Source organism: Bradyrhizobium sp. S3.2.6, from assembly GCF_040546885.1.
GTDB lineage: Bacteria > Pseudomonadota > Alphaproteobacteria > Rhizobiales > Xanthobacteraceae > Bradyrhizobium > Bradyrhizobium cytisi.
The window spans coordinates 1-55,920 of the sequence record NZ_JBEPOS010000032.1; the positions used below are offsets into that span (position 1 = coordinate 1).

The window sequence follows — 55,920 nt, forward strand, 5'->3', positions numbered from 1 at the left end:
GCTGTCCAATCCCATCCAAACCTCCGTTCCAAGCCGGAGGCTTCTTCGCACATTCGTTCTAACTTCGAAGCAAGGGTATCGGCTTCGCGCTTACGCGCATGTGAGCAGTGGCATCACTGATTGGGGGCGGATCGGGACACCAGCAGTGCCTCGCGCTCGTGGTAGAGGTCATCGACCTTCGTCAGCATGCGCGCGAGCAGGAGCTCGGCCAAGCGCTCGAGAATCCCCCCGCGGCAGTAAATCTCGCGTTCCGGCGCGCGGATCGCGGATCTGGCGCAGCCCATTGTTCGATGGCTTTCACGACCAGGTAGCCGGACCCGCCATACCGACCCGTTAAGGCGGAGGTAGGCGCGCATCCAGCGAGGCGAACTGTTGGGCTCCGAGGAATCGCGGCGATTTTCACCGTTCTCGCTCCAGACCGCCGCAACGAAATCGCAACGAATTGGGTGAAACGAGCGTGAACAAAACGGGAGGAAGGGCCCGTCACAGCGAGAAAAATCAACAGTTTAGAAGATGCTCACTCCGTTCGGGACGCAGCGATTGCTTTGCTCAAATTGCGACTGAAGCGAGTCAATATCTTCAGCGACATCGAATATCGTCAGCTTGAGAAATATCTATATCAGCTCAGGATCGGGGCCATTCTTTCTTCAATCGCCCGGCGCGCTCCGGAGGGCCATAGCTCTCGCCTGACGCCAAATTCCCGTTTGCGCCGCCCGCTAAAACAAGGCGAGAAAATCTAACCCGGTCCATCCGGTCTGCGGTGTCGGCCCACCCAGTGAAGTTCCTGGCCCGGCGGCACGTGCCAAGGCCGCTGCAGTGCCTATAAGAGACGGAAAGCTAACGCCGATCAAAAGTGCCTTCCATGCGGTTACAGGTCCGCGATACGGATAAATGACGGCGATCAAACCACCTAAGAGACCGTAGAGAGTCACCACGACTGCCCATTGCCAACTTAGAAGGAAGGCAAGATTTGGCAGATCGTTGAACATCTTAATGATGGAAGGAGCGAAGCTTCCCACAATGCCGAAAAGCCCGCTTTGGAGACGCCCACTTGTCGTCATTTCAATGCCCACCTATGCCCTGGATCTCCAATGTACACAAATGCCGACCAATATGAAGGGGCCCCGAACTGCCGAGCCATCGCCAATCTTGCCAAGCGCATCGCTTCCCCAGACGTGGCACCGTCCTTGGACGCTTTGAGCGCTTCGGTGACTGCCACGTAAGCGGGACGCGTCTGAACCTTCCACTCGGTCACCACCAAGGAGCGGGCACCTGCTGACAGAAAGGAATCCGCCAAGCCCGAAAAGCCGGCTCGGGCCGGCGTGCCGTCGGCAGCCGCCGTGCTGCAGGCCGACAGGAAAACCAATTCTGCATCAAGGTTTAATCGCGAAATTTCTGATGCCCTAAGCGGCTCAAAACCCATCGGATCTTTTTGATCCGATGTCAAAACGAGAAACGGCTCTCCAATCTGCGGAAAAGACTCGGCAGTTTCACCGTGAGTCGCGAAGACGAGTACTCGCGACTTTTGCAGATCTCCCGCGGATTCGATCGCTTTCCTCGTCGCTCTGGAGCCTACATATACGTTTGCGGCGCTTCCTCCCAGTTGCTTGACTACATCGTAGGCGAGATGCGCCGTCTCTGGTATGGGCGATAGCGCAACGTCACTGCCCAGCCAGGAATCGAAGTTCAAGAACGTCCTCTTGCGCCGAAACCAATCGCCGATATTCGAGAGTGTAGATGCAAAGCTGCTGTCGTAGCGGGGATCACCAGGGAGCAACGGATCCGCTATGACCGAGATAGGATTGGTGGCGGTCGAGGATGGAAAGTCGGACCGCAGATCAACCAGGGCGCCCAGGCTGGGCAGGTAGCCTATTTCCTTCGATAAACCCGGCCAGCCATCCCAGTCTTTGCCGACTGTGTTCAGATCGTCCGGTGCTGCCGGGTTCAAAGGAATTGCTTCGATGGGAATGTTTCGCAGGACATCGTGCGAAATCAGGATCCACCGGCGTTTTGAAACCGCCTCCGCTTCAAACAGTCCAATGGTATACGGCCGCATACGGAGCAGTGCTTCCATGGAGGTTGAAATGCCCCCTGCTTTTGACGCAGGTGCTCCTGCCTGTAACGGGTCAAGTGCGTTACGCATTGCCCGGACGCGCTCGACGAGTTCGGCGTCATTGATGGCGGCAAATCTCACTGCGATCGAATTGTTGGTTATGACAAGCGCATAAACGGCAAACCGGGTAGGTGTCAGCGATACCACTACTTCATCGGGAGCCAATGCCTTCTGCACCTGATCGATAAGGTCGGCTCCGGTCAGAGAAACTAGACCAACTGAAAAGGATCTTTGCAGAAGATCTTCCGCGGCGGACAACCGATCGCGCGCCCTCCGACTGGCATCCCATTGCTTTTCGAGATTGCCGTCCGTGAATTTCGAGCCGATAGAGGAATTCAACACGCGAATGCTTCTATCGAAGTCCGACCGCGCGTTCACCCAGCCGTCGATCGCGGAGAGCTGCGCCGACGAATTCGCCCTCCGCCTGAGGCGGGCAACTTGATAGTTGCGGGAGAACGACTCGTTATCGTCCATCAAGAATACGGACGAAGCTTCACTGGCGCGTTTCAAGGCATCGGTATCGCGAATCGCTGGAGGGCGCTGCAAGGTACCTAAGTATGCGCTTGCAAACATCGCACGAGTGTCTCGATCAAGTGCTTCCACAAACGGAAAGGAATTCCTGACGGAGTCAAATGCTCCCGCATCCTTCAACATAGAGAGGTTGCTATCGTCGCGACCTGTTATCCAATTCGCAAAGGCAAGTTTTGCACCTGCGCGAACAGCAAGGGACGTGCCTGGTCCCGTCGACCCCAATCCTGACTTGAGAGACGCTTCATAAGCCGGCGAAGAGTAACTCCATGGCTTTCCGGCTGCCCAGTATGCGTCACCCAATAGCAATAATGCTCGTCCGACGATTGCCGATTTTTCAGCGGGTCCGAACACTCCTTCGATGCCAGCTGGAATTGTTACAGGTGGAATTGGATCCGGCTTGTCACGCTGCCCCGCATCCGCCTTTGCTTTAGGTAATACAAATGACCCCGCAATCCAGCCGACTCGATGGTTTCCAGACCTGTGAGCAACATCAGCCAGAGCCACGTAGGCTTCCATGTTGCCATTGGTTTCTTCTTCGGGGTCATCGAACAAATCGAATGCCGCAAGCTGCTGGAGATAGATGTATGATCGATCGAAATCTTCGACCTCACCGTAGAAGCGTGCCAACATCTCAGTGGCCCGTTGGACCATCTCGTGAGGTAGATCCGCCATCGGCGCCAGGACTTTTGCTTGTTGCGGATAGGTCGAGAATCGTGAGTCGTAAGGCTGAGAGCTGATTGCGCTCGCTCCTCTCGGCAATAGTGTAGCCATCGCTAGGGCCTCTCTGGCGGCCGCAATAGCGCGCGTCAGGTCTCGCTTGGCGGAATAGAGATTGGCCAATGAGAGCAACTGTTCGACGACATCAGCGTAAGGCCTCTCATCCAAGTCTTTCATCGCGCTGAGCGCAGTTTCTCGCACAACGATCGCCTCGTCCAACCGACCGTTCATTTCAAGCGATGTTGCTATGCTTGCGTAAGCTCGCGCGGTTTCGACGGCTGCGCCCCCGGCTCGCAAGTGAGCCAATTCGTATTCCGAGCAACGAAGCCGAAGCGACGACTGATAGTCTCCCTTCAATTCAGCGTTCCACGCCGCTACTGAGGCATTTGCCTCAACGAAAGAGGCATAAAGCTTGTCGGCAGCAGTATCATACTGCGAATAGATCCAACCGATGGAGCGATCGCCCGAGACAATCGTCGGTGCTGGTTTCGGCATCCAATCCCGCGCTGCTTCCGACGGCATCTTGGTCACATCCTGTGGCCACGCGACATGGATGCCGGCCCTAATGTCAGCTGGCGCAAAATCCAAGTAAAGATTTGTCCGATCGGGGATGCGTCCCTTAAAAATGGGTGAGCCATCGACGATGATCTCAAGAAGCGTGCCGCCGCGGATCGTCGCAGCCAGCCGCGGGAGATTCGGAATGCTCACGTCTGTCGGCGTATACAGATGAGAAGGGCCATCGTCGTATGGGCCACTCCATTTATAACCGCTCGTGCGTAACTCGCGCTTAAAATCGGGGTCGTGAACCGATATCGCGTTCTCAAAGCCCTCGTCCGCACGGAACACGATGCCAGTTTCCGGAATGCCGGGCACGGCAGCGCTGATATCGTTTCCGAAGTCGGGAATCGTGCCGGTAACTTCGGCGAACTGGTCGCTTCCGAAACTCATGGTGCCGACTTCGACTTGATCGCGATACAGTGTTCCGAGGAGCGGGTCCCCTCCGAGCGCTCCCATTCTGGTGACTCTTATTATCTCGCCAGAGCCTCGAGCGAGGCGCACTCGGTCTCCGGCCGAAAGAAGCCCGCCGAACACTTGCTCTCCGTCTTTTGTCAGTACGGAAAGTCGGACGTACCTGGCCGCTTCAAAGTAGGGAGAAGCTTCTGGCAAATTTCGTGCATATAGGTGTTGATACGGCATCGCCCGGTCAAATTCATGAAGGCCCAATCCTTGAATGATCCTGGATGTGCGTTTTTGTTCTTCCGCCCACGTAACTGAAGCGTTCAAGGTATTGGTGGGCTTTAGTCGCTCCATCGCGAACATCGAGCGGGCAAAGGTGCGATCAGCAGCAGTTTTGTAATAGGACACCGCGTCATCATCGTTGAGCCCAGCAACCTTCATTTCGTGAAGTATGCCAAGCCGTTCGGCTGCCGCGGCATCTCCACGCTCGTACGCGATCATCAGCCAGTGAATTCCTTCGGTAGGATCGAACTGGCCATATTTTCCAAAGGAGAGGGCCGTGCCCAAGCTGACGATCGCTGGCAGATATTCTTGGGACGCTGATAGACGGAGAAGCGAGATCGCTTTGTCACCGTCCCAATGCACTTGCATGAGAGAATTAAGCTCCATCACCCGCTTTTGCATCTGGTTGCGCTGCTCATCAGTCAGGCTTGGTCCCGCGCCAGGACCTGCTTGCGGACGCGCGAGCAGTCGACGAACCAAGTCTTGCAGCTCCTCGCTCATGGGCTTGGACACCGAAGCAGGGATACGCCATCCCGCCTTCCAAAGCAGGGCGAGCAGGTACTGGCTTTCGGCTGCTTCCGACACAACAGGGCGACTTAAAAGCTCTTCCGCACGCTCCTGATTCCGTTCCACTCCTAGGCCGAACGAGAAAATCCTCCCTAACTCGATGACGGCGGCCCGGTTGCCGGTGGCCGCGGCCGTTTCCATTTTTTGGAGACCGGCGGCCTTCTCTTCCGAGTTAATCCCTGTGTAGAATAGCGACGCTCCCATTCGTGCCTGCGCCGAAGTCGAGCCTTTTTCGATTGCGCCCTGCAACAGTTCAAATGCCCGCTTTCTGACTACAGGATCTGACGATCCTTTGAGTAGGGCCACCCCGAGGCCCTCGTCGGCCTCCGGATGTTGGCCGTCCAGGAGAGGGCGATAGAGCTCTTCTGACTTCTGCAACGACGCCTGGGCATCCTTCCATTGCTCGGTAATGATGTCGGCTAGCAACAACGCGGCGGTAGAAGGCAACACTTTGATCAAGGGCGTAAGTTTTTCGGTAGCGCCGCTTATGTCGCCCATGTTGACGAGAAATGTTGCTTCGGCAAATCGTGCATCTGGATTATCGACGGCTTGGCATGCCGAAAGGCGGCTCTCCCAAGTCTTCTTCCCGATAGTGTTTGGAAGCAAGTGGATGCTGTCGGCGGGACGGGTCGGAAGGGCTGCACAAACCTCGGCTACGCCTGTAGTCGCGTTGCAGAAACTTGCCGCCAGTCCCAGCCCAAGTCCAAAAGCAAGTCTGGGAAGAGTAACCACAGGTTGCTCCAATAATCGTTAGCTCAAGATTTCGAGCGCTCACTTGGATCAAGTTTGCAATACATCCAGAAATAGAAGAAAATTGGTTCACAGGCAAGATCGTGGGTCCGGATTTGACTGAATACGGACCGTTCATCCGCGCTTGCGAAGTGGATAATAAGCAGTTCGACATTCACGGAATGGTCGCTAATCGCGTTCGGTGGACCCAAGTGAAAGCGTCTGCCGCCGACGCCAGGGTGACCGTAAGGCAGGTGAGGTCGCGTTGCTGATCGTGCGATGAGGTGATGCTATCGAAAGAGTGAGACAAGGAGCGACGTCGCGTCAACGTCCTTGTGAGCGTCGACCTAACGGTGACTCTGTCACCGCTCCGAATCGTACCATAGGCTCTCAAGCGTATTGGTGCATTCAGGCTGCATGCTGAGTTCTTTCTTCCTCACTGTGACCGCCTGACTCTTAATCAGCGGGTCCCAGGTTCGAGCCCTGGTGCGCCCACCAAACAAATCAAGACCTTAGCGAGAGAAACCGTTTGAGAGGGCCGAACTAAAACGGTTTTTCAAACGGTGTTTTTGACGTCCGGACGGCGAGTCCACTCTCGGCATTGTGATGTGCTCTCCCCGTCTCCGCGGAGGCCAAAGGCGTCTCGAAGGCCGCCCGACAGAACCGCTTCCTCAATGTTGTATCTGGGTCAGAGCCGCCCGTTATGGCCGGCATCTTCCCACTTCTTTTCAATGTCATCGGCGACGCATTGGGGCAGCTGCGCCGTGCTCCCATCGAAGTAATGCTTGAAGTCGACGTGGACCCTCATGTTGTCCGGGCGGTAGGCCGCCATGCGATCATAGAGAAGAACGGACGCTGCTTCGAAACGCTGATAGACCGATTTGTGCATCGGTGATCTCGATTCTTTCATGTCGGGGTCGATCGGCAGGTCACGAACCCCGGCCTTGAGGAAGCCTCCTGCCTGCTCATTGTGCTGGGGACCCGCGGGATTGGGCGACAGCCGTAGCACACTGCCGTCGTGTTTCAGGCCGCCCGGAATGAGCGAGGCTCCGGCGAGAAGCCAGTTGAGCGCGACGTCCGAGAGCCGCGCCTCGTTCTCGAGATAGCCGCCGCCGACATCGGCATGCACGCCCGGAAACCAGACCTGTTCGAAGTAAAGGTTGCCGTGCGCGTCCCGCTCGTCCTGCTTCTCGGCCGTGGGCGACCAGCCGACGCGTTTGAAGTCGGCGCGGTTCTCGTCGATGGAAATCGCGTGCTTGGCGTAGCCGACATTCGGATTCAGCGTCGTGTCGTAGAATTTGTGCTTTGGCGGCGCGAAATGCGCGGTCCGGAGGCGCTTGAAGAACCCATAGCCGAGCAAGGATGGCGCGATCTTGAGATAGTTCATGAGAAATGCGATCAGCGCTGTGGCGATGCCGAGATAGCTCAGACTCCAGGCCACCCATCCGGCCCATGGCAAGACCGGCTGAAGGAAGCCGCCGAGCCAGTGAAGAGCGATCAGTAGCGCAATGCCCGCCGTTACGAGCGCCGCGCCGAGATATTTGTGGCCGAGGGCGGCGACGGTATCAAACACGCCGATGAAGTAGGGAAAGACGTTCGCGTGCTCGGCGCCACCGACGGCGATTGTGCTGCCGTACTGCCGTCTGAATTGGGCGGCGATGGCGTCGCGCGTCTCCAGCAGGAATTGGCGGTACCCACCAATCCTGCGTGAGTACGATGGGCAGAATTGATAGACATCCTTGACGGCGTGCTCGGCCAGCCTGTGGATGCTCTTTGGGTCGCGGCGCAGGGGCGAGCCGTCCGGCATATGGCGCGGGATCCCGCAATAGGTCATGACGCCGGCAACCGACCGGACTGTGTAGGCGCCTCGGCTGAAGCCGATGAGAAATATCCGATCGCCTTCCTCATACAGGGCTATGATCGCGGCATAGCAATCGACGATGTTCCGCGTAATCCCGAGGCCCGTCGCTATGCTGGCGAGGTTGTAGAGCCAGCGCATCCAGCCGACCTTGAAGTGGCCGCCGTCCGACGCTGAACCAAGACCGGCATCATAGAAGGCGACCTGTTCGGATGGTTCGACCTTCGTGTCCGGGCCGATGCGGCAGGCGCGGTAGAGCTTGTAAACGTTCGTTCGCGCTTCGTCGAAATTGATTCCTCCGGCTTGGCCTGTGCCATCGGAAAAGATCACAATATTCTTCGGCATTGCACACCATCCCCAAAAGTGCGCCAAAGGCCAATCCATATCACAGATTGCATTGGCCGAAATGTGAGCTGGCCCACTTGCGCACAGCGCGGGTGGTCACGTCCGCAACAATTATCGTCTACTCCGCGGGAGCTGAAGCTCAACCGCTAGTCTCTCGGCATCCGCTCCCTTACCTTGCTCCCTCGGACCGCAGAACGCGGCGCTTCAAATTGTGGCGCCGGCGTTTTTGTTCGGCGGATACGGCCGCGGCCTGCTTCAGATAAGCCGCCTTTTCCTTTCCCTTCAATTTCTTGGCGAATTCCAGGATCGTATAATACCAACTGTGATGCGCGGCTGTATCCGTCGGCTCAATCTCCGCAGCCCGGTGGTATTTCTCAAATGCCGCTTTATAGGTCTTGGCGGCGCCAGTTCTGCGGGCCAGATCAGCAAGCGCGTGGCCCCAGCTTAGATAGACGCTGTAATAGTTTGGATTGGCCGCTCCCGCGGCCTGGAAATGCACCATCGACTTCTTAAACAGCACGAGGTCGTCCGTGACCCGTGCCAACTCATGTAGAGCCTTGGCAAAATTATTGTGAACTAGGTCGGGCGTCTGGGTATGTCGGAGCGCCGCTTCATAATGACCAAATGCTTCTCGCAACATCCCGTTATCGCTGCGAGGATATTCTGCGCGCGCCAGATCCGCCAACGCGTTCGCCAAATTGTTGTGGGCGTCTGAAAATTTAGGATCTATTGCCAGTGCAGCCCGATATTTCACGACGGCACGGTTGAGCAGCGCTTCCGCCGCCCTGGTCATCACTTCCGGCGCGCCATTGCGGACTGCCATGGACAGGTCGAACAGGACATTGCCCCAGTTGTAGAGGGCATCAGCTTCTGTGACCCGAATCTTCGCCGCGATGGCGAAATGCTCTGCGGCTTTCCGATAAACTTCACGATCATCGTTGATTTTCGCCGCTGAATGCGCACGATCGCCCAGAATCATTTGAGACCAGCCGTAAGTGTCCCGCTCCCGTTCGGTCAGCTTGTTCAACTGCCGGCCCTTGAACAACGCGGCAACGCGCTCATGCTCGCCTGCGAGGAAATAGTATTCGGCGGATAGGGCCTGCTCTTGGTCGGCGATCAGGGTGTCGAGCTGGGGCCGTATGACGGCGGCGACGTCAAACCGCCTTTCGCGGAGCCCAGGTTCGTCGTCCAGATTGCTTCTCGGAGCTTTGTAGTCCTTCAGCATCTGAAACATAGATTTTAAATGCGAGAACGGCTGCGTTACGAAACGCGGGGGAAAGCATCCGAGCCTTTGAGCCAGCGTGACGAAGAAATCATCGGCATCCCACCCCCCCAAGAAGTGCGTGCCGCGTCCCGGGGTGAGGAGCCGTTTGGAGACATGGGCCGGCGGCGTCTTTCCATAGCCCACCCAATAGAGCCCATACTCAAATGTCCTGACATCGGCCAGAAGATCAAAGACCGGATCGTTCTCGCCGCTATAACCGACCACAATCCAAATCCGGCCTTTATGCGCATCCTCGAAAACAGGTTTCACATAGCGCCGATGTTTGTTCACCTCTTCGCGCGTGTTGAGAAGCACAAAGCCATCACGCTGGCCATGGAGATGGAATATCGATTTTTCACTCACCTGGTCGGGATTGAAGAGATGCGAGGCGGCGAAGTCATAAACCGCCGGGAACGAAGTTATAAGTGAGCAGGCCCTAGAAACGAGAGGATCAAAATTGGTGGTAAGCACTCGATCGATAAAGTTGTGATCAATAAGTTGAGCGAGCGCGAGGTGAGCCCAATTGATTTTCGCATTGTCGATGTATCCGCCAATAAGGTCGCGCCGGACCCCCCGGTCGAGACTGGCCATGCAGCCAGGATAGTCTTTCGGGGTCGCGCGCGCGTAGGCGGCAGGATATGAGGTCCTAATATGCTGGACCACGGCACCTGCCGGCGGAATGCCTGCGCTGATCGAACAGCCAGCACCGAGTAGCATGGTGCATTTTCGCGTTGTGCCTGGTTTCGGCCGCAGCGCCTCTACAATGTCTTCTAACGTACGCGGGGGCGTTGGCATCAAAATATTCTCATGTTGGGATTGAGTGTACTACCACTCACGATTCTCTGCGTTTCAAAGGTCTGCCGACAACCCACCGAGCCGATAGAATGCGGGGACTCTTGGAAGGCTGCTATAGGGTCCTGGGTTTCTAAGATAGTTGGCACGGATCCCTACGCATATTCTAGAAGCGGCGTCACCAAGCATAGCCGAGCCCTCGGTGTAGTTAGGATCTGGCCCTTTATGGATCAGATCACTTCAAGTTGTAATGTTGACCCATTAAGAACTGCCGAAATAATTGATAGGTCGGGCAAATCGCCTGCAATGCTGATGTCACCAGAGGGTTCACGGGTCGTACCCAGCATATAGACATATAGAGTCAACTGATGGAGGGTTGCGCCTCAATGCGGCTATGCTAGTACGCCCGCTTTCGAATCGAGGAGCTGAAAGTGGCGAAGAAGGCAAAGAAGACGGCTACGAAGAAGAAAACTGTGCGTCGCGAATACACAAAGGCTGACGTGAAAGAGCTGCGCGCTCATTCGAAAGCGAAGACGCCCGTTGCAAAAATCGCGAAGCTGACAAAGCGCTCCGAAGGCTCACTCCGCCAAAAGGCGCTCAAGCTTGGAATCCGTCTCGGTCACCAGCGCTAGAGGCGACATCATGCTGCTCTAAATACGGTGTTCTCGACCAGAACGTTGGTGCAAATCATCTGCGTTCCCGTCGCTGTTAGCGCAATGAAGATGGTGAGCGCTCACTATGACTTCAGCTGGGCAACTGCAGTTGGCGGTTGAATAGAGGAGCCCCCTGGAATGCTGAGCAGAAAAGGAGCCATCTAGTGGCGAGCTTTCACGCGGCATTCAAGCGTACGGAAGTAATCGCGTTTTCAAAGCCGCAGGGCGAAGGAGGCTAGTCAAAAATCAAAGCGCGGGTGATTTCCTTATATCTGCGGCAGGCCTCGCACCAGCAATCAGGCCGTTATGAGCGGCAGATGATTGATCGCGTTCTTTGATTTTGTTGCGTTTTCGTTGGGATTCAATCGCGTTCGTCGCGTTTCGTTCGCGCTGTTTCTGGTGCGAAACTGGTGCGGGTGAATCTTGACCTTCGTTCTGTGGAACAGGAGATCGGTGGTTCGAGCCCGCCCAACTGCACCAGCCAAATCAATCGGTTAGGTCGATCTCCGCTGTTTCGAAATCCGCATGGCTACCATACAGCTACTGCGACGCCTCTGGTCTTAAGCGAATGGATCTCGGCTCGTACGACTTAGTCGAGAATAGCTTGGGGCGAGCGCATCCAAGGGCCTCGACGACGGAAACTCGCCCGCGCATTGCTGTTCAAAGCGATCAACGAACTCGGCATACGCGGCGAAACGACCTAGAATGCCTTTTTGCAAAAGGCACTCGGTCGAAAACTCGGCGAAGATTATGAAGACAATTGCATCCCCCCGGCAATTGACGCTGATCGGCATCGAGCCAATAACGCGTCACAGACCGTTTCGCCGGTCAATCACTCGCAGCGCCTGGAGCCTTCCCGCTCCACCTGCACCGAACCATGGAGGACCGTTATGGCCGGTCCAGCGCCACTCGGTGGAGCCTCCAATCTCCCCGAGACCCCATGGTCACACGTCTTGCCGGTGAAGCACGCGCGGGAGATTTCGCTCCCCCAGCACCCATCGACCAAGGGCTCTCGCGCTCCTCGGTACCTGCGAGCAGGGCTCGGCGACTCCCCTCTCCACCTGCACCGATCCATCGATGAACGTGCGCCGTCCAATCGCGCTCAGGGAGCCTCCGAGTTCCCCGAGACCCCATGGTCAGCGTCTTGCCGTCGAACCGACGCGCGGGAGATGTCACTCTCCCGGCGCTCATCGCGGATCATCGCACGGGACTTGGGAGAATTCCCTCTTCACTGAAGCTGAACACGACGTCGAATTTCCGTATTACACAACAATATCCGGCTTCGATGTTGCTCGGTAGCTAGCCAGCATGCTCTACTCGCGCAGGATGCCGCGATGATAATCGCAGCCTTTCCTTGAGGCGGCTGTCCGAGTTAGACCGATCTCATAGCGCCCCTACTATAAACTCTTGGCTTTCATGCGGACACCGATGCCATCCGCCAACTGATCCGTAGACAGCACCATGCCCCTTCCTGTCACAAGCCAATATGCTCCTCCGCAAAGTTGGGAAGAGTTCGAGAGCCTCTGTTGTGATTTATATGAACGACTTTGGGACGACCGAAGCACGCAGAAACATGGCCGACAGGGCCAGCCACAAGGTGGCGTTGATGTTTATGGCAGGCCTGACGGGAAACATTATACAGGCGTGCAATGCAAAGAGAAGGCTATTTGGCCTCCCAAAGATTTGACGACCGATGAAATCGACGAAGAGGTGCAAAAGGCTAAAACCTGGAAGCCCGGGCTAAAGCATTACATTGTCGCAACTACCGCTCCGAATGATGACAAGGTGCAAGCGCACGCACGCGCGCTAACCGTGAAGCACAAAAGAAAGAGACTGTTTTCAGTTGACGTTGCAAGCTGGGATCAAATTACCCGGCAGCTCGCAAACTATCCGGACTTGCTTCGAAAGTATGGATATATTTCTGACGTTGCTGAGATGGCAAAACTTGTGGCCGTGCACTTGCGCGAAAGCGCACCGGGTCATACCGCAAGGCCACGTGTAGCAACGCCCTCACATTCTCCGGGCCAAGAACCAGCTGTAGTTGAGGCCGTCGAGCGAGATCTAGCAGCCCGCTTCACTCGAGCTATGAGACGTTCGTTTTTTCCGGAAACCGCCCAGACTGACGAATACGTTAGTGTGGCAGACATCGCCTGCGAACCGGAATACACCGGGGTGTCCCCCGAACTTCGCCGCCGAATCTTGCTTCGCGCCGCTCGCAGCGCCGCCGTGCGCGGAACTACAGAAAAAGCTCAAGAGCTTCTTCGAGAGGCGCAGAAGTTAAAAGGGCCGGACTCAGACTTGCTCGCCCGCGCTCGAATATTAGAACGCACAGACACCGACGGCGCACTTAGCCTCATTCGCGAAGAAACTGACGCGGATAGCCGCTCGACTTTCTTCAATATGCTCGTGAGACACCGGAGTCCTGCGGATGGGCTTCAGTGGCTTGCCGATTCAGGAATGCCAATTACTCAACTGACTATCAATGGTCTCCAGACATTCGTGAGCGCCTACCTGCAATCCGAAGATTATGATGGCTTAAGACCGCGTCTTGAAGAAATAACGTCCACCCAGTTGTCGGAAGGACCTTACTTCCGTTTTGTGCGCGCGATGGTTAGCGTGGCATCCATTTTGCCGGTACCGGATCGTGAGCTTGCTGTTCGCAGCTTTCAAATGGACGCGCGTCGTGGCACGCGATCCATCGTCGACGATACAACCACAGCATCAAGAATGGATAGGGCAATAGATGACTTAACAGCGCTACTACCGATTGCTGCGGAGCTTGAGCTTCCTCACGCCAAACGATTGGCCGAGGCTTACATCCTGTGGTGCGAGCTTCTCCATCCACACCGCAAAACCGCAGGATTGAACCGCCTGCGTGAAGAGTTGAAAGACCCGAAATTGGCCCGTGAGCGACTTTCGCTCGCCTTTGCCTTTGACCCTGAGTTTAAACCGGAAGCGCTCGACAACTATTTAAAACGTCGAGAAGAACTTGGTGGATTGGACAGTGACGATCTAAAAGCTGCACTGATAATTCGTATCCACAGCGATGATCCGGGAAGCGTCGCGTCGCTAATTTCGCGCTACCGTGCTCGATTTGAAGCAGAATATAAAGATACGCCAATCTTCCCTATCGAGATTCAAGCGCTAGCACTGGCAGGAGACACCTCATCCGCACGCATCCTGTTTGAAAAGCATCGTGAAGAGCTCACGCCGGACGGCGCGGCCATGTTCGACGCGTTGATTGCAAAATGTGAGGGAAAGGACCCGGTCGCGGAAGATCTGAAGCTGTATGAAGCAACCAAAAGCCTGGAATCATTGCGCACCTTGGTCGGTTCACTTTCAGAACGCAAAGATCATCGCGCAATAGCGAAATATTCGGAAGACCTCTTCGCTCAATCGTCTGACCCGCGTGATATTGCGCGGGCAGCCTACGCGTTTGCCTATTTGGGAGACGGTCCCGAGCTTGTTCGTATCATAAAGGCCAATCCGGGACTTACGGACCGCGAACCCGAATTGCTCCGTCACTTCGCTTGGGCGCTGTTTAAGCAGGGCAGCTTGAAAGAGGCAAAGAACCAAGTTGATAAACTAGCGCAGCAGTCCGTCACCCATCGAGACCTCCAGTTAGAAATAGCCATCGCAATCGAATCCGGGGAGTGGGAGACATTAGCCAAGCCGTTAGCCGCATACCTCGATAATTTGGCCAAATACTCGGGTCTCGAACTTATTCGCGCGGCGCATATCGCACAGCAGTCGGGTCACGGGCCAATGATGGATTTAGTGCGAGCGGCAGTTGCGAAAGCAGGAACCGATCCGCACGTTTGGCTTGGAGCATATTCGCTAATCATCGAAGAAGGTCTCGAAGATGACGTTCCTGAATCTCACCTTTGGCTTCGCAAAGCACTGGCCCTTTCAGATAAAAAGGGTCCGGTCCAACAATTCGAATTGAAAGAACTCGTACCTCAGCAGATTGAGTGGAATAAACGCACCCGCGACATCAGCGAGCGCATAACCCGCGCAGAGGTTCCGCTTGTCATTGCAGCGCCGGGACTTCGGACGACTTTGGTTGACATACTCCTGAGAAACTTGGTCCGAAATTCGAAGCTTGAGGATGCGCGACGCAAATACGTCCTGCCGCTGTTTAGCGGACATCGCTTGCCTTGGACGTGCGGTGATGATGTTCAGAGTCTAGCCTTGGATGTCTCATCTATACTGGTTCTCGGATGGCTCGGCCTTCTTCCAAAAGTGCTCAAAGCGTTTAAAGCACTCACACTTCCTGCGACCGTCATGTCCGAATTATTTGAAGGCAGACGTAGAGTCCAACAGGTTCAGAAATCACGAATTCTGCGTGCGCGTGAGTTAGAGCAAGCGCTGCGCCGCAACAGCATTAAGATTGCACGCCCCATCGAGCGGTCCAATGATCCCTTATCAGCTGAAATCGGCCCTTCACTAGCCGCGCTGGTTCGATCTGCCGAAGCGGGTGGTACAGTCCTACGGCCAGCACCGATACATCGGCCTGGTCTAGAGCAGATTCCGGCAGACATCACGAGCGTCGCACCGTACCTGTCCGATATGCATGCTCTTTTGAAGGTTCTTTCAGACCGCGGAGCAGTCGACGAAACTGAGGAACAAACCGCACAAGAATATTTTGCGCTTCAAGATAAAGGGATCCCCAATTGCACATCCCCAGATCCTGCTAAGCCTCTTTTCATCGAAGAGCTCGCGTTGGTTTACTTGCAGTACACAAACCTATTGGGCGCGGTTCTCAAGGTATTTAAAGACGTTCGCATTGAGGGAAGTTCCGAAGACGAAGCGCAAGCAATTATCGACCACGATCAACACGTCGGAGAAGTGCTCAGCGTAATTGACGACATTCGGGATACGATACGGGCCGCCCATGCTTCGGGGAAGGTCCAATTTGGACCGCGCCGTTTTGAAGGTGGCGGATTGAATGACGATCAGACGCCATCGACGTTACACTTACTTTCCGATCTGACAGGAATCGATGGCGTCGTCTGCGATGACAGAGCGCTAAACAAGGAGAACTTTGCCGCCGACAACAAGGGCCGGAGAGTTCCTTGCCTTACGACGTTGGATTTGCTCGAAACGTTGCGAGTTCGAGGTGTGATTAAGGATCCGGAATGGTTTTCAGCTCGCCACAAGCTTAGAACGGGCGCTGCTGCCCTTCTTCCTGTGCACGTGTCCGAAGTCACCCGCGCTGCCAGCCGCAGCCGTGTGTCCGTTTCCGCAGAAATGCGCGCCATACAGGAAAGCATAGATCTTGCCAAAGTCGCCGAGGTGCCGAGGTTCCCCCGAGAAATACATTGGTTCGCTAGCGTTAGTCTGGCGATGAAATCTGGCATATTTGAAATTTGGAAAGCTGAAGTTGATCCGGCGATCGCCGCGCGGCTGTCTAATCTAATAATGAGCTCGTTGCCACGGCCTCAGGATTGGGAGGCTAAATGGGAGCCTTCGCCACCACTTCAATGGGTGGAAGCCGTTGATCGCGTGATCCTCTCCGGCTTAGCAATGCCAGTCGAGCTTTCGGACGACAACGTCGTTCGTGCTTATAACGCTTGGCTAGAGCAGCATTATATCGAGCCACTGAGGTCTGTATGGCCTGACCGCTATCGTTCCGTCATTGAGCAGGTTCGATCATTCATTTTGGATACGGAGGATAAAAATGAAAAACAAGAAGGTAAGTCAACTCCGCCGCAAAACTCCACCGCCAAAAAGAAAGCGCCAAATCGCAAAGGCGTCAGCCGAGGCAAAGCCAAGGGACGCCGTCAAGCAGGCACCTAATTGGCCAAGAGTCCGCGCACTGTTTTCGTTGCGGAAGCTTTCGGGAATGGTTCAATCGGACGTAATGTCTGACGGGCAAATTCCAAAAAAGTTCGCGATTCCCACACATCGCCCTGCTACGCTTGGTCCAAATATTAAATTGCCTCAAGATCAAATGCTCGCCGCATTTCGAGATGTGTTGGCGGGTAATCGCCCAAAACCTCTTAGGGACAACGACGGTAAGACGATCAAGGCAACAGTGACCATCGAGTCGAATGGAACAGCCAAGATTAAGGTCGATAGTGCGATTTTCGCTTTTACGTACGCAGGTCTGCTAAGCTCTGATCCGAAACAGCGGCTCGAATACCTAGAGATTTATCTCAGGGAACACACGCTGGCGGGCATTCACGCAAATGCGCTTCGAGCAAAAGTAGCACAAGCGGCGTTTTCTGATGAAGACTTCCTATCGGTCGTGGAGACACTTCTCACGGCGCAGGAAAGCTTTGTTCAAACCGTAAAAGGGGCAGTCGCAGCCCGTGAGTTGACAAATTCAGCCCTCCTTCCGAACGACGAACGCCACTGGGAAAACTTGGTCGCGCCGTCAGGCGACTCTCGAACGCTTGAGGCCTTTTTGAACGCCGAATGCGAAGCAGAGAGAGCCCGTTTATTGGCCGCAGATCCCATCCGCGCATTTCGCGCCGTATCCCTGTCATTCTGCGCGCCTGCACTGCTTCCCATTGACAAATTCAAAGCACTTCCAAAACTCTCTCTTTTGGAAATCCTACGGATTGCGGCCTCATTACCAGATCATTTTGCACAGGTCGGCGCCTTCGAAATTTGCGCATCTGCATTCGAGCAAGATGCAGAATTTGAGGCAGCTGGTTTAAAATTGTTGGATCGCCTTCTTGAAATGGAGACGCTCCGAATCCGCTGTCTGTCTTATGCTGGTGCTTTTGTTATGACTTCAGCTCGTTTAGCACAGCACTCCGCTCTGTCGCAGAAGCCCGCATTCTGGCGGCGCGTGACCACATCTGCTCATTCATCATTGATTCTTCGAGCGTGCGGCTTCGGCAATGCCGATGATCTATATGAGTGGGCGATGGAACATTTCGGGAAGGCCTTTCTTTTCTCAGTCTTACTCGAAATGGATCGGGAATCACGATGGAAGGCCGATTGGCTGACTGGTCGGCATCTCGTGGCCGATGCTTTCGGTCGCGTTGAAGCCGCCATCAACAAAATTCCCGAGGAGACGAGACCCAAGGCCTGGCTTGAACGGCTTGCAAAAGGCCGTGAATGGATCACTGAAAACGGCGTTGAGTTATTTGCAGTACTTCCTGCAATTGGCGAAAGCGCTCCGCGGAAGATGCCATCCGACGACGAACTATACGTATTTCGCCCCGCTTACGACAGGCTTGTCGCAGAGCCTAATGCCACGAACCTCTTGCGGGCCGCTGCCGGGTTTTACACCGTTGGTGTGACCGAGAAGGCCCTCCAGGCCTGCCATTTGATAGTAGGGCGGCTACGGAAAGACGGAACTCGGTGGGACGATGATGACACGCAATATGTGCTTCAGGTTCTTGCATTTGTAGCAATTCAAACAAAAAATGCGGGACTGGCTGAATCTGTTACTGACTTTTGTGTCGAGAAAGTACGCGAATTGCCGGTCGATGGTTCGACACTTGATATCGTATGCAGACTCGTAGAATGCGCCGGTGCAAATTCTGACCGAGATCAGGCTATGGAAGAACTTGCCCGGCGTCTTGAAAGCCTGGCATTCCTCGCCCCGCCTCAAGCGCTCAACGATCTGCACGACTCGCTCCGTCACCTTCAACTGCTCGACAGTCGGTTATCATCGAGCTTAGGTAAGGCTGTTGCAGCGGCACGCCTCGGGCGTAAGGCTGCGTGATCTATGTTGGCTGTGCTGTAGGTACAGTGATCTCGTGCGCAAAGTGATTGCAGTCAAATGCCCGCCCAAATTCTGCTAAATTACCAAAATGACCCAGAATCAGCATTACGTTCCCAAATTCATCTTAAGGCAATTTCTAGCCGATACGGACGGCGAACGCGTAGCTGTCTACGACAAGCAGACGGATAGGACGTTTGTCACTTCCATCCGAAATGTCATGGCTGAAAACCGCTTCAACGACTTCCTATTTGACGATGATTGGATTGTGTCGTTTGAACCGATTGCGTGTGCAGCTGAAGACCAGGCGCTACCCACCTACCAAAAGATTCTAGAGGCGCGCCGCTTAGACAATTCACCGCAGGAGAAAGCGGCCCTTGCCTTCCTAATTTCATTTCAATTGTTGCGGACCAAAGCAAATCGCAACAATTGGCAAGAGCTGGAGGAAATCATCGTTGCAAAGGTCAAAGAAAGCGGTGGAGCGATGCAGGATGTGCAAGGTTGGGAGGATTGGCAACCTGCCACAGAGAACTCACTTAAACGCGATCATCTTCTAAGCATACGAAAGAGCATCGGTGAGTTGGCGCAGATAATTGCCGCGAAGGATTTCGTGCTGGCAGCGCCTGCTGACGGACGCAGCTTCTATCTTGGGGATAATCCGGTTTGCCTGAACAATATGCAGAAGTTCGGGCCGTATGGAAACATTGGCCTAGCGGTCACAGGCATCGAAATCTACATGCCTCTGGCTTCTGATCTGCTCCTCTGCGCATGGTGTCCCTCAATTCTTTCGACGCTCCGTTCAGACTACGAAAACGCCGTTCGGGAACGGCGATCTGAGGCCGTAGGCCGAGTGATGGCGGGCAAGATGACGGCACAACAAATGAAAGAGTTGATGGAGCGGTTCGACGCTACGGACCAGCCTGCCGCTTCGCTCCTATCGGCCGCGGCGGAGGGCAGACCTGTATCCTCAAATGAGGACAACATGGACTATTACAATTCGCTGCAAACGTCATTTGCCTCCCGCTACGTGGTCTGCCAACAGGCAGACTTCGGTTTAGCACAGAGGTTCTGTCGTACGAATCCCGATGCTAGGCGCGGATATCGAATGGGCGCGGCTTAACGCGCCGACGTTTTGTGGGTTTTGTTCAGCTACGGACGGCAACTAACATAGCCATTTGCATTCATATCAGTGCAGGCAGAGAAAAACGACGATAGCAGCCAATACAGCTGAACGAAGTATGGATCAGGAGCTTCGCCGCCAGCAATTGCGGCAAGCGCATTCTCCACCGCTTGCCGGCTCAATGAGGAAGTAACGATAAACACGCGCCTTGTGGTATCGGGCGCAATCCGTGCGCGCGCTATTTCATCCTGCAGCGTAGCTGCGTCTCCACGTATAATGCGGGGAATAGACGTAGCAACGCCATCGTTGTTGTAAGTCGTTTGCCAACCAGCCATTTTCTGTTCAATTTCATCGGCAGCCAAGTTCATTCGCCGAAGGTTCTTCATGGCCTGACTGACCGAGACGTGGAATGGGGATGCACCGAGCGATAACGGACCGTGCTTGGCGTGATAAAACGTAATGCGGGGCGGAGTGCTGCCGTTATTGACGCCGATAAAATCGGCCCACTCATCGCCGAGGTCGTCGCATACTAGAACATCATCTCCGTCCGCGACACGTGCGATCACCACGCCAAACGTGCTGTCGGCGTCGAAGGTAGTCTGAGGGACGGTGAACGCACCCTTTTCGCTCGTGACGGGAACCAGTAGAGCTTCAGGTCGCAAGTAACGGAGAAAGGTAGCTCCGCCACCCACAATCGCATCGTCGCGGAAGAGCGTTCCGTGGATATAGGCTAAGTTCAATTGGTCGAATAGCACAATGAAACTGTCCGTCCGATCTAGATAGCGTCGAATTGTCATGCGGTCGGGGTCTTGGCCAAGTGGATGGTCGCAGCTTTCAACTTCGACTTCAGCACAGAGCGGCAGCTGAAGATCTCGGAGGGCAATGCGTGACTTGTTGAGCGCAATGGCTCCCACACGTTCGCCTTCCCGGAGAAGTTCGAGAAGTTTCTCATCTCCCTGCACGTTGAAAGCTGTCGCGAGATCGGTCAGAATTGCGTCGACCTCAACATTGCTGAGCGCGACATGGTGGCCGCCGACGTCGCGGACGAGACGGATGTCGCGTCGGTCATGAATGGCTTCTCCGATGCCAGCTACATCGACGGCGAGAATAACTGGCCGTGTATTGTCGTCCAAATGCTCCAGACTAATCGGACGTGCGAAATTGCGCATAAATGCCGCCGGTACGGCAGCTCCATCCGCGAGGTCGTCAATCACCAGCTTCGCATAGTCCACCAGCGACTCGTAGTCGACGCGATCGGAGCGCTGAGCAATACGGCCCGTGTTCGGCGTGGTCGAAAAATGTCCGGTATCCGAACGCACCGAATAGGTTTGCGGTGCATACCGGTTTGAACCAGCGGTTCCCACCACATCGCGCAAATCGTCCGCCTCAAAGGTCTTATTGCGCATAGCGAATCTTGAGACGGACATGTTGCGGAGCCGAATTTTTTCAAAGACTGCCCCTTGGCGCGCTACAGCGCTATCAACGCGATCTGCAGAAACGCGTTGAAGGTAGGTTCTTACAAAGTCAGATGGGAGCTCAAGACGAGATTTGAATATCGCAACGTGACTGCGGTACTCGACAAGAAGCATAAACCCGCAGATTGTTTCATGAACCGCCGAATCTTCGAGGAAGAACGTCGGAGATTGCTCGTACATGAACGACACGGCTGACCACCGAGCGTTGCCGATTGCTTCACGTCGGTGATGAAACAAATTATTGGATGCGGAAGGATGGGTTGCGCGCACCTGACGAAAAAGAGTGTCGAGTGCCGCATTGCTCAAGCGTCGCTTGATGCCATGAAAATTCGCGGATTTGCCGACGCGCAATTGGTCTATGTTTACCAAGGCGAACCCCATCAGAAATTGTAATGTTATCCGGCGCAATGTAGCATAGTCTTGGAAAAACCACTTCTCCGGAAAGAACACCGGAAGTTTATGCGCGTCGGCTGCGCCGACCGGGCTCTACTCGCTTTCGCTCACCGCGCCAGCCGATTGCCGCGAAGGTGCGGAACGTCTGTCTCGGTAGGGTAGGCGTGGAACACCTCCGCGGAGGATGTTCCTACGCCTCCCCCCAAACCGTGCGGGCACCTTTGCGATGCACACGGCTTTCCATATGCGAGTGCTCTCGACCGGAAACGGTCGCCCGGCACGACGGGCACAAGACGATGGTCTTGCGCCGCCAGCCAGATCGCTTCCAGACTATCAGCGACCCACTTCGCAGGTCTCGAACACGGCGGAGGTGATGCATCTCGAACGGCCCCGTCGTGCCGCCGCATGCTTCGCATCGGCGAGCATTCAAACGGTCGATTAGGTCATTCGAGTTTCTGACCCACCACGCACCCCTTATGACATCGTCAATTACAGGACTTATCCAAAAGGTTCGAGTGAGGTGCTTCAGTCTCCACAGTTTGATTGTACGAAGCTTGCCCCGGACTACAGAACTAACCTCGTAGTCCGTGCCTTTCCACAGACGGGCCATGATCCGCGCCCTCGTTGTTCGATGTCGCAACGCCAGCGTCTTGATGAGGCTGCGGAACACAACAAGCTCCAACACTCCCAAGGCGCGTTTGTTGTCATCGGCAAACGAGTAATAGTTCGCAAAACCACGGAACTCTGAGTTGTAGGCGAGCACGGTCGCAGAGTCGCTGGTGACCAGGAACTGCTCACGAGCACGGCCGGTCTTCTTGGCGAGGTCGCCATAGCCGTTCCGTTTGCAGAACTCGGTTATCCGCTTTCGCGGCACACGTAGGCTAATATTACCGGTAGTCGGCCGGCGCGTGATACGCCATGTCCGTGCTGCCGGTCCCTTGCGGTTGGACCTTCGTCCACCCCCGTAGGACGTGTACGCTGCGATACGATAACCGAGGAAGGTCACTCCCTTTGAAGCGGCCTGAATCCCACTCTTCTCGGGCGAGATCGCGAGCTTCAGCGTCTCCGTCAAGAATCGTTCGATAGAGGCCATGGCTTCACGAGCCTCCGCCTTGCTGCCGATAATGCCGATCAGGAAGTCGTCGGCGTATCGACAGTAGCGGAGCCTTTTGAAGTTGGGGTCCATGGGATCGACGGAAGGCACTTTCCGTCTCTCCTTGTTGATGGCTTTGATCTCTGCCATTGTGGCATTGATCTCGGCCAGCTCCGCGCCATCGGTGCGCAGCCGCTCAATCTTCCGGCGGAGACCAAGGACGCGCCTTTGCAGCGCCGCGTACGGCGGGAATGCGCGTCGGTCGCGACCTTTATCGAATCCCGCCTTCATTTTCTGCATGTGCTGGTCCAGCTCGTGCAGATAGATGTTGGCGAGCAAGGGCGATACTACTCCGCCCTGCGGCGTGCCGCTGTACGTGCGTCCATGGACCCAACTTCCATGTAGCCTGCTTTCAGCATTCCTTCGATCAGACCGATGAATCTATCATCATCGATCCGCTTCTTGAGAAGCGTGAGCAGAACGTCATGGTCGATGTTGTCAAAGAACCCACGCACGTCCACTTCGATCAGCCACTTGCAACCCGTCCAAGTCTTCTTGATGAGGTTTAGAGCGGTGTGACAGGACCTCCTCGGGCGGAACCCATGCGACTCATCGAGGAACACAGGTTCATAGATTGCTTCGAGGATGATCCTGACCGCCTCCTGAACGAGCCGGTCTTCCACCGTGGGAATTCCCAGCGGTCGTGTCTTGCCGTTGCCCTTCGGGATGTAAACCCGGCGGACTGGCCGGAAGCGATAAGTGCCATCTGCTACGCGCCTGGCAATGTCGGCGAGCTTCGTCAGCGACATGCCGTCGAAGGTCTTGCCGTCAACACCTGGCGTCAGTGCTCCCTTGTTGAGGGAGACCTTTTCGTAGGCCCGCTCGAAGAGATACGGAGATCTCATCAAGCGGTGAACGCCATTTATACGCTTACCCGACCGCGACAAAGTCGGCAGTGATTCAATTCTCCTCTGGATGATGACGGCCTGCATCAGCAGAACCTCTCCGTCGAAGAATCTTCTCTACGCATACTGCAAATGCCGTTATTGGCGGCATCGTCCTTCCCCCGATCGGAGGCGCTTTCGATCCGGTCACCCGGCCTTATACGCATGATCGTCCGCCTTGCGGTGGCTGTCCCAGCCATTACGCTGGGCATTTGGGTACTACGACGGCTCCGTCGCCATACAGGTTCGCGGACGAACCTGCTGCAGGCGATCCCGTAGTTGCGTGTGTGGGGAGTTGCGGTGTGTTTAGGTGTCCCATTCGCTTCCTTGACCCTCCGATGGAGGTCGTCCCACGCGGACTGGTGGCGGATCGCACTGGCCGGTGCGTTTGCCCCGCGTGGCGTAGCGTGTCAGCCGCGTTCGCTACCGCCAACCCTTTAGCAACTGGATACTGGGATTCAGGCAATACAGCTTTCACCATGCACACCTTACTCTGTGCTCTCCACCGGGCTGCGGCGCCCGATTTCGAGACGTTTCCCGACATGCTCTGGTCCCGTTCCTCTTTCGAGGTCTCAGTCGTTTCCGACACCGGTAAGTCGGGCAAGTAAGAGCCAAACCAGTAGGCTCCATTCTTTCGAACACTCCCTTCTTCTTCACGCCACAACGGCGCACGCCATTCGGTGGCGATCCCTCGTGTTAAGCGAATAATGAGCTGCTCGCCGGAGGCTCTCGCGATCGGTTCTGCCCTAAATGGCGTCGCTATCACTCCCTGAACGCGGGAGCCTTATTAAACCGGTCTCACGGCGGCTGTCGCCTCGGGTCCGCGGGGGAGGCCCGCACCGCTATCACTCCCCTTCGTCCGCTGCCATTTTGCAAATCAAGGGCCGACAGGCCTAAGTGGTCCAAACGTCCGAGCCAACCATTCCTTGGCTTGGAATAGCCGTCCCCAAAATCTCCGCTCAACTGTCGCTTTCGGATTCGAATCAAGTGCCGCATTCATTTGCTTAAACCTGCTCGCCGGGCCGTCGTAGATTGTCAGGCCGTCTTCCAGAACGGTGAATAAAAATATCTATGGGCGTCGCGCTGCATCTCGGGCAGTGCCACATGTTTTTAGCCATCTGCGATCCTGTGAATGTGCCGTCGCAATGCAGGCAATACCACTCGCTCGCGACACCTTTTGACAAAGGATGTTTTGCTTGGCCGTTTGCGTTTGGTTTCGTCGATCGGCGCGGCCAGTCCGCAGAAATACGCGCGCGTAACTTGTCAGCGGCCTCGCGGCAGATTGCGAGCGCCTTTGACCTGACTTCCGGATTAAAGATCGGATTGTCGGCGCTTTGATCATAGACCTCAAGAAGTGGCCGTTGGGACGGAGCGTGCTCTAACAAAATGGACCATCGTCCGATCTCTGCTATGAGCACCTCGAAATCGATTTCGAGCGTATAGCGATGACCGTCTATGAATCCGTGCTCCTCGATCCCCTCGCCAATTCCAAGGACCGGAATTGCCATCACGTCGTCGAGAGTGTTTTCGACGCTGAGACAGCTTCTGGCTCTGGTCGCCATCCCTTGTTCCATGCGGCGGTTAAAGCATTCCAGTGCGGCTGCCGTAGTTTAGGCCGCTCGCCGGGGACAGGCTGTCGACATGGCCCTTCAGCCAGCTCGCTGGGAAGCTATCGACGTACAGTTCGACCGGCTGGCCATTGCGCATATGAGTGAGCTGGGTTTCTTTGAAATTGGCGACTACATAAACCGCATCCAGCGGCACAACCGCCATCAGCTGGGTTCCGGCCTGCACATATTGGCCGACCCGGAGCGAGCGCGCGCCGACCGTGCCGTTTACGGGCGCAGTGATCTGCGTGTATGAGAGATAACAGTTGATCAGCCGCATAGTCGTTGGACATGTAGGCATCTCCGGGACGCCCGACGGCGATATCCTTCTCGCCGAAAGCAATCCGAGTCGGATCACGCGGCTGCGGCTGCAGCCAGCTAAAGCCAACCCGCTGCGGCAGCAGTATCGTTAAGGCGTTTTCCTCCGCTAAAGAGTTCAGTCCCAATTCGCGGCAGGCAATAGTTATGGCGTACCTCCAGTTAGAGATCTGCTTCGATTCAAACGCAATGAACTTCTTAGCTCGTACACAGCGAGAGCGGTGGTTGTTGCTGCTATGGGCAAATTGGCGAGCACGTTGCGTGGATAAGCAGAAAACAATTGGCAGATGCGGATGTCGCCGTTGCTAAGGATTCTATTATCAGAACTTGCAGCGACCGCACGCTATCGTAGTCCTCCACTATGATCTTGCTTATCGTCCGTAGACTGTGGCTGGCCGCCTTGGTGTGTCTCACCGTTCTGGTCGTCAGCTTCATCTTGACTCGCCTTTCCGGCGACTTGGCCGCGTCTATCGCAGGTCCGAACGCCAGTGCAGCCGACATCGCGATCATTACCCGGAATTATGGCCTCGACCGGCCCTTAGTGGTGCAGTTTCTCGATTGGGCCGGCCACGCCGCCGAGGGCGATCTCGGCCGATCCTTCCTCTACCACGTCCCGGTATGGGGACTGATCCGCGACCGATTGCCAGTCGCTCTGACGCTTGGCCTGACCAGCCTTTCTATCGCGCTGTTGGTCGCTCTGCCGCTCGGCATTCTGGCGGCGGGTGCGGGAGGGCTCGGCGATGGACCGAGGCATCATGTTGGTGGCCCTGCTGGGGCAGGCGATGCCGGGCTTCTGGTCCGGACTGGTCATGATCGTCCTGCTGGGACTGGAGTTGCAATGGCTGCCTATTTCCGGCGTCGAGACATGGCAGGACTACCTCATGCCGGAGATCGTGTTGGCATTTTCGGCGATCCCGGCGCTGATGCGCTTGGCCCGCTCAGGAATGATCGACGCATTGGCAGCGGATTATATTCGCACCGCGCGCGCGAAGGGGTTAAGCCGGCCCAAGATCATCCTCAAGCACGCCTTGCGCAATGCGGCGATGCCTGTCGTGTCGATCGCGGCCGTGCAGCTTGGCTTCATGTTGGGAGGGTCCGAGGTGATTGAGTCGGTATTCGCACTGCCGGGCACTGGAATGTGGAGTTGGAACTCCCGGTTGGGCTTATAGATGGAGCACGCCACCCCTGCACCAAAAGGGGCATGGCACGTTGGGCGGCCGACCATGCGTCGATAGGATCCGCGATCGCTTTGGATGGGATGCTATCGGATACGGATCGGTGGCGCTGGGCACCTCGTCTTCCCGTCCCCGACGAGTTTCGAAAACTCACTGAAAAGGACCTGGACCGTCACCGGTAGACGGTGCGTCCATAAGGCTTGCGTCCGAGGCAAGCCGGGGCCGCAGCGACCATCCTTCTCCATGAGAACGCCGCAACGAAATCGCAACGAATTGGGTGAAACGAGCGTGAACAAAACGGGACAGAAGCACCTGCCGCTGAGAGAAAAATCAACAACTTAGAAGATGTTCACTGCGTTCGGGACGCAGGGGTCGCAGGTTCGAATCCTGCCACTCCGACCATTCTTCCAAAAGTCGACGTTTTCCAGAGGCTTGGCGGACCGGCTGCCGGCGCCTCGGGAGCGTCTTTCTTGCAACGATTTTCGAGGCGGGTCCACGGCCGATTTGGCCCTTGCAGGGCGCCCAGCGTGCGGCATGGCTTGGAAACGAGCTTTGGAAACGAGCTTTGCCTGAAGATCACCGTCACATGGTCCGATTTCGGCAGGATTCCGCCGCGCAGCGCGCGAACCAATCCGCTTCAGGACATTCGCTGCGCTCTACCGGGTGTTCATCCAACGCAAACGGCGCGGCCAAGATAGCCGCGCCGCTGTAACGTTGCGGTATCAGGCATCAGTACTCGTAGGGAGCGTAAGCCGGTGCGCCCCAGCTGGGCCGGTCATATCCATAATCGGCGCCCCGATAGCCGTAGGTGTTGGTCTGATGCCAGCCGCCGACGCGACGGCATTGGCCGACGCCAGCCATCAACTGGCCGCCGTTCATGGCCGGGCCGGCGGCGCCGACGGCGTCTCCGCTCGGCGGAGTGCACCAGCCCGGACCGCGTCCCGCGGCGAGGCTGGGGCTTGCGGTCGCGAGCGGCAAAACGGTGGCCACCAGTGCGGCGGCACTCAGAAGTTTCATTCGTGTCATGGTTGTCTCCATGTCTCGGTTGGATAGGCATCAATCCCTGCTGCCTCCAGGCGTTCCCAGCGGAGCGGTCGCGATTTCGCGAGCAACAATGGTTTCGTCGGGTTTCGCGGAACGCCGTGATCCCTTGACGTGAGCGCGTGCCGCGAATGACATCCGGCCAGTGTGGGTGCGCGACGAGTCCTGGAGACCTGTCGTTCGCCATCGGCGTCATGTCCCATTCCGAGGCAAGGTCGGCGATCTCGCGCGGCGCGCCGTCGCGGACGCGGAAGATTGTGGCCTCCGATCGCTCCAGTGGCGCGAGCGCCAAAGCCTTGCAGCCTCATGGGCTCCTCGGGGGCGGACATCATGTGAACTCTCCTTCACAACGCGAAGTGGTACGCAATGGTGAAGGCCATCGTCGCGCACAGGACCAGCGTGGAAACCGCGCCGGCCACACCGCGCACAAGATGGGCTCGTGTCAGGTGCCTGGTCATGATTTTGCTCCATGCTCTTCATGGAAATGGCGGGGGCTGCGCCTTGGTTCCTTGATCCATGGCGACGGGCGCGCGGCCGATCACGGATCCGTCGCGCGGGCCGGGGTCTTACTTCCGCAGCAATTCCCGCAAGGCCGCCGTCGCCTCGGCGCAGCGGATGTCGTCGATCTCCCGCGACAGGTTGAGCGCGCTCGATTTCAGCTCTTCGACCTTCCAGCTCTCGGGATGCTGGCTTTCAAGCTGATTCAGGCGCTTGTTCAAATCGTCCAATCTGGACTGAAGCTGCCCGATGCTGGCGGCTCCGTTCACGTTCCAAACGCGTTGTGCACGCATCGTCGTTCCCCTGACTTGTCTCACGGCGTTGTGAGCAGGGTTCGTGGCCGCAATGGGCGTTCATTTTGTCCAGTCTTAGATTGCCGGGAACCGTTGCAGATTGGCAACGAAAGTTTCTGGAATGCTTGGATGGCCGCCGCACCTTCCGCTGTCGTTCCGGGGCCTCACATTGCCCGGCGGGCAAAACACCGCAAAACCTGTCAACCTGCTTCCGGAAAAATATTCCGCTTTACCGAAATTCGGAATTGCGGCATAAGTCGAAACAGCCCGGCCCACGAAGAGGGGCGGTTCGCGAGTCGTTCGAAACGCGGGCCGGGTTGCGGTGGACGCGGCAGCGTCGTGTACGAGAGGTCAAGGGCAGGGCGGATTGCTCTCCGTGAACCCGAGGCTTCGTGCGGACGAGCGGCGCTGTGTGCGTACGGCAAAACCGTGTGGTCCTGGCCGTCGTTGCTACGGTCAAGCCTTGGCGGATGCGGCATTGGCGTCAACCGGCGCGGTGTCGGCGACTTTCGCGAGGCGAGGGAGGCCAGAAGGAATTCGGCTCCCGGGAGAGCACGGCATAAGCCGTCAACCCACTGCGCAGGGAAGGCCGTGTGTTCGGCTTCACCTGTATGCCGCTGTGCAATTTCCTATTGCGCTACATGCGCACAGCGGACCGTGGGTGCGAGGTCAGCACCCGGCCTTCCCTGCGCCCTTTCATGAGGGTGTAACGGAGAGAGCATAGCTCGGGCGGAATATGCCGCGAGAATGCGAGCGTGTGTCTGCGATTGAGATGCGAGTTGGAAACCGCGATGCCGCACCTTGCTCCGTCATTGCGAGCGCAGCGAAGCAATCCAGACTGTCACTGCGGAAAGACTCTGGATTGCTTCGCTGCGCTCGCAATGACGAATGGAGAGAGCGGCGCGCTCAAATCTCTCACCGTCTCCTGAGGTGGACGGACGGGAGAAACAGCACGTGACCCTACACTTCCCGTCGGCTCAAGAACGCCAGCCGCTCGAACAGATGCACGTCCTGCTCGTTCTTCAGCAGCGCGCCGTGCAGCGGCGGAATCAGCTTGCGCGGATCGCGTTCGCGCAGCTGCTCGACGCTCATGTCCTCGTTGAGCAGCAGCTTGAGCCAGTCGAGCAGCTCCGACGTCGACGGCTTCTTCTTCAGGCCGGGCACCTCGCGGACCTCGAAGAAGATGCGCAGTGCTTCCTCGACCAGGCGCTTCTTGATGCCGGGGAAGTGGACGTCGACGATGCGGCCCATCGTGTCGGCGTCGGGGAACTTGATGTAGTGGAAGAAGCAGCGGCGCAGGAAGGCGTCCGGCAGCTCCTTCTCGTTGTTGGAGGTGATCATCATGATCGGGCGCTGCTTCGCCTTGATCGTCTCGCCGGTCTCGTAGACATGGAATTCCATGCGGTCGAGCTCGAGCAGCAGGTCGTTGGGAAATTCGATGTCGGCCTTGTCGATCTCGTCGATCAGCAGCACCGGGCGCTGCTCCGCCGCGAAGGCGTCCCACAGCTTGCCGCGCTTGATGTAGTTCTTGATGTCCGAAACACGCGCGTCGCCGAGCTGGCTGTCGCGCAGGCGCGACACCGCGTCGTATTCGTAGAGACCCTGCTGCGCCTTGGTGGTGGACTTGATGTGCCAGGTCAGAAGCGGCGCGTTCAGCGCCTTCGCCACTTCCTCGGCCAGCACTGTCTTGCCGGTGCCGGGCTCGCCCTTGATGAGCAGCGGGCGCTCCAGCACGATCGAGGCATTGACGGCGACCTTGAGATCATCGGTCGCAACATAGTCCTTGGTGCCGGTAAATTTCATCGCGCGTCCTTGTTGGTCGTCGGCCCCGGCATTGCCGTGGTCCAACAAAAGGAACGGCCGCTCGTGGCGGCCGTTCCTGGTTCGGTCAGGCTTTCAGACCCGTTTTATCAGCGAAAGGATGACGAGCACAATCACCGCACCGACCGTGGCGTCAATGATGGCGCCCAGCGTGCCGGTCGCCAGCGCGATGCCGAGCTGCGGCAGCACCCAGCCCGCCACCAGCGCGCCGATGATGCCGACGACGATGTTGCCGATCAGCCCAAATCCCGCTCCGTGGACAATCTTGCCGGCAAGCCAGCCGGCGATCGCGCCAATGATGAGCGCTGCGAGAATACCCATTGCAAACGTCCCCAAAACAACCCTGAGAGGCGGTCAATTCTAGAGCAAAAAGCCCACCGGTCCAGCGTGCAGCGCCGATCTCCGCCCCTTGACGTCGGCCACCCGACGGGCAATCTGTCACCCATGTTCCTGCAATTCTTTACGTCTCTGCGCGATGCGCAGGTCCCCGTGACGCTGCGCGAATACCTCACGTTGATGGAGGCGCTCGACGCTGATCTGTCGGACTATTCGGTCGAGAATTTCTATTATCTGTCGCGCACCTCGCTGGTGAAGGACGAGCGCAACCTCGACAAGTTCGACCGCGTCTTCGGCACGGTGTTCAAGGGGCTGGAAAGCCTGCTCGACGCCATGGAGAAGGCGGAGATCCCCGAGGAGTGGCTGAAGAAGCTCGCCGAGAAATACCTCAGTGAGGACGAGAAGAAGCAGATCGAGGCCATGGGCTGGGACAAGCTCATGGAGACCTTGAAGAAGCGGCTCGAGGAGCAGAAGGGTCGGCACCAGGGCGGCTCGAAATGGATCGGCACCGCCGGCACTTCGCCGTTCGGCGCGCATGGTTACAATCCCGAAGGCGTTCGTATCGGCCAGGAGAAGAACCGCAACAACCGTGCCGTGAAGGTGTGGGACAAGCGCGAGTTCAAAGACCTCGACGGTAATGTCGAGCTCGGCATTCGCAACATCAAGGTGGCGCTGCGCCGCCTGCGCAAGTTCGCGCGCACCGGTGCGCCGGATGAGCTCGATCTCGACACCACCATCCGCGAGACCGCCAATCACGGCTATCTCGACGTCCACATGCGCCCTGAAAGGCGCAATGCGGTGAAGCTGCTGGTGTTCTTCGACATCGGCGGCTCCATGGATTCGCATATCGAGCAGGTCGAGGAGCTGTTCTCGGCGGCGAAGAGCGAGTTCAAGCACATGGAGTATTTCTACTTCCACAACTGCCTCTATGAAGGCGTGTGGAAGCAGAACAAGCGCCGCTTCACCGATCGCACGCCGACCTGGGATGTGCTGCATAAATATCCACACGACTACAAGGTCGTGTTCGTTGGCGACGCCTCGATGTCGCCTTACGAGATCATGGTGCCCGGCGGCTCGGTCGAGCACGTCAACGAGGAGCCCGGCTCGGTCTGGCTCGATCGCATCATCCGCACCTATCCGCATTCGGTGTGGCTCAACCCGGTTGCGCAGAAGCACTGGGACTATTCGGAATCGACTACCATCATCAAACGCATCTTCGCCAACCGCATGTTCCCGATCACGATCGAGGGACTTGAGGGAGCGATGAAGGAATTGACGCACTAGCTGCACGCGCGGCCGACAAGAGGGAGAGCTACATGCCCCAAAACATCACCCGCGGCATCCAGGCGCTGATCGACGAGGCCAATAGTGAGATCGAGACGCTCACCGCCAGGGACGCCATCGAGATCTCCAAGAACGGCGACGTCGTCATTGTCGACATCCGCGACCCCCGCGAGATCGAGCGCGACGGCCGTATCCCCGGCGCGTTCTCCTGTACGCGCGGCATGCTCGAATTCTGGATCGATCCGCAGAGCCCGTATGCGAAGCCGATCTTCCAGGAAGACAAGAAGTTCGTGTTCCACTGCGCCGGTGGCCTCCGCTCCGCGCTCGCGGCCAAGACCGCAAAGGACATGGGCCTCAAGCCCGTCGCCCACATCGCCGGCGGCTACGCGGCCTGGCGCGATGCAGGCGGCCCGACCGAGCAGTGGGAGCCGAAGAAGAAGGGGTGAGGAAAACACCTCCCTCACCACACACTCCGTCATGCCCGGGCTTGACCCGGGCATCCACGTCTTTGCTGCGACGAAGAACGTGGATGGCCGGGACAAGCCCGGCCATGACGACTGGAACAACTGCCGGAGCATGCAATGACCACCGACCCCCTCGTCTCCACCGAATGGCTCGCCGCCCACATCAACGATGCCAACGTCAAAGTGCTCGACGCCAGCTTCAAGCTGCCGGGCGTGCTGCCGCTGCCGAAGGATGACTATCTCGCCGCGCATCTGCCGGGCGCGGTGTTCTTCGACGTCGATGCGGTGTCTGACCATTCCAACCCCCTGCCGCACATGTATCCGAGCGCCGAGCAGTTCGGCCGCGATGTCGGCAATCTCGGCATCTCCAATGCCGATACCGTCGTGCTCTACGATGCCGGCGGCTGGGTCGCTGCGCCGCGCGCGTGGTGGATGTTTTTGGCGTTCGGCCACAGCAATGTGCGGATCCTCAATGGCGGCCTGAAGAAGTGGCGCGCCGAGGGGCATCCGGTCGAGAGCGGCGAGGTGAAGCCGAAGCCTGCAAGCTTCAAGGCGAGCTACGATCCGAAGCGCGTGCGCAGCATGCAGCAGCTGATCGCCAATGTCGAAAGCCGCGCCGAGCAGGTGATCGACGCCCGCGCCGCCGATCGCTTCGAAGGCCGCGTGCCCGAGCCGCGCGCGGGCATCCGCTCCGGTCACATCCCCGGTGCGCGCAACGTGCCTTACAATCAGCTGTTCGATGCCGCCGGCACGATGAAGCCGCTCGAGGAGCTTCGCGCCGCCTTCACCGGCGCCGGTGTCAAGCTCGATGCGCCGATCGTGACGAGCTGCGGCTCCGGCGTGTCGGCCGGCGTGCTGACGCTCGCGCTCTATCGCCTCGGGATTACCGACACCGCACTCTATGACGGCTCGTGGTCGGAATGGGGCCAGGAGAAAGGCCCGCCGATCGCGACAGGGCCGGCGTAAGGTCAGCGCGTGCGGGTGGCGGTCGTGGCGAGTGTCTGCTGCTGCTGCTGGCCGAACGGATCGAGTGATTGCTGTAACTGCTGAGGCGGCGGACGCCGCACGATGCGGTGACGCTTCTTGTGCGCGCGCGGCTTGCTCGCTTGCGTCGCGCTGCCGGCTTTGGACTTCGTCGGCGCGAGGTCGTTCAGCGCAGCCACCCTGGCTGCTGCAATGTCGCTCACGCGCGATGCCAGCGCCGGTGTCGCGGTTCGCGGCACGTCGGTGGCGCTCATCGCCGGGGCCGGCGTCGTGGTGGTGATGGAAGCACTCGTGTCGGCCAGGGTGAGTGTGTCGGCGGGCGCAGGAGCCGCAGCCTGGATCCTGGCTTGCTCGGGGGCTGGCGCCTCGGTGGCGGGCGCAGCCGGCTCTGCGGGCGACGCGACGGCGATCTGAGGCTCAGGCTGGACCTTGGCCTCGAGCGTCACTGCGGCCATCTGCTCGGGCCCGGTCTGGACCGCGGGCAGACCGATGCTCGGGACCTGGTCCTGCATTGCGGGCGCCGCCTCGTTGGCATCAGGTGCGACCGGCTCCACGCGGAGCGCCGCGAGCACCGGCTGGGCCGGCTCGGAGGCTTGCGCGAACACCTGCTCCTGCGGGCCGCTCCGCCAGGACGGGTTGCTGACATACTGCTCGTGGCTCGCCCGCAGCAGTGAGGCGGCTCCCAGGCCGAACACCAGGATGGAGGCAGACAGCAGGATCGCGGCAAGCAGGAAGCGAAAGCCGGGAAGCATTGACGGGTTACGAATTCCGCCCCGGCGGCTGGCCAGGGCCCACGAGCCATCTGAACGCGGTGACGATACCGATTGCCGCGTTCGCCACGCTGGATCCGAGCTCAAATCGGTGGCGAATCAGGCTGATTCGACCATATCGCAACGTCTCCGCGCCGTTCCGTAAAAATCGGGCTGATAACTCCGGCGATCTACGGCGCGATGCGATTTCCATCCCCGTGATGCAACGGAGCAACTGTGTGCGATTGCATCACAAATCGCTAAATCAGGCACAAATCAGCCTGCCATGTCTTGAATGTGCCGCTATCTTCGGTCATGTGGCCGTTAACGGCTCGGTCGGGGCCCGGGGGCTATACAAGAGCGATGATGATCAAACATTTTCTGACGATATGCGCTGCCGCAACAGTCGCTGCGGCGGGAACCTCGCTCGCACAGGCCCAGAGCTATCCGGTTCAGCAGGCGCCGAGCTACGGCGCTCCGGCCGAATATCGGCCCGGCGACCGCACCCCGAATTTCGACGCGCTGGAGGATGACGACGACGCGATGCCGCAGGCCTCGCTGCCGCCGCCGGGTCCGGCTGACGATCCGCGCTACGGCCGCCCGGCCGGCGCTCCCCCGGTCTATTCGGCTGTCCCGCCGCAGGGTCCGGTGATGTCGCCCGATGATCCGCGTTACGGCCGTCCGGCTGGCGCTCCGCCCGTCTATTCCGCCGCGCCGCCGCAGGGCCCGGTGATGTCACCCGATGATCCCCGCTACGGCCGCCCTGCCGGCCCGCCCGCGGTAATCTATGCCGACCGTCCGGGTCAGGCGCCCGCCAGTGATGGCATGCGTCCGCCGGAAGCCGTTGGTGGCCCGGCCGCGACCGGAGCGATGTCGCCGCAGCCCGGTGCCGGTGGCCGGCCGATGTCGGTGGCGTCACTGCCGCCCGAGGAGCAGCCTGACGCAGCACCGGCGCAGCTGGCGGCGAACCTGCGCCGCCAGGAAGTCGCGTTCCAGACCAAGGAGCCGGCTGGCACCATCGTGGTCGATACTCCGAACACCTACCTCTATTACGTCCTCGGCAATGGCCGTGCGATCCGCTACGGCGTCCGCGTCGGCCGCGACGGCTTCACCTGGACCGGCGTGCAGAAGATCACCCGCAAGGCCGAGTGGCCGGATTGGCATCCGCCGGTGGAAATGATCGAGCGCCAGCCCTATCTGCCGCGCTTCATGGCCGGCGGCGAAGGCAATCCGCTCGGTGCCCGCGCCATGTATCTTGGCTCGACCGTCTATCGCATCCACGGCACCAACCAGCCTTCGACGATCGGCAAGTTCGTCTCCTCCGGCTGTATCGGCATGCTGAATGAGGACGTCTCGGATCTGTTCGACCGCGCCAAGGTCGGGACCCGCGTGGTGGTGATGCAGGGTAGTCCGCCGCCGGGCACCGCGACTGCGTCGGCCGCGCCTGCGCCCGGTCCCGCTCCGATGGCCGCCCAGGCAGGTCCGGTCCCCGGCACGCAGCCGACGGTGGTGCCGCCGCTGCCCGCACCGGTCACCGTGCGCTAAGCGCTACGCGACAATTGAGATCGAGAAGGGCGTGCCATCGGCACGCCCTTCGTCGTTCGAGATCTGCGTCGCTTCAGGCGAGCTTGCGCGGCAGCTCATTACCCTCAGTGAAGGCGTCGATCGCCTCGACCATCTGGCCGTAATGGATACGCAGGCCGTCCTCGGTCGCGTAGCCGAGATGCGGCGTCAGCACGAGATTGTCGAGCTTGCGGAAGGGATGGTCGACCGGCAGCGGCTCGACCGAGAACACGTCGATGCCGGCGCCCGCGATCTTCCGTTGCTGCAAGGCTTCGAGCAGTGCCTGCTCGTCCACGATCGGCCCACGCGCAGTGTTGACGAGGAAGGCGGTCGGCTTCATCCGCGCGAGGTCCGCGCGGCTGACGAGGCCGCGTGAGCGGTCGCTCAGCACCACATGGATGGTGACGATATCGGCCTTGGCGAACAGCTCCTCCTTGGTGGCGTAGCCGACGCCGACCGCCGCGCACTTCTCCGGCGTGAGGTTGGGGCTCCAGGCGATCACGTTCATGCCGAATGTCTTGGCGATGCCGGCCATCTTGGTGCCGAGCTTGCCGAGGCCGACGATGCCGAGCGTGAGGCCCTCGATCTCGACGCCGGCAAAAGTCTGCCAGGGCTCGCCCGCATGCATGCGCGCATTCTCGCGGCCGATGCCGCGGGTCAGTTCCAGGATCAGGCCCATGGTGAGCGGCGCGGTCGGATCGCGGGAATATTGCGTGCCGCCGATGGCGACGCCGCGCGCCTTCGCGGCCTCGATGTCGATCGCGGCATTGCGCATTCCGGAGGTAAGCAGCAGCTTCAGCTTCGGCAACTTGTCGAACAGGCTCCTAGGGAACGCGGTGCGCTCACGCATCGCGCAGACGATCTCGAAATCGGCCAGCGCGCTGGCTGCGGCCTGCTCCGAGGCAAAGGGATGGCCGAACACGGTGACATCGACGCGGTCGGATAGTTTCGCCCAGTCGGGGACGTCGAGGGCGAGGTTGAAATAGTCGTCGAGAATTGCACAGCGCAGCCGCGTCATCAGCGTTCATCCATGGCGAGAGGTGGCGCGTCAGTCGGAGGGACGCCACCGTTGGAACCGGGCCATGGTTGCGCGCAATCATGCTTGCGTGCAAGCAGTCTGGGTCTTCAAAAATCCGTAGGCAAAATCCGAGAGAGAGCGGCGGCTCAGACCTTGCGGGGCTTCAGCCGGATCGGCGCATCCATGCCGTGCTTGGCGCGCCAGGCAGGGCCGGGGCCGCGCATGTAGTGCAGTTCGGGCCGGTAGGGGTTGAAGGCGGTGGCGAAGAAGCGCTTCCAGAAGCCTTTGATCTCCGAGACGAGCGCAGAGGTGCGGCCGGCTTGTGCCGGAACAGGAAGGGAATGGGTCTCGATCAGAGCCATGATGGGCCTCGCTGTGCTCCCCGTTCATTCTGAGCGGGTGGCGCTGTTGCCGCGCGAAACCGAGCTTTGGCCTGCTTTATTAAAAAATGGTTTCAATTGTCCGGATCGGGCTCCGGATGGTGTCTGCCCAGTATTCATCCGTGGTGAACGGAGGGAAAACATTGCCCTTTGGGGGCGGGATCGCTACATCGGCAGCAAGCAAATATCCTCAAATTGAAGGTTTCACGGGACCGATGGCGCGCCAATTTGTCTACTTCATGGACGGCCTGACCAAGAGCTACCCGACCCGCAAGGTGCTCGACAATATCCGCCTGAGCTTTTACCCGGACGCCAAGATCGGCGTTCTCGGCGTCAACGGCTCCGGTAAGTCGACCCTGCTCAAGATCATGGCGGGCCTGGACAAGGAGTACACCGGCGAGGCCTGGGTCGCCGAGGGCGCGCGCGTCGGCTATCTCGAGCAGGAGCCGCACCTCGATCCGAAGCTTTCCGTGCGCGAGAACGTCATGCTGGGCGTCGCCAAGCAGAAGGCCATCCTCGATCGCTACAATGAGCTGGCGATGAATTATTCCGAGGAGACCGCGGACGAGATGACCAAGCTGCAGGACGAGATCGAGGCCCAGGGCCTCTGGGATCTCGACAGCAAGGTCGACCAGGCCATGGACGCGCTGCGCTGCCCGCCCGACGATGCCGACGTCACGAAACTCTCCGGCGGTGAGCGCCGCCGCGTCGCGCTGTGCAAGCTGTTGCTCGACCAGCCCGAGCTGCTGCTGCTGGACGAACCGACCAACCATCTCGACGCCGAGTCGGTGTCGTGGCTCGAAGGCCATCTGCGCAGCTATCCCGGCGCGATCCTGATCGTCACCCACGATCGCTACTTCCTCGACAACGTCACGAGCTGGATCCTCGAGCTCGATCGCGGCAAGGGCATTCCCTACGAGGGCAACTACTCCTCCTGGCTGGTGCAGAAGCAGAAGCGGCTCGAGCAGGAAGGCCGCGAGGACGCCGCGCACCAGAAGACGATTGCACGCGAGCAGGAGTGGGTGGCCTCTTCGCCGAAGGCACGTCAGGCCAAGTCGAAGGCGCGCTACCAGCGCTATGAGGATCTGCTCAAGCAGGCGAGCGAGAAGCAGACCCAGACCGCGCAGATCATCATTCCCGTCGCCGAGCGGCTCGGCGCCAATGTCGTGGATTTCGAGGCCCTCAGCAAAGGCTATGGCGATCGCCTGCTGATCGACGATCTCACCTTCAAGCTGCCGCCCGGCGGCATCGTCGGCGTGATCGGGGCGAACGGCGCCGGCAAGACCACGTTGTTCAAGATGATCACCGAGCAGGAGCAGCCGGACAAGGGCACCATCACGGTCGGCGAGACCGTGCATCTCGGTTATGTCGACCAGTCGCGCGACGCGCTCGACGGCAGCAAGAACGTGTGGGAGGAGATCTCCGGCGGCAACGAGCTGATCCTGCTCGGCAAGAAGGAAGTGAACTCGCGCGGCTATTGCTCCTCGTTCAACTTCAAGGGCGCCGACCAGCAGAAGAAGGTCGGTGCGCTCTCCGGCGGTGAGCGCAACCGCGTCCATCTCGCCAAGATGCTGAAGTCGGGCGCCAACGTGCTGCTGCTCGACGAACCGACCAACGACCTCGACGTCGACACGCTGCGCGCGCTCGAAGAGGCGCTGGAGGATTTCGCCGGCTGCGCCGTCATCATCAGCCATGATCGCTGGTTCCTCGACCGCATCGCCACCCACATCCTGGCCTTCGAAGGCGACAGCCATGTCGAGTGGTTCGAAGGCAACTTCCAGGATTACGAAAAGGACAAGATGCGCCGGCTCGGCCAGGACAGCGTCATTCCGCACCGCGTGAAGTACAAGAAGCTGACGCGGTGACTGCGTGATGATGCGGCGGGCGCTCATCGCTGCGGTGATCGTGATCACCTGTGGCTGGTCGTCCGCCCAGGCCGCCGATGCAGCCTTCACGCAATTCATCGCCTCGCTCTGGCCGGAAGCGCAAGAGGCCGGCGTCTCGCGCGCGACGTTCGATCAACAGACGCGCGGGCTCGAGCCGGATTACAAGCTGCCTGATCTGATCCTGCCCGGGCGGCCCGCGACCGGCGCGCCATCGCAGGCCGAGTTCGTGCAGGTGCCGGCGGACTATGTCAGGGAAGGCTCGATTGCGAATCTCGCGGGCGAGGGGCAGCGGTTGCTGCAGAAATACAATGCCGCGCTGACGAAGATCGAGAAGAATTCCGGCGTGCCGGCCACCGTCATGCTCGCGATCTGGGGCCGCGAGACCGACTACGGCCGCTACACGCTGCCCTACGATCTTGTTCGCGTGCTGGCGACGCAGGCCTATGTCGGCCGGCGCAAGGACACCTATCGCAACGAGTTCATCCTCTCGCTGAAGATCCTCGGCGAGGGCGTGGTGACGCGCAAGGACATGCGCTCGTCCTGGGCCGGCGCCACCGGGCTCACGCAGTTCCTGCCGTCCGAATATTACAAGCACGGCGTCGATTTCGACGGCGACGGCCGCATCGACATCTGGCACTCGGTGCCGGATGCGCTGGCCTCGGCCGCGCAGCAGCTCGTCAACAAAGGCTGGCAGGGCGGTGTGCGCTGGGCCTATGAGGTGAAGGCGCCGGCGAAGGTCGACTGCACCACGGGCGTGCCCGAGGTGACGAAGCCGATCGGCCAATGGCTGCGTGAAGGCTTTGCGCCGGTGCGCGGCGAGCGGCTCAGCGCGGCCGAGCAGGCGCAGCCGGCATCACTGCTCCAGCCGGAGGGCATCTATGGTCCGGCGTTCCTGACCACGAAGAACTACTTCGTCATCAAGGAATACAATTTCTCCGATCTCTATGTGCTGTTCGTCGGTCATCTCAGCGACCGCATGACGAGCCCGCTCCCGTTCGCGACGCCGTGGTCCGCGTCGAAGCAATTGCGCACCAGGGACGTCGAGACGATGCAGCGCGGGCTGACGCGCGCCGGGCTCTATAGGGACAAGATCGACGGCAAGGCCGGCATGCAGACGCGCGCAGCTCTCGGCGCCTATCAGAAGTCGGCCGGGCTCAAGGTCGATTGCTGGCCGAGCGAAGAGGTGCTGCGTTCGATCCAGGCGGCGCGCTAACAAAGCCGCCAAAAAAGAAAAAGCCCGGCCGATGGTTGCGGCCGGGCTTCGATCGCGGCGCTCATGAGCGCCTTGCGATCAGATCAGTAGCAGACGCGAACCGGACGAACGGTCCAGCCATAGCCGTCCCAATAGCGCTGGCGCTGCCAGTAGCAGGGCGGGGGCGGCGGGCCGGGCTCGGCCACGTACACCGGCCCGCCGTAAGCGGGACGGCTCGACGCGATGGCGCCGCCGATGATCGCGCCGCCGAGCAGGCCGGCCGCGATGCCGACACCGACGCCGTCATGGGCCTGCGCGGACGGAGTGGCGGTCACCAGCGAACCGGCGACCGTCGCAACCGTGAGGGCGGCAACAATAGTCTTCTTCATGCTCTTGGCTCTCCTGGGAGATGGACGCACCTCGTTAGGCGCGGCCGGGTTTGAAAGGTTCACGCACACTCTGATGGAATTGGCCTTGCAGCTAGGAAGCGCGCAAATGGTCAATCCACGGTAAACGCACACAGAGCTGTGACGAGAAAAAGCGGTCTTTTTCGGGCCCGGAGATGAACGGCGCATCCATAGTGAACCGGCTCAACCCGGTCGACTGAATCGAACCGGTCTAACGCGCCTCAGCCACAGACTCGGACGCGGCGGATGCGCCAGGCGTAGCCGTCCCAGAAGCGCTGCTTCTGCCAGACACAGCCATCGCCGTAATAGTCGTCGGCGACGTAGCCGGGACCCGGTGCGTAATAACGGGGCGGATAGTAGCCGGGGCCGTAGCCCGGACCATACGCGTAGCCGGGACCGGGTCCGTAATAATACGGAGATGCTAGCGCGCCACCGACGATCGCGCCGCCGATGATCCCGGCGGCGACACCGGCAGCGACACCACGCTGTGCATGGGCCGGCATACCTGCAGCCAAAACCAAGGTGGCGGCGGCAGCGACCGCCATAAGCGACTTCTTCATTTGGGCGACCTTTCACAGCGAATGCGGAACTTCTTGCGGCCAAAGTTCCATACTTCGTTTGAACGATCAATGAACGGCGCATCGGCCGGGTGCGACCAATTGGTAGAAATGGCCGATTTCATGCCTGGGAGGCGAACATGAACATCCTGACCAATGCCCTGATCGCCGTCGCGGCCGTCGGCGTGGTCGGCTATGCCCTGATGAGCCATTTACAGAGCCGCGCCCCACGCCCGCGCGCCCGGGCAGGCGGCGACGGCGGAAGCGATACTTATTCAGATACCACGAATGAGGGCGTCTCGCTCGGAAGCTGGTTCTCCAGCGACAGTTCCGGAAGCTCAACCGACAGCGGAGGCTGCTCCACGAGCGATAGCGGCGGGGGTGGAGATTGCGGAGGCGGGAGCGATGGTGGGGGAGGCGGGAGCAGCGATTAGGCCCGATCAGACATCATCTTGATCCAGCGCAACTCTCTATTTTAGAGCCGTTCTAGGCCTGTTTCCGGGCCAGTTTGGAATAGCTTGAAATACCGGTTTTTCCTTTTGCATCCGGACGGCTCCTTAAATATCGATGATGGCGCATCACCGAAGGGCCTACCGCTTCCATGATCGTTTGTTCCTGTAACGTGCTGAGCGATGACGACATCCGCGCCGCCGTCGCCGAGTCCGACGATGCCGTGCGTCATGCCAAGCAGATCTATGGATGCCTCGGCTGCAGCGCCGAATGCGGCCGCTGCGCCCGCACCATCAAGACCATTATCGACGAAGCGCTCGGCCCCTGTGCCAAGTCGTGCTGCTCCGGCTGTCCGCACAGCCACACCGTGGCCGCCAATGACGAGGCGGCCCAGCCTGCCCAGTTCGCCCTCGCGGCCTGCTGAAAACTTCCGCAAATTTGGCTGAGCTTTCCCCGGCCGCGTCTCCGTAGCCGGTTGCCCTCGTTCGTAAACTCATTTAGAAGCGTTCTAAACTCGGTTTAGGGCCGATTTGGACTGCAAGAGCTGGAGTGAACCATGCAGGGCGACGCAAAAGTTATCGACTATCTCAACAAGGCGCTGCGTCACGAACTGACTGCGATCAACCAGTACTGGCTGCACTACCGCTTTCTCGACAATTGGGGTCTCCGCGACATGGCCAAGGTCTGGCGCAAAGAGTCCATCGAGGAGATGGAGCACGCCGACAAGCTCACTGAGCGGATTTTGTTCTTCGACGGCTTCCCGAACATGCAGGTGCTCGATCCCCTGCGCATCGGCCAGAACGTCAAGGAGATCATCGAGTGCGATCTCGCCGCCGAGATGAGCGCGCGGGCGCTCTACCAGGAAGCGGCGACCTACTGCCACAGCGTCAAGGACTACGTCACGCGCGACCTGTTCGAGAAGCTGATGAGCGACGAGGAGCATCACATCGACTTCCTCGAAACCCAGCTCGACCTGATCGGCCGCATCGGCCTCGAGCTCTACACCCAGAAGCACGTCGGCGGGCTCGAGGGCGAGGGGCACTAAGCTCCGGCGTCAGCCGCGCACTCCAGCGTCGTCCCGGCGAAGGCCGCGACGACGCTGTGATCTAGAGCTGCGTCTTGTAGCGCTCTTCCACGATCTCCTGGCTCTCCGGCTCGCCGAGGCTGGTCTGGTCGTGGATGACCTGGCTGATGCTCGGCATCACCGAGCGCTGCACCTTCTCCGGCGCCCAGAGCTTTGAGCGCATCAGCGCCTTGCCGCAGTGGAAATAAACTTCGCTGACAGCAACGCTCAGCACCGCGCGCGGCGGCTTGCCGAACTCGACCATCGAAGCGAGCAAATCCGGGTCGGCCGACAGCGCGCCGCGCCCGCCGACGCGCAGCGTCTCGTCGATGCCCGGCACGAAGAACAGCAGATGCACGAAGCCCGAGCCCTCGACGACGTTGCGGAAACTGTCGATGCGGTTGTTGCCGGCACGGTCGGGCATCAGTAGTTGATTGGGGCCGGCGACGTGGACGAAGCCGATGCTGCCGCCGCGCGGCGAGGCGTCGACGCTGCCGTCGGTGCCTGATGTCGCGAGCACGCAGAACGGCGACATCTCGATGAACTTCTTCGCATGCACGTCGATCGCGGGACGCGCCTTTGCGATCACGCGCGGGGTCGGCTTCGCATAGATGGTGGCGAGGTCTTCGGCGCAAAGGTCGGTCAACGGCATGCCTCCCAGATAAGTTCGGCGTCAAACTACCCGATCGGGCCATGTCCGCCAACGATATCTATCTTAAGACGTTAAACTGCGTCGGCGGGCACGAAGCAATTGATGATGATGGTGCCGCGGTGGTGGACGTACCACACCACGGCCTGGCCGACCGGATTGCCGCGATCGCGGATGATCGCGCGCTCGGGCACCTCCATCCATTGTCCCTCGATCGGCACCCAATACGTGCCTTTGCGCACGTCGTAGTCGGTGCGATGGCCATCGGAGATGTCGCAGCAAGGTACGCCGCTCGGCGCGATTACACTCTTGAACCAGGCGCGGATGTCGGGCGAAACGTTGTCGTACTGGCCGTTGTCGAACGCGAACGCGGCGCTCGTCATCGCGGCGAGCCAAACGCACAGCGCAAGCCTGTGCATGCGATCCTCCTCATCGCGTGTCGATTCGTATCGTTGACGCGATTAAGCCCGAGCCGTCGGCTCATTGCATGCTCAAATAATATGCGGCGCCGAGGCGCCGCATATCATGCGTTGCGATATCGGGGCAGCTCCGGCGATGCCTACATCGTGCGCTGCGGCGCGGTTTGCAGCAGTTGCCGAACCTGCTCGCTGTAGAATTTTGCGTTGCCGGTGGTGCCGTGGCCGCGCGTCTCGGTGGTTGCGGGGATGAGATACAGCTTGCCGTTCTTGACCCGCTTCACCGCAGCGTCCGTCACGCCGGTTTCGGGCGGGTTGCGCTCGTCGTCGGCGGAATTGACCAGCAACAGCGAGGCCTCGATTCCCTCCAGCTTTTCGGCGGCATTGTAGTCGTGCGAGGACTCCCACTGGTAGACGAAGTCGTTGGCATCCGCCGTGATCGGCGTCGCCAGCCGTTCGTCGACGATCTTGTCCGCCTTCGCCGCGGTCGGCGCCTGTTGCTGATAGGCGAGTGTGCCGCCGATGCTGGCGATGCCGTAGGCCGTGATGGCGTACTTCATCATGCGCGGCTGGCTGGCGTAATTGCCGCCATTGTAATCGGGATCGTTGCGGATGGTGTCCAGCATGATCCGCCGCATCATCCAGTTGCGCGACGCCATTTCGGTCGGCTGCGAGGCCATCGGCACCAGCGCGTCCATGTCCTTGGGATATGTCTCGCCCCACAGCCAGGTCTGCATTCCGCCCATGGAATTGCCGATCACGAGCCGCAGATGCTTGAGGCCGAGGCCTTCGGTTACGAGGCGATGCTGCGCCTCGACCATGTCGTCGTAATTGTATTTCGGGAAGCTCGTCTTCATGCCGTCGGACGGCTTTGACGATTTGCCGTGGCCGATCGCGTCGGGAATGATGATATAATATTTGGACGCATCGAGCGGCTGTCCGGCGCCGAACATCTCGCCGGCGAAGGCGGGTGTCAGCATGCTCGCGCCCGAGCCGCCGGTGCCGTGCAGCACCAGCACCGGTTGTCCGGTCGGTTCACCGACAGTGGTGTAATGCAGCTTCAGCTCCGGCATGACTTCGCCGGTGTGGAACTTGAAATCCCTGGCGACCCAATCGCCTTGTTTCGGCGCCGGATAGTCGGCGGCGAATACCGATGTCGAGATGGACAGCACAACGGCCGACAGCGCCGCGCAAGAAACTTTCATGTTTGTCTCCCAGATGTGCGGCTCATGGCTCGTGGCCGCGTTGCGCGCGATCTTATCAGCAGGCCGCCTGGGATCGAGAGCGGACCGCTGCTCACCCCCTGAAAAACATTTCCTCGATGTTGCGGCGCGCAAGTGGAATATTCGGACCCCTGTGACATGCGGCTGCATGCGATGTAGAATTTTGGCTTCTCCATCCGTCCTTGGATCAAATCGGGCTTCTACGGGAGAGACTGCATGTGCCGCAACATCAAGACGCTGTTCAATTTCGAGCCGCCCGCGACCGAGGACGAGATTCATGCCAGCGCGCTCCAGTTCGTGCGAAAGCTCTCCGGCTTCAACAAGCCGTCGCAGGCCAATGAGGCGGCATTCGACCGCGCGGTCGCCGAGGTCTCGGAGGCTGCGCGAAAACTGCTGACGTCGCTGCACACCCATGCACCGACGCGCGACCGCGAGGTCGAGGCGGAGAAAGCGAAGGAACGTTCGCGGCTGCGCTTCGGTTAGCGGTTCCGCCGGGCACGACCGTGATCTGGCTCACGGAAGCGATGCCCATCACGCGCGATGATGTTCGCCGGGGTTTTGACAACCCGGAGCACGATCATGAGCCGCCGCCTTATTCCACTGAAAGCAGGTGCCATCGTTTTCACGCTGTTGTGGACCGCGTGGATGATGTGGTGGAGCGGCTCGTTCTCGAGCGCGAATGTGGTGATCCTGGCCGTTTGCGGCGCAGCGGTGGGTTATCTCTGGTACCGCGCCATGCGCTGGCAATTCGAGCGCATGGGCATGCTGCCGCGGCGTGAGGATCAGGCGAAGTAGGCGCCTGCTGGTCCTAGTGGCCGTGCTTCTTCTTTTTCTTCTTTTTCTTGTGCGCGTCGCCTTCGGCATCGTCGCTCTCGGCGTCGTCGTCGGAGGACGCATCTTCAGCCTCGTGCACGGCGGCCTCTAACGCGGCGCGCTCCGCGGCCTCCTGCTCGCGCTGGCGGCGACGCTCGTCCCAGGCGTCGAACAACTGCTCGAGCCACGGCAGCACCTGCTCGATCGACGGCAATTGGCCGGGCGGACCGGCCTCGCCGCGCGGGCCTTGAGGGCCGGCGGGGCCTTGCGGACCCACGGCGCCCTGCGGTCCGGCTGTGCCACGCGCACCGGCTTCGCCCGGCTTGCCCGGCAGACCGGCCTTGCCCTGCGCTCCGGCCTTTCCGGCCGGTCCCGGCTTGCCCTGCGGTCCCGGCTTGCCGCGTGCGCCGTCGGGGCCCCGCTTGCCCGGATGACCCTGCGGCCCCGGCCGTCCCGGCTCGCCCTGCCGTCCGCGCGGACCCTGAGATCCCTGCCGTCGCTGATCGTCTGCCACGCCGCTGCTCCTTCTGCGCACGCAAGCTACTTAGCGGCGTTTGACGACAGCAGCAATTCCGCCCTCGCATGATGCCGGGCTTGATTAACATCAATCGGCCCGACGGGGCACGGCCCCACGCGTCAATCGTGATACGCCGGGACCTCGATGCCGGAGGCCGCGTACAGCCTGATCTTATTGCGCAGCGTGCGCACCGACAGGCCGAGCACGCGCGAGGCGCGCGTGCGGTTGCCGTCGCAGCGTGCGAGCGTCTGGAGCACGAGCTCACGCTCGACCTCGCCGACGGTCGCGCCAATCAACAATGGAACGATCTCGTTGGGTGCAAGGAATTGCGCGCCCTGCTCGGGCGCCGCGACGTGAACAGTGGTCATCAACATACTCCCCGATCAACGCCCGCTTCCATCGTTGGAAGCGGATCGAGAACAACGACCCCCAAGCCGTAGATCTACGGTGGCCGGGTTTGGTTAATGAAAGGTTAATCGCGCGCCATCGCACGAATTGACCTTGGGAATGCCGCCGCGCCGCCGCGATTGGCACGAGATGCATAGCGATGCGGACCGATCTCGCCTCTCACACTGTGCGATATCCGCCGTCCACCATCACGATTGTTCCCGTGACGTAGGACGACAGGTCCGAGGCGAGGAAGATCGCGGGGCCGACGATGTCCTCGGGCTTGCCGGCGCGCGCCAGCGGAGTGTGATCGACGAAGGCCTGCACCAGCGCGGGATTGGTGGCGCGTACATTGGCGTTGAGATTGGTCTCGATGAAGCCCGGCCCGATCGCGTTGACGCGCACGCCCTCCTTGCCGAGCTCGACCGCGAGCGCCTTGGTGAAGCCGAGCACGCCATGCTTCGAGGTCGTGTACGCCGCCGAGCTTGGCGTGCGCAGATGCACGAAAGACTGGATCGAGCCGATATTGACAATGCGGCCCTTGCTCGCGCGCAACGGCGCGAGAAAGGCCTGCGTCGTATTGAAGACGCCGTTGAGGTTGAGCGAGATGATGTCGTTCCAGTCCTTCGCCACCGTTTCCGTCTCGGCCGTGAAGGGGTTGCGGCGGGTGATGCCGGCATTGTTGACGAGGATCGAGACCTGCCCGACCCTGTCGGCGACGGTCTTTGCCAGCGCAAAGCAATCGTCGCGCCTGGTGACGTCGAGCGCAAAGCTCTCGGCCTTGCCGCCGGCCTTGCGGATCTCTTGGGCCGCCTCCGCGACCGTTTCGGCATTGACGTCGAGCAGCACGACCTGCGCACCCTCGCGCGCATAGCCGGCGGCGATCGCCCGGCCGATGCCGGAACCCGCGCCCGTGACGACAGCGATGTGGTTTGCAAGCAATGCCATGACATTTTCCTCCCGGATTCGTTTCTAAGTTTCATGAAAGGCTAACTCGAAATTAAGGGGTCGGAAACGGCCGCCTTGGCATACTGATTTCCATTGCTAAACGTTGCGCGCATGATGGAACGACTTGAATCCTGGAAATTGGCGCTCGAGCGCCTGCGGTCGGCGGAATTCGCCGACTGGGTCGAGGCAGGGCGGCTGGTGGCCGAGATCGTGCGGATGAGCAGCGATGCCACGCTGCGGCAGGCCGCCGAGCAGGCGCTGCCTGTGCTGCGCCAGGCCGCGGACAATGACGATCATGGTGTCACGCTGGCGGCCCGGCGCCGCCTAGGCGTGATCCTCGATGTCGTCCATGATCTGACCGCGCCGCGCTTCGGCCGCCGCAACGCGGCGCCGAAGAAACTGTCCAGCGAGGATCGCGCGCGCAAGATGCTGGGCCTGCCGCTCGCGGTGCAGCTCACCTGCGACGACATCAACCAGGCCTATCGCCGCGCCGCCAAGGGCATACATCCCGACCAGGGCGGCAGCGCGCAGGCCTTCATCGACCTTTCCACCGCGCGCGACGTTTTGATTCATCCCGGCGCGCACAAGGACGCGTGAGGGCGCCTCAGCTCTTGTTGACGCAGCTCGGATAGGGCGCGGCTTCGCCCGGCGTGATCGGGCAGAGGTCGATCGGGCCCAGATCGCGCAGGCGGGCTTCCCAGCGGTCGTCGTTGACCGGCGGCTCGTCGCTTTCGGGGCCGCGCTCGGCCCATTGGACGGTGTAATAATCGGTCGCGCCCTTGAGCGTGATCAGCAGCGCGGTTTCGCTGTGCCGCGTCGGGCCGCTGTCGATGCGGCCGCATCCGATCACGGCAACAAAGCCCTCGAAGCGGCCGAACGTGGTGGCGCCCAGCGGCCTGGCGGCAAAGCTGTCGGGACAGGCCGTCTTGAACCCGCCTGCGATTGTGCCTGCGAAGATCTGCGGCGATGCGCCTGGCGTCAGCGTCATGCCCTTCTCGCCGGTGACTGTGATCATCTGCGTCCAGCGCTCGGGCGTCTCGCCCTTGAGCACGGCTTCGCGGATGTAGTGGCCGCCCTTGGTGTTCTCGAACACTGCAGCGAAAGTCGACGGCATCGCGAAGCTGACGAGCTGGCTGAAGATCGGCGAGATCACGCGAAGGGATTGCGGAGCCTGCGCCTGCGCCGTTGCGGCGAGCAGGAGCGATGCGGTGAGAGCGGCTAGCATCATCGTCCGTGCGCGCATCGGCCTGCTCCAAAAATCCGGGTTAAAAAAACGACCGGGCAAGGATGCTGGCATCGCATCCTTGCCCGGCCCTTGTCGTCCGCCGATCGAATTCTTACCAGCTGCAGTGACCGGCCTTCAACGCGTGATCCTTCAGGGCGAGCGGACTGGCGGACCGGCTCAGAGCGTGCAGCGGCGCTCGGCGCGCAGCTTGATCTGGAGCTCGGAGGCGGCCGTGAAGGTCGGGACCGGCTTGCTGACGACCTTGTAGGTCGAGGCGCCCCACTGGAACGGCTTGTAGCGGAGATCTTCGTTCCAGACCTGGCAGATGCCGGTGTTGTCCCAGCGGATCACGTAATAGCCGACCGCAGCGGAGGCCGGCACGGCAAACACGGAGGTGGCGATGCCGGCAACGGCACAGAGGGCGAGAACGCGACGCATGCAAAATCTCCTGATGGGGAAGTGTGACCTGAAAATTCGTGCGGTAAAAGCAGGTCCTTTGCAAGCCGAGGAGCGGCCGTTCACGGATATGTCAGATGGAGTCGTGCACTTGGTTCGGCCGAGTGCCCGGCAAGACACACGCGCTTAGCATGGCTCACTTCGCCAGCGAGGCCACCGCCTCGATCTCGATCAGCATCTTTGGATCGGGCAGGGCCTGCACCACGCAGGTGGTGCGTGCAGGAAAAGGCGGCGGGCCGAACGCGCCGGCATAGAGCGCATTCATCGCGGCAACGTCTGAGGCGCGGGTCAAGAGCACGTTGACCTTGGCGAGGTCGCGCGTCGTGACGCCGGCCTCGTCGAGCACGCGCTTGATGTTGACGACGACATTGGCGAACTGCGCCTCGAAGCCGTCGGGCAGCGCACCGTTGGCGTCGAAGCCGGGAATGCCGGAGACGAACAGCAGGTCGCCGACGCGGGTCGCGAACGAGAGCGGCGGCGCCTTGACGTGCGGCGGGGGCGCGAAATGCTGGATCGGCATGGGGATCTCGGATGTAACATTGATGGCGTTCGCAGCAAGCGTAGCGGCATGCGGGGCCTGCTCCAACAGGAAACGCGAAAACAACCCCATGCACAGTAGAAATGATTGGCGGAATTGGAATTCGGGAAGGAAGAAATATCGCTTGACCCGTCGGGCAAAACACCGGCAGGATGGCATGGTGGCGATCATGCCCGAGAGGCCGGAATCCATCCACCAGTCATTGCGAGCGCTGCGAAGCAATCCAGACTGCCTCCGCGGAAAGATTCTGGATTGCTTCGCTCCGCTCGCAATGACGGAGGATGAGGACCTTCCGCGAGTCCAGTCGCCACCGCACTTGCAGAAACTCCCCCCATCATTTTGCCGCCGCGATCGATCGGATAGATTGCAGCATCTGATTCGCATTCCCCTTGAAAAATAGCCCCCGGAGACGCCCCATGAAGATTGCTTCCACCTTGCGTGCCGCGCTCGTCGCCATTGCCGCGCTGGCCGGCCTCTCGACCGCGGCGCAGGCCGATGGCGGCACCGTGGTGCTGACGATCTACAAGGCGGGCTGGTTCATCGGCGGTTCTGGCGGGAGCGGCGTGCTGAACTTCCGCGGCCGCTCCTATTCGCTCTCGACCGGCGGGCTCGATTACGGGCTCGTGTTCGGCGGCTCCAAGACCGTGCTGCGCGGCCGCGTCTCCAACATCAACCGTCCCTCCGATGTCGCCGGCGTCTACGGCGCCGCCGGTGCCGGCCTCGCCGTCGGCCGCGGCGCCCGCGCCATCGTGCTGACCAACCAGAAGGGCGCGGTGCTGGAGCTGTCGGGCTACCAGACCGGCCTGATGGCGAACGCGGATCTGAGCGGGCTTGCGATTACGATGCGGTAACAGACGGTGCCGTAGGACTCGGTGCCGTAGGGTGGGCAAAGGCGCGCAAGCGCCGTGCCCACCATCGGTGTCTGCGACATACGAAAAAGTTGGTGGGCACGCTTCCGCTTTGCCCACCCTACAGGACCTGCGGACTACGCGCTCACCATCGCATGAACCCGCTCGCAATGCGCGACGAGGTTGTTCTGCGCATCGACGAACGCCTTCAGCGGCGTCGGGATCGGAAAATAATAGATGTTCGCGATGAAGCCGTAGATGCCGGCATCACAGCTGGTCGGCCGCTCGCCATCGACGAAACCGTTCGCGGGCACGATCTCGGCCAGCACCTGCAAGTCAGCCAGCCCTCGCGCGTAGGCCTGCTCGGGCGTGTAGCGGCCGATGCCCTGGTAGTGATAGCGCTGCGCGTTGTAGGCCTTCGCCTTCTCGAAGCCGGCGGCATCGATCTGCGGATGCTGGGCGATGAAGCCGTCGCGAAACGCGGGATAATAACGCTCGTCCTTCCAGCGCGAATAGGACATCACCCAGTAGAGATCGTCGAGCATGCGTGTGACGAGATGATGGGTTCGGCGCTGCGCAGGCGACAGCGCGGCATCGATGGTCAGATGATACTTCGCGATCGCATGCGCGATGATCGTCTCGCTGTCGCCGATGGTCTCGCCGTCATCGACGACATAAGGCAGCTGCCCGCGCGGTGCGGTGGAGGCATCGAACACGTGCTCGTGCACGAACGGCACGCCGGCGAGCTTCAGGAAGGCATAGACCTTGAGCCCATAGCCGTTGTTGTCGGCGACGCCGAACAGTTGCGGGTAGGAATAGAGGGTCAACATGGTGGCTCCGTTTATTCGCGGGCCGGTTCGTCCGCCCGTGTGCCGGTGATGTTCGCCTGTGCGCGCTTGCTGGCGCGGATCATCAAGAACGATCCTGATGTGCCCGGCAGCCGCCAGCGACCGTCGATCTCGGTCGCCTCTCCGTTCATGATGCCGTCGTACTGGACAATGTCGAAGCCGTAACCCGGCGGCTCGTAGCGCTTGACAAAGGACACGACGCTGCCGGCGCGATGGCCCGTGATCGAGGCGCTGTGGGTGCGCAAGGGGCAGCGCGGATTCGAGCAGGGTTCGGTGACGTGGCCTTCGATCGCGCCGTCGGCCTCGACCAGCGTCGCCGTGAAGGTGACCATTCCCGCGCCGGGTTGGATGTAAGTGCCGTCCCAGACACCGGAGAGATCGTCGCTCACAGCAGTGGCTTCCTCGACATGATGAGCGCCGGTTGAGGCCCGGCTGTTCCGTCCCACGTTCTTCCGCTCCAAGTCGTATCGCCGCCGTCACGCCCTTGCAATAGTCCGCACGCGACGTCGATCGATCGGAGGATGCCCGGTATCAACCGTTCGGCGGGCGGAATTTGGAGAGGCAATCGCTGTAGCACTGTGGCCGGAAGCTGGTACATTGATGCTGATTTCCTCACCCCGTCGCGAGAGCTGCGCATGCTCGACAGTTTCGTATGGCCCGAGCCTGACGGGGCTCCCGACGAGATACTGTTCCGCAACGTCCGCGAACACGGCTGTCATCTGATGGGCATCGCCGCTGAGGCGCAGGCCCCGGCTTATGTTTTCTCGATCGGTCTCTACCTCAATTACGCGCACGCCGAACTGGTCTTGTTCGGGCTCGACCCAACAGACGCTTGCGCTGTTATCAACGCCGTTCGCGACCGCGCTGCTGCGGGACAGCGCTACGTCGCCGGCGACGTCTGCGACGACCTTCCGCTCGATCGGAAGGTCTGCTTCGTCGAGGTGCCGCTCGAGGTCTACGATGCCTATCTGGGCACGGCGATCTGGTTCTATGCAAAGCTGCCGCGGCCGTTTCCCTGCCTCCAGATCGTGTGGCCGGATCAGGACGGGCGGTTTCCATGGGAGGCTGGATGCGATGCGCGGCTGAAGGATCATCAGCCGCTGTTGCGGCCGCTTTCGTGAGAGGCTGATCCAGCGTGGTCGCAAAAGGTGCCGTAGGGTGGGCAAAGGCGCGCAAGCGCCGTGCCCACCATCGGTGTCAGTGGTACGCGAGAAAGTTGGTGGGCACGCTTCCGCTTTGCCCACCCTACGAGACTTGCAATAATCCGCGCGCGACGTCGATTAATCGGAGGATGCCCGGCATCAACGGTTTGGCGGAGGCCAGGCAACCTCTCGGGATCGAAAAAAGTGCTGTTCCGCCTGTCGGATCACCGGCCGCGCGTTCGTCCTTCGAGCGACGGCGCGCGCGTGCGCGTCCGGTTTCGCAGAAGGATATCCGCACATGACGTCCATCACGCCGTTTCTCTGGTTCGACAACAACGTTCCGGAGGCCGTCGCCTTCTACAAATCGGTGTTCCCCAACGCCAAAGTCGAGGCCGTGAGCGACTTCATGGCGGTGTTCGAGCTGGAAGGGCAGCGCGTCAACGCGCTCAACGGCGGGCCGCAGCACCGCTTCAACGAGGCGGTGTCGTTCTTCATCAGCGTGGAGACGCAAGGCGAGGTGGACTATTTCTGGAGCCGCCTCACCGCCGACGGCGGTGCGGAATCCAAATGCGGCTGGCTCAAGGATAAATTTGGGCTCTCCTGGCAGGTGGTTCCGACAGCGCTTGGCCGCTATCTCGGCGACCCCGACCGGACCAAGGCCAACCGCGTCATGCAGGCCATGATGGGGATGAAGAAGATCGTGGTTGCCGATCTGGACAAGGCGTATGCAGGGTGAGGGCTGACGGTGCGGTAGGGTGGGCAAAGGCGCGCTCTTCGCGCGCCGTGCCCACCGCTCTGCCGGATTGGTGGAGAGATGGTGGGCACGGCGCAAGGGCGCCTTTGCCCACCCTACGAAGCCGGCGATCCGCTTCGCCAACTCGCCTTTGAATCGCTATACTGCCGACCATCGGCTGAATGGTGATCTCATGGCAAACGAATTGGCAGGCAAGGTTGCCGCCGTGACCGGGGCAGCCTCGGGCATCGGGTTGGCGAGTGCCGAGGCGATGCTGGCCGCGGGCGCGCGGGTGGTGATGGTCGATCGCGACGAGGCCGCGCTGAAGGCGGTTGGCAACAAGCATGGCGACGCGGTGATCCCGCTGGTCGTCGACCTCCTGGATCCCAAAGACTGCGCAACGCTGCTGCCGCGCGTTCTGGAGACGGCAGGGCAGCTCGACATCCTGCATGCAAATGCGGGCACCTATGTCGGTGGCGATCTGGTCGATGCCGACAATATGGCGATTGACCGGATGCTGAACCTCAATGTCAACGTCGTGATGAAGAACGTGCACGACGTGCTGCCGCACATGATCGCGCGCCGGACCGGCGACATCATCGTCACGAGTTCTCTTGCCGCGCATTTTCCGACGCCGTGGGAGCCGGTCTATGCGTCGTCCAAATGGGCGATCAACTGCTTTGTCCAGACGGTGCGGCGCCAGGTCTTCAAGCACGGCATTCGCGTCGGCTCGATCTCGCCCGGCCCGGTCGTCACCTCGCTGCTCGCGGACTGGCCACCCGAGAAGCTGCAGGAAGCCAGGGACTCCGGCAGCCTGCTGGAGGCCAGCCAAGTGGCTGACGTGGTGATGTTCATGCTGACCCGGCCGCGCGGCATGACCATTCGTGACGTGGTCATGCTGCCAACCAATTTCGATCTTTAGGGCGCTTGCTCTCGTAGGGTGGGCAAAGGCGCGCGCTTCGCGCGCCGTGCCCACCATTCTGCCGGGTTTGTGGAAAGATGGTGGGCACGGCGCAAGAACGCCTTTGCCCACCCTACGCAGCGATCCAAGCCATCAGCTCGTCGATGCCGCTGTGAAAACCGTCAGCTCCGCCTCGAACGCGCGGCGGAAGGCTGGACGTGCTTCGCCGCGGGCAACATAGGACGTGAGGTTCGGATAGTCGCCGCGGATATGCGAGGCATTCAGCCTGCGCAGCACGGTCACCATCAGGAGATCGCCGGCGCTGAACACGCCGTCGAGCCAGTCGCCGTCGCCGAGTCGGACCGACAATTCGCCGAGCCGGGCACGGACGCGATGGTTGAGGACAGTCAGGCGCTCGTCATACCAGCTCTTGTCGCGTTCAAGCAGCATCGCCATTCCAAGCTCGACGATCGGCGGCTCCAGGGTGTTGAGCGCGGCAAACATCCACGCGATGGCGCGCGCCCTGGCGTTCGGCTCGGTCGGCAGCAGCCCGTCATGACGCTCGGCGATATAGAGCACGATCGCGCCGGTCTCGAACAGGGTGAGATCGCCGTCCTCGAAGGTCGGGATTTGCCCGAACGGATGCAGCGCAAGATGCGCCGGCTGCTTCATGGCCTCGAACGACACCAGACGAACGTTGTAGGGCTGGCCGACCTCCTCGAGTGCCCAGCGCACCCGCATGTCGCGCGCGTGTCCCCTGCCGCGGTCGGGTGAGTTTGCGAAGGCGGTGATGGTGGGGGGCAATTGAGGTCTCCGTGTTGATCAGGTCGGTGTGCAGAGGACGAACGACTGGTGCGGATTCCGACAGTCTCGTAGGGTGGGCAAAGGCGCGCCGTTCGCGAGCCGTGCCCACCGTTCTAGCGGATTGGTGGAGAGATGGTGGGCACGGCGCAGGGGCGCCTTTGCCCACCCTACGGCACTGCGTCTGGGGCGCTATTGATTAGCCACCCTCCGCAGCGATCCACTCCGCCAGCTCCCGCCACGGCTCCAGCGTCCAATGCCCGGACGCCGCACCGGACGGCGAAGGCAACACAAAAATCTCCGGCAAGCTCTCATCGCGCGGCTGCCGCCCGAGCGCAATCCCGCTCGACGGCCTGCCATAAAACAAGCTCGCCGCCTTCTTGCTCGTGAACGCAATCGTCCGCGGCCGATACTTGTCGATCTTGGTCCTGAACCCCGGCACGTCGATTGCTTCAGCCGCGATCTGATGATCCATCCCAGCGCCCGACTTGGAAAGGTCGGTGAAGCCGATCCCGAGTTCGGTCAGCGCGGCGAACTCGCCCGGCTGATAGCGCCGCGGCGTGATCCCGGCCTCATGGATCGCGCGCCAGAAGCGGTTGCCGGGATGGGCGTAATAGTGCCCGAGTTCGGCCGAACGCGTGCTGGCGGCGGTGCCGACGAAGACGAGGCGCAGGTTGGGACAGAGCTGGTCGGGAAGGCGGGTGCGGATGGAGCTTGGCAAATCAATCGTCCGCAGTGACATAGTCAGCGAGACCATCGGCGATATTCGGCGCGACCGTCAATCCCGAATGTCGCTTCACTTGCCCATACTTGCTACTCTTCACATTTTCCGGAAATGCTTCCAACGACCTTTCTGTCGACAAGCATCTCGCCCG

54 protein-coding genes and 2 pseudogenes (1 of these 56 only partly in view) are annotated in these 55,920 nt (G+C 60.1%); 22 read left to right on the forward strand and 34 right to left on the reverse strand.

What is annotated here, in order from left to right:
• Positions 1–716: 716 nt before the first annotated feature.
• The 4 genes from ABID58_RS33975 to ABID58_RS33990 form a co-directional block, all read right to left on the reverse strand.
• A complete protein-coding gene (locus ABID58_RS33975; protein ID WP_354037277.1) occupies positions 717–1,073 on the reverse strand; it encodes a hypothetical protein in 357 nt (118 codons plus the stop codon).
• A complete protein-coding gene (locus ABID58_RS33980) occupies positions 1,058–5,899 on the reverse strand; it encodes a CHAT domain-containing protein (RefSeq protein WP_354037279.1) in 4,842 nt (1,613 codons plus the stop codon). The genes ABID58_RS33975 and ABID58_RS33980 overlap by 16 nt, the downstream gene beginning before the upstream one ends.
• A 685-nt stretch (positions 5,900–6,584) precedes the next feature.
• Positions 6,585–8,099: a T6SS phospholipase effector Tle1-like catalytic domain-containing protein gene (locus tag ABID58_RS33985; protein ID WP_354037280.1), complete on the reverse strand. Its 1,515-nt coding sequence runs from the start codon at positions 8,097–8,099 to the stop codon at positions 6,585–6,587.
• Between the two features lie 169 nt (positions 8,100–8,268).
• Positions 8,269–9,954, reverse strand: coding sequence for an SIR2 family protein (locus ABID58_RS33990; RefSeq protein WP_354037282.1), 1,686 nt, complete (start codon positions 9,952–9,954; stop codon positions 8,269–8,271).
• 632 nt (positions 9,955–10,586) lie between these two features.
• Between ABID58_RS33990 and ABID58_RS33995 the strand changes: the two genes are divergently transcribed.
• From ABID58_RS33995 to ABID58_RS34010, 4 genes are all read left to right on the forward strand, one after another.
• The gene (locus ABID58_RS33995; protein WP_027533616.1) at positions 10,587–10,787 is read left to right on the forward strand and encodes a hypothetical protein; all 201 of its coding nucleotides are present in this window, start codon (positions 10,587–10,589) and stop codon (positions 10,785–10,787) included.
• Positions 10,788–12,269: 1,482 nt separating this feature from the next.
• Entirely contained in the window at positions 12,270–16,607 is a 4,338-nt protein-coding gene (locus ABID58_RS34000) for an HTH domain-containing protein (RefSeq protein WP_354037283.1), read from the forward strand.
• 46 nt (positions 16,608–16,653) lie between these two features.
• Complete coding sequence (locus ABID58_RS34005) at positions 16,654–18,492, forward strand: hypothetical protein (RefSeq protein ID WP_354037284.1); 1,839 nt, start codon at positions 16,654–16,656, stop codon at positions 18,490–18,492.
• A gap of 88 nt (positions 18,493–18,580) precedes the next feature.
• A complete protein-coding gene (locus tag ABID58_RS34010; protein WP_354037286.1) occupies positions 18,581–19,609 on the forward strand; it encodes a DUF4238 domain-containing protein in 1,029 nt (342 codons plus the stop codon).
• 29 nt (positions 19,610–19,638) lie between these two features.
• Here ABID58_RS34010 and ABID58_RS34015 read toward each other — a convergent pair whose 3' ends face one another.
• The 5 genes and pseudogenes from ABID58_RS34015 to ABID58_RS34035 all read right to left on the reverse strand — a co-directional run.
• Positions 19,639–21,465 (reverse strand): hypothetical protein, encoded by a 1,827-nt coding sequence (locus ABID58_RS34015; RefSeq protein ID WP_354037287.1) that lies wholly within the window; start codon positions 21,463–21,465, stop codon positions 19,639–19,641.
• A gap of 202 nt (positions 21,466–21,667) precedes the next feature.
• Positions 21,668–22,909, reverse strand: a complete 1,242-nt coding sequence (locus tag ABID58_RS34020) for a group II intron reverse transcriptase/maturase (RefSeq protein ID WP_354037288.1) — start codon at positions 22,907–22,909, stop codon at positions 21,668–21,670.
• A gap of 8 nt (positions 22,910–22,917) precedes the next feature.
• Positions 22,918–23,562 carry a reverse transcriptase domain-containing protein gene (locus ABID58_RS34025; protein WP_354037290.1) on the reverse strand — a complete coding sequence of 215 codons (645 nt, stop codon included), beginning with the start codon at positions 23,560–23,562 and terminating at the stop codon, positions 22,918–22,920.
• A 956-nt stretch (positions 23,563–24,518) separates the two neighbouring features.
• Positions 24,519–25,076, reverse strand: coding sequence for a hypothetical protein (locus tag ABID58_RS34030; RefSeq protein WP_354037291.1), 558 nt, complete (start codon positions 25,074–25,076; stop codon positions 24,519–24,521).
• A gap of 43 nt (positions 25,077–25,119) precedes the next feature.
• Positions 25,120–25,380: pseudogene (locus ABID58_RS34035) on the reverse strand (HlyD family secretion protein); the annotation flags it as partial.
• A gap of 420 nt (positions 25,381–25,800) precedes the next feature.
• Between ABID58_RS34035 and ABID58_RS34040 the strand changes: the two are divergent.
• Positions 25,801–26,040: pseudogene (locus ABID58_RS34040) on the forward strand (ABC transporter permease); the annotation flags it as partial.
• On the opposite strand, the gene ABID58_RS34045 reads toward ABID58_RS34040, so the two are convergent.
• Positions 25,978–26,250, reverse strand: a complete 273-nt coding sequence (locus tag ABID58_RS34045; protein WP_354037337.1) for a hypothetical protein — start codon at positions 26,248–26,250, stop codon at positions 25,978–25,980. The pseudogene ABID58_RS34040 and the gene ABID58_RS34045 overlap by 63 nt on opposite strands.
• On the opposite strand from ABID58_RS34045, the gene ABID58_RS34050 reads away from it, so the two are divergent.
• The gene (locus ABID58_RS34050) at positions 26,222–26,608 is read left to right on the forward strand and encodes an ABC transporter permease (RefSeq protein WP_354037333.1); all 387 of its coding nucleotides are present in this window, start codon (positions 26,222–26,224) and stop codon (positions 26,606–26,608) included. The two genes, ABID58_RS34045 and ABID58_RS34050, sit on opposite strands and share 29 nt — an antisense overlap.
• A 735-nt stretch (positions 26,609–27,343) precedes the next feature.
• Here ABID58_RS34050 and ABID58_RS34055 read toward each other — a convergent pair.
• From ABID58_RS34055 to ABID58_RS34070, 4 genes are all read right to left on the reverse strand, one after another.
• Positions 27,344–27,640, reverse strand: coding sequence for a hypothetical protein (locus tag ABID58_RS34055; protein WP_354037292.1), 297 nt, complete (start codon positions 27,638–27,640; stop codon positions 27,344–27,346).
• A gap of 581 nt (positions 27,641–28,221) precedes the next feature.
• Positions 28,222–28,374 carry a hypothetical protein gene (locus ABID58_RS34060; RefSeq protein WP_354037293.1) on the reverse strand — a complete coding sequence of 51 codons (153 nt, stop codon included), beginning with the start codon at positions 28,372–28,374 and terminating at the stop codon, positions 28,222–28,224.
• Positions 28,375–29,406: 1,032 nt separating this feature from the next.
• A complete protein-coding gene (locus ABID58_RS34065) occupies positions 29,407–30,249 on the reverse strand; it encodes an AAA family ATPase (RefSeq protein WP_027529387.1) in 843 nt (280 codons plus the stop codon).
• A gap of 93 nt (positions 30,250–30,342) precedes the next feature.
• On the reverse strand, positions 30,343–30,588 hold the full coding sequence (locus tag ABID58_RS34070; protein WP_148750602.1) for a GlsB/YeaQ/YmgE family stress response membrane protein: 246 nt from the start codon (positions 30,586–30,588) through the stop codon (positions 30,343–30,345).
• 123 nt (positions 30,589–30,711) lie between these two features.
• Between ABID58_RS34070 and ABID58_RS34075 the strand changes: the two genes are divergently transcribed.
• The 3 genes from ABID58_RS34075 to sseA all read left to right on the forward strand — a co-directional run bounded on the left by ABID58_RS34075 (position 30,712) and on the right by sseA (position 33,317).
• Complete coding sequence (locus tag ABID58_RS34075) at positions 30,712–31,887, forward strand: vWA domain-containing protein (RefSeq protein WP_354037295.1); 1,176 nt, start codon at positions 30,712–30,714, stop codon at positions 31,885–31,887.
• Between the two features lie 32 nt (positions 31,888–31,919).
• A complete protein-coding gene (locus tag ABID58_RS34080; RefSeq protein ID WP_148750600.1) occupies positions 31,920–32,333 on the forward strand; it encodes a rhodanese-like domain-containing protein in 414 nt (137 codons plus the stop codon).
• 135 nt (positions 32,334–32,468) lie between these two features.
• A complete protein-coding gene (gene sseA, locus ABID58_RS34085; RefSeq protein ID WP_354037296.1) occupies positions 32,469–33,317 on the forward strand; it encodes a 3-mercaptopyruvate sulfurtransferase in 849 nt (282 codons plus the stop codon).
• Between the two features lie 2 nt (positions 33,318–33,319).
• On the opposite strand, the gene ABID58_RS34090 is transcribed toward sseA, so the two are convergent.
• The gene (locus tag ABID58_RS34090; protein WP_354037298.1) at positions 33,320–34,087 is read right to left on the reverse strand and encodes a hypothetical protein; all 768 of its coding nucleotides are present in this window, start codon (positions 34,085–34,087) and stop codon (positions 33,320–33,322) included.
• 363 nt (positions 34,088–34,450) lie between these two features.
• On the opposite strand from ABID58_RS34090, the gene ABID58_RS34095 reads away from it, so the two are divergent.
• Positions 34,451–35,629 (forward strand): L,D-transpeptidase, encoded by a 1,179-nt coding sequence (locus tag ABID58_RS34095; RefSeq protein WP_354037334.1) that lies wholly within the window; start codon positions 34,451–34,453, stop codon positions 35,627–35,629.
• 73 nt (positions 35,630–35,702) lie between these two features.
• Here ABID58_RS34095 and ABID58_RS34100 read toward each other — a convergent pair whose 3' ends face one another.
• Together ABID58_RS34100 and ABID58_RS34105 are read right to left on the reverse strand one after the other, a co-directional pair.
• A complete protein-coding gene (locus tag ABID58_RS34100; RefSeq protein WP_354037299.1) occupies positions 35,703–36,665 on the reverse strand; it encodes a D-2-hydroxyacid dehydrogenase family protein in 963 nt (320 codons plus the stop codon).
• Between the two features lie 146 nt (positions 36,666–36,811).
• Positions 36,812–37,027, reverse strand: a complete 216-nt coding sequence (locus ABID58_RS34105; RefSeq protein WP_148750594.1) for a hypothetical protein — start codon at positions 37,025–37,027, stop codon at positions 36,812–36,814.
• Here ABID58_RS34105 and ABID58_RS34110 point away from each other — a divergent pair.
• From ABID58_RS34110 to ABID58_RS34120, 3 genes are read left to right on the forward strand one after another with little or no spacing between them, the layout of a single operon-like run.
• Complete coding sequence (locus ABID58_RS34110) at positions 37,026–37,244, forward strand: hypothetical protein (protein ID WP_354037301.1); 219 nt, start codon at positions 37,026–37,028, stop codon at positions 37,242–37,244. The genes ABID58_RS34105 and ABID58_RS34110 overlap by 2 nt on opposite strands.
• 16 nt (positions 37,245–37,260) lie before the next feature.
• Positions 37,261–38,910, forward strand: a complete 1,650-nt coding sequence (gene ettA / locus ABID58_RS34115; RefSeq protein ID WP_354037302.1) for an energy-dependent translational throttle protein EttA — start codon at positions 37,261–37,263, stop codon at positions 38,908–38,910.
• Positions 38,911–38,917: 7 nt separating this feature from the next.
• On the forward strand, positions 38,918–40,144 hold the full coding sequence (locus tag ABID58_RS34120; protein ID WP_354037303.1) for a lytic murein transglycosylase: 1,227 nt from the start codon (positions 38,918–38,920) through the stop codon (positions 40,142–40,144).
• 83 nt (positions 40,145–40,227) lie between these two features.
• On the opposite strand, the gene ABID58_RS34125 is transcribed toward ABID58_RS34120, so the two are convergent.
• The 3 genes from ABID58_RS34125 to ABID58_RS34135 form a co-directional block, all read right to left on the reverse strand.
• The gene (locus ABID58_RS34125) at positions 40,228–40,512 is read right to left on the reverse strand and encodes a hypothetical protein (protein ID WP_148750590.1); all 285 of its coding nucleotides are present in this window, start codon (positions 40,510–40,512) and stop codon (positions 40,228–40,230) included.
• Between the two features lie 239 nt (positions 40,513–40,751).
• Complete coding sequence (locus ABID58_RS34130) at positions 40,752–41,090, reverse strand: hypothetical protein (protein ID WP_354037304.1); 339 nt, start codon at positions 41,088–41,090, stop codon at positions 40,752–40,754.
• Positions 41,087–41,299 (reverse strand): hypothetical protein, encoded by a 213-nt coding sequence (locus ABID58_RS34135; protein WP_354037305.1) that lies wholly within the window; start codon positions 41,297–41,299, stop codon positions 41,087–41,089. Before ABID58_RS34135 ends, ABID58_RS34130 begins: the two co-directional genes overlap by 4 nt.
• Positions 41,300–41,688: 389 nt before the next feature.
• Between ABID58_RS34135 and ABID58_RS34140 the strand changes: the two genes are divergently transcribed.
• Both ABID58_RS34140 and bfr read left to right on the forward strand, forming a co-directional pair.
• Complete coding sequence (locus tag ABID58_RS34140) at positions 41,689–41,961, forward strand: (2Fe-2S)-binding protein (protein WP_148750587.1); 273 nt, start codon at positions 41,689–41,691, stop codon at positions 41,959–41,961.
• Between the two features lie 132 nt (positions 41,962–42,093).
• Positions 42,094–42,582, forward strand: coding sequence for a bacterioferritin (gene bfr / locus ABID58_RS34145; RefSeq protein WP_148750586.1), 489 nt, complete (start codon positions 42,094–42,096; stop codon positions 42,580–42,582).
• A gap of 61 nt (positions 42,583–42,643) precedes the next feature.
• Here the strand turns inward: bfr and ABID58_RS34150 are convergent, their stop codons facing one another.
• From ABID58_RS34150 to ABID58_RS34160, 3 genes are all read right to left on the reverse strand, one after another.
• On the reverse strand, positions 42,644–43,246 hold the full coding sequence (locus tag ABID58_RS34150) for an MSMEG_1061 family FMN-dependent PPOX-type flavoprotein (RefSeq protein WP_354037335.1): 603 nt from the start codon (positions 43,244–43,246) through the stop codon (positions 42,644–42,646).
• Between the two features lie 77 nt (positions 43,247–43,323).
• Entirely contained in the window at positions 43,324–43,668 is a 345-nt protein-coding gene (locus tag ABID58_RS34155) for a hypothetical protein (protein ID WP_354037306.1), read from the reverse strand.
• Positions 43,669–43,808: 140 nt separating this feature from the next.
• Entirely contained in the window at positions 43,809–44,870 is a 1,062-nt protein-coding gene (locus tag ABID58_RS34160; RefSeq protein ID WP_354037307.1) for an alpha/beta fold hydrolase, read from the reverse strand.
• 234 nt (positions 44,871–45,104) lie between these two features.
• On the opposite strand from ABID58_RS34160, the gene ABID58_RS34165 reads away from it, so the two are divergent.
• The gene (locus tag ABID58_RS34165) at positions 45,105–45,371 is read left to right on the forward strand and encodes a DUF2277 domain-containing protein (RefSeq protein ID WP_148750582.1); all 267 of its coding nucleotides are present in this window, start codon (positions 45,105–45,107) and stop codon (positions 45,369–45,371) included.
• Positions 45,372–45,467: 96 nt separating this feature from the next.
• Entirely contained in the window at positions 45,468–45,683 is a 216-nt protein-coding gene (locus ABID58_RS34170) for a hypothetical protein (protein ID WP_148750581.1), read from the forward strand.
• A gap of 13 nt (positions 45,684–45,696) precedes the next feature.
• On the opposite strand, the gene ABID58_RS34175 is transcribed toward ABID58_RS34170, so the two are convergent.
• The 3 genes from ABID58_RS34175 to ABID58_RS34185 form a co-directional block, all read right to left on the reverse strand.
• The gene (locus tag ABID58_RS34175) at positions 45,697–46,215 is read right to left on the reverse strand and encodes a collagen-like domain-containing protein (protein ID WP_148750580.1); all 519 of its coding nucleotides are present in this window, start codon (positions 46,213–46,215) and stop codon (positions 45,697–45,699) included.
• 122 nt (positions 46,216–46,337) lie between these two features.
• Positions 46,338–46,586: a helix-turn-helix domain-containing protein gene (locus ABID58_RS34180; protein WP_148750579.1), complete on the reverse strand. Its 249-nt coding sequence runs from the start codon at positions 46,584–46,586 to the stop codon at positions 46,338–46,340.
• A 199-nt stretch (positions 46,587–46,785) separates the two neighbouring features.
• The gene (locus tag ABID58_RS34185; protein WP_354037309.1) at positions 46,786–47,553 is read right to left on the reverse strand and encodes an SDR family NAD(P)-dependent oxidoreductase; all 768 of its coding nucleotides are present in this window, start codon (positions 47,551–47,553) and stop codon (positions 46,786–46,788) included.
• A 111-nt stretch (positions 47,554–47,664) separates the two neighbouring features.
• On the opposite strand from ABID58_RS34185, the gene ABID58_RS34190 reads away from it, so the two are divergent.
• Positions 47,665–48,150, forward strand: a complete 486-nt coding sequence (locus ABID58_RS34190; RefSeq protein ID WP_354037311.1) for a J domain-containing protein — start codon at positions 47,665–47,667, stop codon at positions 48,148–48,150.
• Positions 48,151–48,157: 7 nt separating this feature from the next.
• On the opposite strand, the gene ABID58_RS34195 is transcribed toward ABID58_RS34190, so the two are convergent.
• From ABID58_RS34195 to ABID58_RS34205, 3 genes are all read right to left on the reverse strand, one after another.
• On the reverse strand, positions 48,158–48,781 hold the full coding sequence (locus tag ABID58_RS34195; protein ID WP_354037336.1) for a hypothetical protein: 624 nt from the start codon (positions 48,779–48,781) through the stop codon (positions 48,158–48,160).
• A gap of 174 nt (positions 48,782–48,955) precedes the next feature.
• Entirely contained in the window at positions 48,956–49,216 is a 261-nt protein-coding gene (locus ABID58_RS34200; RefSeq protein WP_187434763.1) for a hypothetical protein, read from the reverse strand.
• Positions 49,217–49,370: 154 nt separating this feature from the next.
• Positions 49,371–49,754: a RidA family protein gene (locus ABID58_RS34205; RefSeq protein ID WP_148750576.1), complete on the reverse strand. Its 384-nt coding sequence runs from the start codon at positions 49,752–49,754 to the stop codon at positions 49,371–49,373.
• 434 nt (positions 49,755–50,188) lie between these two features.
• On the opposite strand from ABID58_RS34205, the gene ABID58_RS34210 reads away from it, so the two are divergent.
• Positions 50,189–50,623, forward strand: coding sequence for a hypothetical protein (locus ABID58_RS34210; RefSeq protein ID WP_148750574.1), 435 nt, complete (start codon positions 50,189–50,191; stop codon positions 50,621–50,623).
• Positions 50,624–50,757: 134 nt separating this feature from the next.
• Here the strand turns inward: ABID58_RS34210 and ABID58_RS34215 are convergent, their stop codons facing one another.
• Positions 50,758–51,450, reverse strand: a complete 693-nt coding sequence (locus tag ABID58_RS34215; protein ID WP_354037313.1) for a glutathione S-transferase family protein — start codon at positions 51,448–51,450, stop codon at positions 50,758–50,760.
• A gap of 11 nt (positions 51,451–51,461) precedes the next feature.
• On the reverse strand, positions 51,462–51,914 hold the full coding sequence (locus tag ABID58_RS34220) for a hypothetical protein (RefSeq protein ID WP_354037314.1): 453 nt from the start codon (positions 51,912–51,914) through the stop codon (positions 51,462–51,464).
• A gap of 189 nt (positions 51,915–52,103) precedes the next feature.
• On the opposite strand from ABID58_RS34220, the gene ABID58_RS34225 reads away from it, so the two are divergent.
• The 3 genes from ABID58_RS34225 (at position 52,104) to ABID58_RS34235 (ending at position 54,265) form a co-directional block, all read left to right on the forward strand.
• Positions 52,104–52,589 carry a DUF4262 domain-containing protein gene (locus ABID58_RS34225; protein WP_148750572.1) on the forward strand — a complete coding sequence of 162 codons (486 nt, stop codon included), beginning with the start codon at positions 52,104–52,106 and terminating at the stop codon, positions 52,587–52,589.
• Between the two features lie 319 nt (positions 52,590–52,908).
• On the forward strand, positions 52,909–53,346 hold the full coding sequence (locus tag ABID58_RS34230; RefSeq protein ID WP_354037315.1) for a VOC family protein: 438 nt from the start codon (positions 52,909–52,911) through the stop codon (positions 53,344–53,346).
• 190 nt (positions 53,347–53,536) lie between these two features.
• Positions 53,537–54,265, forward strand: coding sequence for an SDR family oxidoreductase (locus ABID58_RS34235; RefSeq protein WP_354037317.1), 729 nt, complete (start codon positions 53,537–53,539; stop codon positions 54,263–54,265).
• A gap of 132 nt (positions 54,266–54,397) precedes the next feature.
• On the opposite strand, the gene ABID58_RS34240 is transcribed toward ABID58_RS34235, so the two are convergent.
• The 3 genes from ABID58_RS34240 to ABID58_RS34250 all read right to left on the reverse strand — a co-directional run.
• Positions 54,398–55,048, reverse strand: coding sequence for a glutathione S-transferase family protein (locus ABID58_RS34240; RefSeq protein WP_354037318.1), 651 nt, complete (start codon positions 55,046–55,048; stop codon positions 54,398–54,400).
• Between the two features lie 196 nt (positions 55,049–55,244).
• Positions 55,245–55,787: a mismatch-specific DNA-glycosylase gene (locus tag ABID58_RS34245; RefSeq protein WP_187434787.1), complete on the reverse strand. Its 543-nt coding sequence runs from the start codon at positions 55,785–55,787 to the stop codon at positions 55,245–55,247.
• Between the two features lie 71 nt (positions 55,788–55,858).
• Positions 55,859–55,920 carry the 3' portion of a hypothetical protein gene (locus tag ABID58_RS34250; protein ID WP_354037320.1) on the reverse strand. The gene runs 490 nt beyond the window's last position, so the window shows 62 of its 552 coding nt (coding positions 491–552); its start codon lies off the right edge, out of view; the stop codon is at positions 55,859–55,861.

Bases quoted from the DNA above. Each gene is read 5' to 3' on its own strand.
- ABID58_RS33985 (WP_354037280.1), bottom strand. From the start codon at position 8,099: ATGCCGAAGAATATTGTGATCTTTTCCGATGGCACAGGCCAAGCCGGA.
- ABID58_RS33990 (WP_354037282.1), bottom strand. From the start codon at position 9,954: ATGGCCAGTCTCGACCGGGGGGTCCGGCGCGACCTTATTGGCGGATAC.
- ABID58_RS34000 (WP_354037283.1), top strand. From the start codon at position 12,270: ATGCCCCTTCCTGTCACAAGCCAATATGCTCCTCCGCAAAGTTGGGAA.
- ABID58_RS34005 (WP_354037284.1), top strand. From the start codon at position 16,654: ATGGTTCAATCGGACGTAATGTCTGACGGGCAAATTCCAAAAAAGTTC.
- ABID58_RS34010 (WP_354037286.1), top strand. From the start codon at position 18,581: ATGACCCAGAATCAGCATTACGTTCCCAAATTCATCTTAAGGCAATTT.
- ABID58_RS34015 (WP_354037287.1), bottom strand. From the start codon at position 21,465: ATGGGGTTCGCCTTGGTAAACATAGACCAATTGCGCGTCGGCAAATCC.
- ABID58_RS34025 (WP_354037290.1), bottom strand. From the start codon at position 23,562: ATGCAGGCCGTCATCATCCAGAGGAGAATTGAATCACTGCCGACTTTG.
- ABID58_RS34030 (WP_354037291.1), bottom strand. From the start codon at position 25,076: ATGGCGACCAGAGCCAGAAGCTGTCTCAGCGTCGAAAACACTCTCGAC.
- ABID58_RS34050 (WP_354037333.1), top strand. From the start codon at position 26,222: ATGCCGGGCTTCTGGTCCGGACTGGTCATGATCGTCCTGCTGGGACTG.
- ABID58_RS34045 (WP_354037337.1), bottom strand. From the start codon at position 26,250: ATGACCAGTCCGGACCAGAAGCCCGGCATCGCCTGCCCCAGCAGGGCC.
- ABID58_RS34055 (WP_354037292.1), bottom strand. From the start codon at position 27,640: ATGACACGAATGAAACTTCTGAGTGCCGCCGCACTGGTGGCCACCGTT.
- ABID58_RS34065 (WP_027529387.1), bottom strand. From the start codon at position 30,249: ATGAAATTTACCGGCACCAAGGACTATGTTGCGACCGATGATCTCAAG.
- ABID58_RS34070 (WP_148750602.1), bottom strand. From the start codon at position 30,588: ATGGGTATTCTCGCAGCGCTCATCATTGGCGCGATCGCCGGCTGGCTT.
- ABID58_RS34075 (WP_354037295.1), top strand. From the start codon at position 30,712: ATGTTCCTGCAATTCTTTACGTCTCTGCGCGATGCGCAGGTCCCCGTG.
- ABID58_RS34080 (WP_148750600.1), top strand. From the start codon at position 31,920: ATGCCCCAAAACATCACCCGCGGCATCCAGGCGCTGATCGACGAGGCC.
- sseA (WP_354037296.1), top strand. From the start codon at position 32,469: ATGACCACCGACCCCCTCGTCTCCACCGAATGGCTCGCCGCCCACATC.
- ABID58_RS34090 (WP_354037298.1), bottom strand. From the start codon at position 34,087: ATGCTTCCCGGCTTTCGCTTCCTGCTTGCCGCGATCCTGCTGTCTGCC.
- ABID58_RS34095 (WP_354037334.1), top strand. From the start codon at position 34,451: ATGATCAAACATTTTCTGACGATATGCGCTGCCGCAACAGTCGCTGCG.
- ABID58_RS34100 (WP_354037299.1), bottom strand. From the start codon at position 36,665: ATGACGCGGCTGCGCTGTGCAATTCTCGACGACTATTTCAACCTCGCC.
- ABID58_RS34110 (WP_354037301.1), top strand. From the start codon at position 37,026: ATGATGGGCCTCGCTGTGCTCCCCGTTCATTCTGAGCGGGTGGCGCTG.
- ABID58_RS34105 (WP_148750594.1), bottom strand. From the start codon at position 37,027: ATGGCTCTGATCGAGACCCATTCCCTTCCTGTTCCGGCACAAGCCGGC.
- ettA (WP_354037302.1), top strand. From the start codon at position 37,261: ATGGCGCGCCAATTTGTCTACTTCATGGACGGCCTGACCAAGAGCTAC.
- ABID58_RS34120 (WP_354037303.1), top strand. From the start codon at position 38,918: ATGATGCGGCGGGCGCTCATCGCTGCGGTGATCGTGATCACCTGTGGC.
- ABID58_RS34125 (WP_148750590.1), bottom strand. From the start codon at position 40,512: ATGAAGAAGACTATTGTTGCCGCCCTCACGGTTGCGACGGTCGCCGGT.
- ABID58_RS34130 (WP_354037304.1), bottom strand. From the start codon at position 41,090: ATGAAGAAGTCGCTTATGGCGGTCGCTGCCGCCGCCACCTTGGTTTTG.
- ABID58_RS34135 (WP_354037305.1), bottom strand. From the start codon at position 41,299: ATGGCTCATCAGGGCATAGCCGACCACGCCGACGGCCGCGACGGCGAT.
- ABID58_RS34140 (WP_148750587.1), top strand. From the start codon at position 41,689: ATGATCGTTTGTTCCTGTAACGTGCTGAGCGATGACGACATCCGCGCC.
- bfr (WP_148750586.1), top strand. From the start codon at position 42,094: ATGCAGGGCGACGCAAAAGTTATCGACTATCTCAACAAGGCGCTGCGT.
- ABID58_RS34155 (WP_354037306.1), bottom strand. From the start codon at position 43,668: ATGCACAGGCTTGCGCTGTGCGTTTGGCTCGCCGCGATGACGAGCGCC.
- ABID58_RS34160 (WP_354037307.1), bottom strand. From the start codon at position 44,870: ATGAAAGTTTCTTGCGCGGCGCTGTCGGCCGTTGTGCTGTCCATCTCG.
- ABID58_RS34165 (WP_148750582.1), top strand. From the start codon at position 45,105: ATGTGCCGCAACATCAAGACGCTGTTCAATTTCGAGCCGCCCGCGACC.
- ABID58_RS34170 (WP_148750581.1), top strand. From the start codon at position 45,468: ATGAGCCGCCGCCTTATTCCACTGAAAGCAGGTGCCATCGTTTTCACG.
- ABID58_RS34180 (WP_148750579.1), bottom strand. From the start codon at position 46,586: ATGACCACTGTTCACGTCGCGGCGCCCGAGCAGGGCGCGCAATTCCTT.
- ABID58_RS34185 (WP_354037309.1), bottom strand. From the start codon at position 47,553: ATGGCATTGCTTGCAAACCACATCGCTGTCGTCACGGGCGCGGGTTCC.
- ABID58_RS34190 (WP_354037311.1), top strand. From the start codon at position 47,665: ATGATGGAACGACTTGAATCCTGGAAATTGGCGCTCGAGCGCCTGCGG.
- ABID58_RS34195 (WP_354037336.1), bottom strand. From the start codon at position 48,781: ATGATGCTAGCCGCTCTCACCGCATCGCTCCTGCTCGCCGCAACGGCG.
- ABID58_RS34200 (WP_187434763.1), bottom strand. From the start codon at position 49,216: ATGCGTCGCGTTCTCGCCCTCTGTGCCGTTGCCGGCATCGCCACCTCC.
- ABID58_RS34205 (WP_148750576.1), bottom strand. From the start codon at position 49,754: ATGCCGATCCAGCATTTCGCGCCCCCGCCGCACGTCAAGGCGCCGCCG.
- ABID58_RS34210 (WP_148750574.1), top strand. From the start codon at position 50,189: ATGAAGATTGCTTCCACCTTGCGTGCCGCGCTCGTCGCCATTGCCGCG.
- ABID58_RS34215 (WP_354037313.1), bottom strand. From the start codon at position 51,450: ATGTTGACCCTCTATTCCTACCCGCAACTGTTCGGCGTCGCCGACAAC.
- ABID58_RS34225 (WP_148750572.1), top strand. From the start codon at position 52,104: ATGCTCGACAGTTTCGTATGGCCCGAGCCTGACGGGGCTCCCGACGAG.
- ABID58_RS34230 (WP_354037315.1), top strand. From the start codon at position 52,909: ATGACGTCCATCACGCCGTTTCTCTGGTTCGACAACAACGTTCCGGAG.
- ABID58_RS34235 (WP_354037317.1), top strand. From the start codon at position 53,537: ATGGCAAACGAATTGGCAGGCAAGGTTGCCGCCGTGACCGGGGCAGCC.
- ABID58_RS34245 (WP_187434787.1), bottom strand. From the start codon at position 55,787: ATGTCACTGCGGACGATTGATTTGCCAAGCTCCATCCGCACCCGCCTT.